Here is a 55,060-nt window from a genome sequence, read left to right as displayed (position 1 = left end):
AAAAAGATCGGAGCCTTCGTTCGCTGACGCACTGCACCGCACAGCTCAAATCCATTCTTATCTGGCAGCATGACATCCAGGATCAACAAGTCATACGTCTTTTCCTCTACCAGACGAATCGCCTCTGTTGCTGTCGTACATGTATCGATATGGATAAAGCCTTCCTTTTGCAGCACGGTTTGGAGCATCTGCAAAATCGCTTCTTCATCATCTACCAGCAAGATTCTTGCTTCTTTCTCCATGTCCGTTCCCTCCCTTGTTGTCATTCATTCTACCATGAGAAACACCGCCAACGAAAAAGATAAGGAAATGGTAAGGTAGCGTTTCAGTCAGGGAAAGGTCTGCCCATTATGATGAGGGAGAAAGGAGCGGATTCACCTATGTGGGCCATTTGCCAACACGAATTTTTTCGGTTGTTTAAAAGCATCAAATCGTTGATTACGGTTGCCTTTATCGTCGGCATCTCGTACCTGGTTTCTGATCTCGTCAATCAGGCAGCAAGCTTTCTTCCGCAAAAGGAGCTGGCGCAGGGACATGCGCTAGGCATCTTTGCTCTCATCATGCTGTTTGGACCCTTGTTTGTATTCAGCCTGTCCCATGATGTCATCAATCGTGAGCTAGCGGGCAGGACGATGCGCTTTCTCGTGACCCGGACTTCACGCAATCAGATCATTGTAGGGAAATTTCTCGGTGTCGCGTTCTTCTGGCTAACCTGCATGATCATTACGTTTGGCGTAGTATTTGCTACCGCGCAAACGTTTGACGCCAAAACCTTTTACCTCTGCGTATCCCTGCTCGTGTATTGCATCTCGCTGGCACTGCTGCTGTCACTCGTGATACCTCGCCCGAGCTACACGATGTTTTTGGGAATTGTGATCGCATTGATTATGCCAGGACTCGGGCTGTGGAGTACCTTTTCCAGTCACCCGGCAGCACCATGGATTAAATATTTGACGCCCTTTTCATTTATGGAAAAAAGCGGCGCCTGGACCGGCTTCATCTGGCTCTACGCAGCTGCATTCCTGATCGCTTCTATGTTCTTATTCCGACGGAGGGATTGTTAATGGCAATGATCGAAACCTTACAGTTGAACAAGCGCTTTGGCAATCGCACGGTCGTGAATGACGTCAGTCTTACCGTGCACAGCGGGGAGATTTTTGGATTCCTCGGTCGCAACGGCGCAGGAAAATCGACCTTTATCAATATGCTGACAGGCATTTTAGTTCCTACAGCGGGCACCATTCGCATGTTTGGAGAGGATGCACGTACGGAAGGCTGGAAAAAACGAATTGGCGTACTGCCGGATTATTCCACCTTCTACGACCATTTATCTCCTGCTGAGCACCTGCACTTTTTCGCTCGTGTAAAAGGCGTCGAACTAACAAAGGAAGAATGCATGCGCATACTGACAGCTGTAGAACTGGAGGAGCATGCATCCCGCAAAGCCAAAACCTTTTCCTTCGGGATGAAAAAGAAGCTGGGCATTGCCCAAGCCTTGGTCGGAAACCCGGAGCTCATCTTCCTCGATGAGCCTACATCTGGCGTGGATGTTGAATCGGCTCTGCATATTCAAAACTTGCTGCGCAAGCTCCATCAGCAAGGAAAAACGATCTTCATGACCTCGCACAATTTGAATGAAGTCGAAAAAATTTGTACCCGCATCGCCATCATGAAAAGCGGAAAAATCAGTTCACTCGGTACTCTCGATGAGCTGCAAGCTGCCCATCAGGCATGGCGATCTGTGCACGTACGTCACTCGGCTTTTGCTCCCGAGGATTCCTTGAACCTGCGCGCTTTCGTTGAGTCTCTCGGACGCAATACGATTTGGGAAGACGGGCGTCTCTCGATTCAGGTCGGGGACGATCAAAAAGTAGCCACCCTTGTTCGCGCTCTCGTTCAGGCACGCGTGGATATTTATGGCGTAAATGTTGAAGTGCCGTCGCTCGAACGAATTTTTATGGGGGAAGAAGCTCATGAGGCTTAATCTTGCTTTTGCCTTGATTCTATCCGGGATGCTGGTGTTCAACTTCTTGATCGGAAAAAGCGTGACCACCGGAAGTCTATCAATCACGATTGGCCTGATTGTCCTCAATCTCATCTTTTTCATCACAAAGTACAGAAAGAGTCAGCAGGAAAAAATGAAAGATCAGGTTAGTAGATACAATCGATGATCGGGCTCATGAAAATGGGGGAAGAGTCTCATGACGAGTCGTTATCTGGAGTTTGCTGTTATTATAACGGGGATATTGCTCTATAAAACCTTTTGGGGAGATAGTCTTACACCAGGAGCTATCGGGCTTTTGATTGGCCTGATTGTCGTCAGCCTCATTCTTCATATGAGAAAGCAGTATGCGAGACGCGAGGAACAAAAGAAGCAAGAAAATGTGTAAAAAAAGCAGCTTGATTGCCCGTGAAAAGAGCCTGCAAGTTATGCGGCTGGGGCAATAGGCTGCTTTTTTCTATAAGATTGCGATAAGCTGATCCAGTCTCTCAATGACAGCGAGTGGTTGATGCCAGGATGTAGGCTTCTTTCCTCGCGGATTGATCCAGACAGCTGAAAAGCCAGCGTCGATCGCCCCCGCTACATCTGCATCCCACGTATCGCCCACGAACAGCACTTGGTTGCTCTCGACCCCGAGCTTTTCTCGAACGTGCTCGTAAATTCTTGGATCAGGCTTATGATGGCCGATGATTTCGGAGAGAAACACCCGCTCCCGAGGGAAGTACGCAGACAATCCCAAGCGCTCCAGCTTGATAAAAGCCATATCGACTGGACCGTTGGTGACAATCCCCAAGGTATGCTCTTCGGTCAGCTTCGCAATGGTGGACTGGACAGAAGGATCAGGCTGAACAGCATCCATGCATGCGGCCTGGTAAGCACGTTGGAAATCGTCGACCTGCTCCGCTTCAATCTGTCGGTTAAAATCTGCCATCGCCCTTTGAAAACGCAGCTGTCTGTATTGTGTAAAGTCGTAGCGTTTGGCAATTACATCGACCCACAAATCGTCTCCGTGGCGCCGCAGAGCCTCAAGAAATTTCTGTTTCTCCACATCGGCTGTCAGCGGATGGGTCTCAATCGTCTGCTGCATGCCCTTCTCCCAGCAGGCTGAAAAGTCAAAGAGTGTGTCGTCTAAATCGAATAGGATGGTTGTGAATGCTGACATGGTTTAGTGGCTCCCCCTTCCTTTTTCTTGCGGATTTCATTGTGCATATGACTCAGTCTTTTGATATGATCATTGTAACGGAAAAAGGAGGTTGGAGCATGTCTGAAGAGGAGAAACTGGATCTTTTGTTAGAAGGGATAAATGAACTTTTTTTGTTGACTCGTGAAATTTTGGATCGTCAAGATAAGATGATTGCCAAACTCGATGTGCTAATATCGGCATCCTAGCTATCCACTGTTATTTTCATTCAGTTCCTTGATTGACCCTCTCCAGCTCTACTAACAATGCCTCTCTCAACTCAGCTGGCAATGAAATAGATTGTCTTGTATTCGCATCGATCATCACCATCGTCACATCGGCGTCCGCCACTAAAACATCCGCGGCGTTGTACAGCTCTTGGCGGATGACGAAGCTCTTTTCTCCCACCTTGACCACTGTCGTTATCGCCGTTACATCTTCTCGCATCGTCAGCTCTTTTCGGTAGTTGATATTAATGTTGACCACTACTGGCATGATGGCCCGCCGCTTCAATTCATCCAGCGTAAATCCTTTCTGCCATATCCATTCAAAACGCGCCCACTCCATGTACTCTAAATACTTGGCATTATTCACATGTCCAATCACGTCAATATCGGTAGAACGAACAGTCAATGCATAGCGATGGGCCACTCCCGCTCACTCCTTCATTTTTTCTACAGTATAACGAATAAATACAATTGAGTGAACATTCATTCAAAATTTTCCGAATGATCACACTGTTCTTTCCTGATGTTTTACCTATAATAAAAGATAGTAGCCTCCTACGAAAGGATGATTGGATGTTCGAACAAGAATTGCTGCCGTCGCTGCAAACAGCACGTTCACGCTATCAGGATGCTCTCGTCCGTTTGGATGCAACCGAGCTAGGCTGGAAGCTGGCTCCAGGCTCCAATTCCATCGGGTTTTTGATTCATCACATTGCCGAAGTGGAATATCGATTCTGTATGATGTTTTTCGGGACAGCAATCCCTCCAGAAATCACACTCACCACGATTGGCCCTGTGAGAGATGAAGGAAACTTTACCGACTTGTCTGCCTTGCTCACCTTCCATGAGGCTTCCTATCATCACTTGCTGGATTCACTCGCTTCCTTGCCAGAAGACGCATGGGACACCCCCTGTGAAGCACCAATCGGCACATTGACTCCTCGTCAGGCACTGGGGCGCTTGATCTATCATATGGGATATCATGGTGGACAGATCGGACTCATCCGAAAGTACGGAGGTCCTAGATGAGCCTTTCCCTGACAGGTCCGCGACTTGTCATTCGCGAGCTGCAACGCGAAGACCTACCTGACCTCTTGACCGTTTACAACAGCAATCCTGAATACAATCTCCTGCGAAACGGCACGAGTACAACAAGTCTGGCTGAGCTGGAAGCAGAGTATAGCGCCACCGTTGGTATTCCTTCGGGGCATTGGCTCGTCATTTTCTTGGAAGGTACGTTAATCGGTGTCACCCATATCGTACTTTCGAATGAACATGATCCTAAGAGCTGGATTAGTCTCTTGCTCCTGCACGCCGCCTATCAACAACAAGGCTTTGGAAAAGAAGCAGTGAGACTCATCGAGGCATACTGCATCCAACACGGCAGTCAGCATATTCACCACGGTGTCATCGCGCATAACGAACCAGCGCTTCTCTTCTGGGGACGGCTTGGCTATGAGCAGTATCGTCAGGTGGAGGCACCAGTCGGGCGTCTGACACAACCGGTGCTGCTGGTAGCCAAGTGGCTGACCCCAACAACCTAAGGAGGTGAATCACATGAACCGTCGCCTGTTTGAAAATGATGTGCCCACCCTCCTCTCCTAGTCGGTGAGGAAGCGGTTCTCTTACTGCCTCCCGGCTACGGAATAACGCTCGAATGATTGATTCATTATTCCGGGAGGGACTTGTTATGTCACAAGCACAATGGAAGCAAATGTTTTTGGGAGCTATCTGCCTGACTCTCGCCGCAGCGATCTGGGGCGGTGTTTATGTCGTAAGCAAAGTCGTCTTGGAGGTTATTCCTCCGTTCACGCTATTGATTTTGCGCTTTTGCATTGCCTTGGTCGTCTTGGGGGCATTTACCATTGGTCGCAAGGAGTATGTCGCGAAAAAGGATTATCCTTTGCTGATGGTCATCGCCTTCGTCGGGGTTACGATCTCGATCGCCGCGCAATTTCTCGGTACGAAGCTGTCTACTGCCCACATGGGTGCATTGATTACTTCTGCCTCGCCTGCCTTTATTGCGATTTTTGCGGTCTGGCTATTAAAGGAGCGCATCCATCTAAAGCAGGCGGCTGGAATTTTGTTAGCGACGCTTGGTGTCATTATTGTCATCGGAGTCCCTGATCAGGCTGACGCCCAGTCCTCGCTGACAGGCAACCTGATCTTGTTCGTAGCAGCGATCAGCTGGGGATTGTATACCGTTCTCAGCAAAAAGGCGACGCAGCGCTATTCGTCCCTGCTCGTCACGACCTATGTGGCTTTGTTTGGCATCATCTTTACGAGCCCGCTCATGTTCTGGGAGCTGTCAGTCACACCCGTATCCTGGCAATTTGGTTGGGACATCTGGGCAGGGGTCCTCTATATCGGGATGATTTCGACGGCAGGTGCCTTTTATTTATGGAACAAAGGCTTTGAGCTGATGCCTGCTGGCAGCGGGGCCGGATTCTTTTTTGTCCAGCCGATTGTCGGTGCGTTTTTAGGTTGGCTGTTGCTCCATGAGCATTTGGGTCTCAGCTTTTTTGCCGGAGGCGCATTTATTTTCCTCGGTGTCGCCTTGTCCACTCTGGGAAAACGTAAATCCCCCGAAGGTCAGCGTGATGAAACAACGCAGGAACACCTCACGAATCAATACAACGAGAAGCAAGGCTAGATCATACGTTTGCTTACATGCTACGAGGACTTCCCTATTTGTTGGGAAGCCCTCGTTTTGTTATGGACGAAAATATTGCCGTACGCACCCTTTATCGCCTGTCAGCGCTACTTCCGCATAGGCTCCGTTGATAAACGTCAATTGCGGTGGCATATGCCCACAATCAATATCGTATAGGACAGGTACTTGCAGTTCGCAAGCCAATTCCCGATAGACATCTTCTACGGTATACCCGTCAACTGCCTGATTCGCTGGACTGCGACCAAACATGATCCCTGCACAATGATCAAACCATCCAGCCAGCTTCATTTGTACCAGCGATCTGCGCAGATCAGTCGTAGAAAGCTCACAATTTTCCCAATACCATATGATCGGTTCATTTCCGATTTGTTCTTTTTGAAACGTTTGCACATCCCCATACGGTGTGCCGATAACGTGTCTGATTACATCTAAGCAGCCGCCAAGTAGACGCCCCTGCATGTTGACGTGAGTCGTAGTCTCCGTCGTTTTCCATACCGTCGGTTCCGTCAGATGAAAAACGTGCGGCGAAGGATTCGTATGCTGCCATTCCTTTTGATACATCGGGGAAGAGTACTGCACGACTGACTCGCCCTTCTGCGTTGACAGAACCGTCTCCCACATGGCCGTCGTCTCATCCATTTTCTCTCCGCGCAAATCAACCAGATTCGTCCCATGTGCCGTAGCCATCCCGGTTTTTAACGTAATCGCGAGCAGCAGCACACTCACATCTGAATAGCCTAACACCCATTTTGGTTCCATGGCATGAAAATCAAGCTTGTCTAAAATCTCAATCAGCAGCTCGCCACCCCAGGGAGGGATAATTGCATCGATGCTTTCCTCTTGCATTAGTGAGTTGAATTCGGTTGCTCGGTTTGTAGCAGGAGCTGACTTGGCTTTTTCCTGCGTCCAGACTGTATCCTTGCAAACGATGGAATAACCTCTGCTCTCCATACGACTGCATGCGAGCCTGACTAATTCATGCAAATACTCCGGTACCCCTGACGATGGCGCAGTTACACCTATAGTAGCGCCCTTTTTCAAGGATGGATACGTGATCATGATTTCCCCTCCCCTATTGTAAGTTTTGGATAATCATACCACGAATTTGAACAAAAAAAAGACGGCCTATAGCCGTCATCAAGGTATATAAAACGGGAGGGAAGTAGAGGAGTTCAAACAAACGTGTTTCCAGTTCGTGAATGATTACTTCTTGCTGGCGTCAGTCGTTGTAGACTGTTCAGCGGAACCACTGCTATCGGTTCCCGTAGCACCAGGTGATCCGGTGCTGGTACTTGCATCAGAATTGGCATCCGTTGCAGGTGCTTCCGTAGACGAGCCTGTGTCCGCAGAAGCATCCGGTGTGGACTGATCTTGCGAAACCGAGCTATCGGTCGATTGTCCATTATCGGTAGTGGAGGACCCCGGAGCGGTTTCGCTTGTCGTGCCCTCTGGTTGTGTCGCCGGTTCAGGTGTTCCTGTTGTGTCAGAGCAGGCAACCAAGCTGCCAGACAGGAGTAATGCGACAGTGGCAATGGAGAACCATTTTTTGTTCATGTTCATTCCCCTTTCATTCCTTGGCTTCGTGACCTTCTCGCTGTCACACCTATATCGTAACGGGTAAAGATAACCATTCTGTAAGGAAAGTGGGAAAAAACGATGATCAATGTATGAAAAAAGTATGACCATGATCATTTTTTCCAGCGATCATGATTCAGTTCTCCGGTATAATCCTTGGAAGCCATATCGTAAAGGTACTGCCCTTCCCTGGTGCACTTTCCACTTTGTACTTACCGTCATGCAGCTCTACCAGTTCTTTTACGATGGCGAGCCCCAGCCCTGTCCCTTTATTGTTCTTGGACCGTCCGCGATCTACTTTAAAAAAACGTTCCCAAATACGGTCCAGGTCATCTGTGGCAATCCCCATCCCTGTATCGATCACTTGAATCTGTACATATTCTTCTTCCAACGCTGCACGTAAGCGAATCTCACCATCACCCGTAAACTTGATCGCATTTTTCACCAGATTTTTCAGAATTTGTGCGATCCGGTCCTTGTCAGCATAAATTCTCGGCAGCTCGTCCTCTACCTCTATCCCCAAACGAATCCCTTTTTCCTCTGCTTCTTGGCGGAAGGAAAAAGCAACCCGATTCATGACATCAGCTACGTCGACAGGGAACTTGGCCAGATTAACCTCGTTGTTCTCCAGCTTCATCAAATCCATCAGGTCATCCACCAGGCGGTTCACTTGCATGGTCTCGGTGTACATTACGGCGTAATACTTCTGCCGCGCCTCTTCCTCCTCTACCAAGCCGTCCTGCAACGCTTCCAGAAAGCCTTGAATCGCAGTGAGTGGTGTGCGCAATTCATGAGACACATTCGCCAAAAAATCATTGCGCACTTGCTCCAGATGATGACGCTCCTGCTCTACCTTTTCCAGCTTCTGTGCCAGCGTATTGATGGTTTGTGCCAAATCGCTGATCTCATCAGACGTATCGACCTGTACGCGCTCAGCATAATTCCCTCTTCCAATCTCATGCGCTGTTCTCTCAATGGTCCGCAACGGCCGAGAAATAGACCAGGACAAATAAGAAACCATGATGGTAGAGAGAATCACCCCGAACAAGGTCGCCCACAGAATCGATTCGCGCATTTGACCAAAGGTTTTCTCAACTCCTTCAATCGGCGCATGCAAAATAATTCCGCCATAGACGTTTTCTCCTTCGCCCCATGGCACGGAGACCGACAGCATCGGGTCGTCCAGACCCTCGATTTGCAGCTCAGTTACTGCGCTTTTTCCATTCAACACGTTATCTGCGATGGAAACCGCCACGGACTTGCCGGTAAGCACCTCATCCTTCATCGAGGTCGCGACAATCTTTCCTTCCGTATCAAACAGCCAGATACGCGTATCAAATGACTCATCCAGCATCGCCAGCTTGTCCAAGAGCTGCTTGTTTACTTCATCGCTTTTATGAATAGCCGCGTTCACTTTTTTCGCCATGCGCAAAAGCTCTTCTTCTTTGGCGTTGTAGATATATTCCTTCGTAAAAAACGAGAGGACAATACCTGTAATCCCCAACCCCACCAATACTGTAGCTAAAAAGCTGAACAACAGTTTGCGGAAGATACTTTTTGACATGCCTAGCATCATTGATCCACTCCAAACTTGTAGCCGATCCCCCAAACCGTTTGTATGCACTCGTAGGGGAGTTTATCTAAACGCTGTCTGATCTTCTTTATATGAACATCAATGGTTCGCACATCGCCAAAATAATCAAAACCCCACACTTGTTCCAACAGCTGCTCCCGCGACCACACACTTCCCGGTGACTTTACCATCTGAACAAGCAGATCAAACTCCTTCGGGCGAAAGCTCACTTTTTCTCCGGCAACAATGACTTCCCGTTTATCCAGATCGATCGTCAATTGATCAAAAACAAAGGTACGGAGCACCTCTTCTTCTACTTTTGGCTTTGGCTGCAATCTGCGCATAATCGCACGAATACGGGCAACGATCTCTCGTGGACTAAACGGCTTCGTTACGTAATCATCCGCTCCGAGCTCCAAGCCGAGTACACGGTCAAACTCCTCATCCTTTGCCGTCAGCATAATAATCGGCGTATCCCACTTCTTGCGGATTTCCCGACATGCCTCAAAGCCGTCTACCTGCGGCATCATCACATCGAGAATGACCACATCCGGCTGTTCCTTTTCCATCAGCTCAAGAGCTTCTTGGCCATCGGCTGCTGCGATGAGCTCGATTTGTTGTTTTTCAAAATAAAGGCGAATAATTTCGCGTACGTTTGGATCGTCATCGGCAACCAAGACTTTCATCGTGGACATAGCCAATAACCTCCCTTCTTAGGAACGGCATCAATAAAAACTGGCCGTTCTGACAATTTACGTTTTTCCATGGTAACATAGATCACCCGTATTGTGGACGGATAGAAGTCCTATCTAGCTGGTAATAGCAGGACAAAATACGTTGCCACAAAAAAAAGCGAGTGGACTCATTGGGGACTGACCCCCACCCACTCGCTCATTATTTTTACTTCGTTTCTCTTACAACAGGGACACTGCGCGTAAGAGTAGCCCACAACAAACCAAGAAGTGCACCAGCAATAGCTGGAACCAGCCAGCCAATTCCTACTTTGTACAGAGGCAATTGTTCCAGGAATGGCGTAAGTGAGTCGATAGATACGCCAAGCTGAGAAGCTCCATCCAACAGACTCACCACAGCCGTTGCCGTGATCGCGCCTACGTATACAGCACGATGTCCATTGAACATTCGATCACAAAACGTCAGCAGCATCAGTACGATCGCCAACGGATAAATCGCCATCAAGACAGGCACAGAGAAGGTAATCAATTGGGTCAAGCCTACGTTTGCTACCGCAGCGCTAAACACACACAAGATCACAGCCATTTTCTTGTAGGAGATGCTAGGGATACGGCTAGAGAAAAATTGACTGCACGCTGTGACGAGCCCAACAGAAGTGGTGAGGCAAGCAAGCGTAACGGCTCCTCCCAGCAAGAGCGAGCCTAACGGACCAAACAGCTGCGATACGACGGCGGTCAAAATTTGCCCGCCATTCTCCGACTTTGCAAACGAAACACTGGTGGCTCCCATATAGCTGAGGGCAAGGTATACGAGTCCGAGTCCAATTGCAGCAAGGAAAGCGGCTTTGATCGTAGACCACATCACTTTTTTGCGATCGATGATGCCTCTATCCTGAACAGCAGTTGTTACTACCAAACCAAATACCATCGCAGCCAATGCATCCAGCGTCAGATAGCCTTCGATAAAGCCTTTGAAGAACGCCGTATCCTGATAAGCGCCTGTCGGTTGTCCCACATCTCCCAAAGGAGAAATGAGCGACTTCACAAACATGACACCAATGATAATCAAGAGCGCAGGTGTTAAGATTTTACCGATCCGATCCACCAGCTTGCTCGGATTCAGACTCAACCAAAACGTGAGGGCAAAATAGACGATCGTTGTAACTAAAAGCGGAATCCAACTGCCTTTCATCGATTCAGGCAAATATGGCAGCACGCCCATTTCAAAAGTGACTGTACCTGTTCTTGGGATCGCCATGAATGGCCCTATCGACAGATAAACAATAAAGGTGAACACGACTGCAAACATCGGATGGACTCTGGAAGCCATTGTTTGCAGATTCCCGCCAGCCAGTCCCACCGCAATAATTCCCAGTAAAGGCAGACCCACTCCGGTAATCAAGAAGCCGATCATTGCGACCCATACTTGATCACCTGCAGCTTGTCCAAGCGCTGGCGGAAAAATCATGTTTCCTGCTCCAAAGAAAAGGGCGAATAGCATCAAACCAATTGTAATTGTTTCTCTCGTTGAAAGTTCTTTCATATAAATCCTCTCAATATTATTTAATAAAATAAAATTTTCATTAGTATAACTTAAAATTAACTCACTATTCAACCTTTAATTTTTTAAAATTATTGAACTTTTGTCAAAAATGAAAGTTTTTACAGTTCAAATACTTCTTTTCTTTTGACCGCCCCCACTGCTTCCCATATATACAAAGAGTAAATACTGCGCCACGGAGCCCACTTCTCGCCTATCCTACGAATATCGTTTTCAGTTGGCTTCGAATCCATTCCATAAAGGAGAACAATCCCATTTCGTAAACCGATGTCAGCAGCCGGCAATAAGTCTGGACGTCCCATCCCAAACATGAGCAAGCACTCGACTGTCCAGCGTCCAATTCCCCGCAGCGAAGTTAGGTACGTAATGATTTCCTCGTCCTCCATTGCCCATAGTCTTTCCAAATCTATCTTCTCGTTAACAATGGAACGGGCGTAATCGATAATATACTCTGCTTTTCGCTGACTAAACTGCAATGGACGCAAATCCTCCACTGTCAATCTGGCTACTGCTTCAGGCGTCGGAAAAGCGATAAGGCTCTTGCCGGTTGTGCTTTCTACTACATCACCTGCCAGTGTAACCAGCCTCTCGGTCAAATTGGCTGCAAACGTCAAATTGATCTGCTGCCCGATAATCGTTTTGACCATGCATTGAAACAGATCCGCATCCAGCATCAGACGAAGACCGCGAAACCGCTCGGTGAGGATGGCTAGCTCCTTTTCCGCCCTCATCTGTTCATAGATCGGGGATAGCTCCAAATCGGCACTAAAAACACGACGCAGCATTTTTTCCAGCACTTGCTGTTCTGTCGTGGACAAAATTGCTTGTGTCTCATAGTGCAGAGCAGGTTCTTCCAAGCTGCCCATAAATTGCATACTGACCAGAACTGGCCGTAAACCGATTCGAAAGACGCGCTGTAAACTATTTTTTTCTTTATTCACACGTATCTGCGTATCTGGATGTGTCTCAAGACGTCGAAGCAAACGTTCAAAAGAATACGGAGGAGTAAGCGAAATAATCAAAGAATTCACGAAACTCTCACCTTTCCAGATCAAATAAAAACACCTCCGGAGATTCCTCCGAAGGTGTCAAGTATACTGCGCAAAACTTATTTCGTAAACATCCCTTTGAGAACAAATTTTACGTTCGCTGGACTTTCTGCCAAACGGCGCATGAAATATCCGTACCAGTCGTTTCCATACGGTACATAAACCCGCATTTTATAGCCTTCGCGAGCCAAGTCAATTTGGGACTGTGTGCGAATGCCATACAACATTTGGAATTCAAACTGTGTACGCGGAATGCTGTGTTCCTTTTCCAGCTTCTTCACGAAATCGATAATATTGTCATCATGGGTAGCAACTGCGGCATAACCACCGTTCAACAAGTGCTGCTTGATGATTTTTTTGTAGTTCTCATCTACGTCTGGCTTGTTCGGGTAAGCAACTTCAGGAGACTCCTTGTAAGCTCCTTTTACGAGACGGAAGTTCACTTTTTTGTCCTTCAAGCTGTCGATATCATCGGACGCTTTGTAGAGATACGCCTGAATAACGGTCCCTACATTGTCGTACTCTTGCAGTAATTCGTTCAAAATCTCCATGGTCACTTGATTGTGCGCATAATCCTCCATGTCGATCCGAACAAAAATGTTTCCATTTTTCTTAGCCGAATCCAAAATGCGTCTCATGTTGTCCATGCAGAGCTCGCGGCTGATATCGAGACCGAGTGAAGTCATTTTCAACGAAAGATTGCAATCGACACCGGATTGGTGGATTGCCTCAAGCGTTTTAATGCAATAGTCCGCAGACTCGTTTGCTTCCTCTACGCTGAACACGAATTCACCCAAGTGGTCCAGCGTGCACACGAGACCCTGTTGGTTCAGCTTGCGTACCGCGCTGATTGCCTCAGCAATAGTTTGACCAGATACAAAGCGGCTCGCCCCGAAGCGCAGACCCCACTTTTTCGCGGCAGAATTTAAGGTTTTGTTTTTGGATAAAAATAGAAAGAAATCCTTCATAGCTTGTTCCATCGTTGACTGTCTCCTCCTCAACGTACTCTGTCCACTTTTACTAGCATGAATCGTGCCAATTGCTTGTGGTAAGCGCTATCCTTTTGTCGGAATCACATCTTTAACACATATGTACATTACGTGTCCATTCTTGTACACTTTTGATTAGATATTGTCGATGTACAACAGGGACGATCCTTTTTCCTGTTAGTTTGGATAAGAGGTGACGATTTGAAACCGTTATTTTCGCTGGACAGTACACTCTCTTCCTTTGCGAGTCCGATTCCGCCTGATATTGTCAAAATACGCGCAGGTGAAACCGTAGGTGAATGGGTTGATAAAGAACGAATCGGCAGAGTTGTCATCATCTCTTCTACAACCACGCTAGAACAATCCATCCATCACATTCTCGCTGGAGCAGGCGTTTCCGATGTGCCAACACTCATCATCGTCGATGAACAAGGCACTCCGACGGGAATGGTCGAGCCACACCAGCTCATGACTGCCTTTGTCGTGTTGACCCAAAACCAGTCTGCCCTGCTCAGCACCTTGATGGATACGATGAGTGAGGCTGTCACGATCGTGGATTCCCGTAATATCGTCCAACACTGGAATCAGGCAGCAGAAACCATTTATGAAATTGATCGCGCCCAGGTTGTCGGAACCTCTCTCGATGAACACTTCGCCAGTGAGTCGATCCGTCTGCTCGATGCGCTGCGTCAAGGAACATCTGTTCAACGTGTCTATCACATTCCTCGTCCAGACAGTCATGTACTCATTAATGCCGCTCCGATCCGTCGCGAGGGTGAGATCATCGGCGCGATTTCCATTGAACAGGACATTACCGAGCTGGTTCGCCTCAACGAAGAATTAGCGCATACGACCGCCCACCTCCACAACTTGCAGCAAGAGATGAGTCGGTTCCAGGCGGCGGATGATCCTTTTTATGCGATCAAGGGCCATTCCGCTTCGATACAATCCGCAATTGGTTCGGCAAAAAAAGTAGCGCAAACGGATGCCACTGTGCTGATTTATGGAGAAAGCGGCGTCGGGAAAGAGCTGTTTGCCAAAGCCATTCATCAGGCAAGTCGCCGACATGAGAAGCCGTTTATTGCGATCAACTGCGGTGCCATTCCCGCTGCTCTGTTCGAGAGCGAGCTGTTTGGCTACCAGGGTGGTGCTTTTACGGGAGCCGAGAAAAAAGGCAAGCCTGGCAAACTGGAGCTGGCCCATGGCGGTACGCTTTTCCTCGATGAAATTGGCGAGCTGCCACTAGAATTGCAGGTAAAGCTGCTTCGCGCCTTGCAGGAAAAGCAGTTTTACCGTGTAGGTGGAACAGAGCCCATCACCGTCAATACGCGAATCGTTGCCGCTACAAACAGACAGCTGGAGCAGATGGTCGCAGACGGTCGTTTTCGTGAGGATTTGTACTATCGGCTGAACGTCTTTTCTTTGGAAATCCCGCCGCTGCGCGAACGACGCGAGGATTTGCCTGAGCTCGTGCAAATTTTTATTCATGAGTATTCTGTCGCCCATGACCACTCCGTACCGCGCATCGCTCCTGAAGTTATGCAAGCGTTGTTCGAGTACAATTGGCCCGGCAACATCCGACAGCTGCGCAACGTCATCGAACGCCTGTCGATCCTGCAGGAAAATGGCGTTATTTTGCCCGAGCACCTGCCATCTGTCATTCGCAGCCACGCGGAACCGACACATGTTTCTGTGATCAAACCGATTGTGGGAACTTATGCGCAGCCGACTCCGACACCGCCGTCAATCATGCGCCCATCATTAGCGCACAACCCTCAACCCGCGACCGAAAAAGAGCGTATCCTGGCAGCGTTGGAGCGTACGTATGGCAACAAAAAAGCAGCAGCCGAGCTGCTCGGCGTATCACGTGGCACCCTTTACAATAAAATGAAAAAGTTCAATATAAATGAGGAGTCCTTCAAATGGGATTGATTACTTGGTCGGATGATACGTATGAGATCCAATATGCCGGGGAAACGATTGTCCTTTTACCAAAGGAATACGCCTTGTTTCAATTTCTGTACACATGGAAAAACCGGGCCTTTTCAAGGGGTGATTTGCTGGATCGCGTCTGGCCTCTGGAAGCACCCACTGACCGTACAATCGATGATCACATTTACCGCTTGCGAAAAAAGCTGCAAAAGTGGTCGCATCTGCTCACGATTGATACGGTCCGAGGGGTTGGCTATCGGCTTACGTTAAAGGAGCAGCAGTCACTTAGTCCAACCGTATTGAACAGCGATTTCTCTGAGAACATCCAGAAGATGATAACCACTTACCACGGCATGGGTATGGGTGCCGCTTTGCAGACGCTTTATGCGAATCAGCAAGTGCTCGGCTTCCAGATGGACCCATTCTACGCTACCTTTTTGCGGTTTGTTAAAGGTGACTTCAGCTGGTTTGTGGAGGATAAATCTGAGCCTATGTCTGACAAGCGCTTTTATTTGTTCCATTTGTACCATATGACCGAAATGGACTCGCAAAAAAGGATAGAAGTTCTTGAATGGGCCTTTAAAAATTCGAAAAACATGCCTGATAATTATCAGGATGAGCTAAAGATCACTGCAATCAGTGTCTACGCGCAAGCAAAAGAATGGGAACGAGCCAAAGAACAGCTGATACCAGCCAGAGAGGTTGTTAACCGAGTAAATTCACCCGGCTTTTACCTCTTTCTTCAAGCGGAAGAATCACTCCTGTATCTTCTCATGGGTCAGGTTAATGAAGCAGAGAAAGTCATTCAACGCTCTGAGGAAATCTTGCGAACACTCCCCATGCAGCGCGAGCTCGGCAGCTTTACCATTGCACGCGGGCTTTGTCTGTACCATCGACAAGAGATTGCCAAAGCGCGCCTCTTGGTCGACGAAGGTATCGAGGTCATCCGTGCAACCAAGTTCGTCCCACATCTGATCTATGCTGTACAAATGATTTTGTTATTCTTGAAAGACTTTAGCTATGATGCAGAATGGGAACGCAAATACAAGAAAATGTGGGCCGAATTGTCCGAAGAGTACAAGTTCGACTACTTGCAGAAAAAGATTCGTGCCATCATCTCTTCCCCTATCTGATATTCCTCTGACAAATCCCTTTTATCATCGAGATAACAGATCGATGGAGGGATTTTTTTGTTAAAAGAAAATAAAACGTTTCGCACGCTGTTCGTCTCCTACGGACTGTCTACACTGGGCGATTGGTTTGACTTCATTGCGGTATCTATCCTGTTGGGGTTTGTGTGGAAGGTTGATCCGATGACGATGGCCCTGCTGCCCGTTGCCTATGCCGCTCCTAGCATTTTGCTCGGGCAGTTTGCCGGGGTGCTTGCAGACCGAGTGAACAAAGTACGGATGATCATGAGCATGAATGTCATTCAGGCGGCCCTCACGCTGCTCCTGCTTGCCATGCCGAATCCGTTTTGGTTCCTGGTGGTCATTGCCCTGCGTTCTGGTGCTTCTGTCTTCAATGATCCAGCACAACAAACGTTGACACGTCAAATCGTACCTGAGAATCAACTGTTACAAGCCTCAGCCTTGAATGGAGCCGTATACCAAATGGGGAAATTGATCGGTCCACTTGCCGGCGGTTTGGTAGCGGCCGTTTTTGCACCTGCCATTTGTCTGATGATTAATGCTTCTAGCTTCCTTCTCTCTACTGCCTTCCTGTTTACGATTCGTAAAGTGGAGAATACGCTGGCTCGTCCATCTGCAGAACAGCAGCCCCTCCCTTATCGCCAAGCATGGCAAGAGGGCTGGCATATCTTTTTGCAAAACCGTGTCCTGTTGTTCAGCACGATCTTCGCAATTATTACTTCATTGGCAATTCAGTTGGCGGATACACAGCTTCCTGTAATCTTTCGCGAGAAGCTGCCCAACAATCCGGAAATGCTCGGGTTTACGGTCAGTGTTATTGGATTAGGTGCACTTCTTACCGTTGCCTGGCTGCATCGCTTAAAAGAGATTCGTTCCTATGGATGGGTGCTGGGTGGCGGCGTTTTGCTCATCGGGATTTGTTTCTCGTGGATTGGATTTTTCCAGCCGGGTGATGGCATGTATTGGCTGCTGATTCCCGCTATATTGGCTGGAGTAGGAACAGGTCTAACTTCAGTTGGAGCCAATTATCTCGTACAAAAAGAAAGCCCCCCGCAAGCGCTTGGCCGAGTGAGGGGAATTATCGATTCTTTGACGAGCGCCACTTTTATTATTGCTCCATTGCTCGGTGGCGTCATTATGACCATCTGGGGCCCAAACACCGCCTTTTTATGGGTCGGATTTTTAATCGCTGCGATTGGCGGAGGTGCTGTCCTATTACAACGATGGATTTGGGGGAAACGAACAAAAAACGTGGCTGTTGCTACCGCTACGGCTGGATCGGAACGAGTCGGATAATTTTATCGTCGCCTTCTCGCGGATTTCCACGACCATCGCGGTTGTTGGTCAACAAATAGAGTATGCCGTCTTTTCCTTCGACAACATCACGCAGTCGTCCGAACTCGTCTTGAAATAAAGTAGTGGCCTCCACTACCGTATCGGGTCGAGTAGCGTCTAAGCTGATCTTTTGAAGCTGCTCCCCCCTGAGATTGGCTACCAGCAGCTGTCCTTTCCACGGTCCTTTGGATACAAACGTCATGCCAGAAGGAGCCCATGTCGTATCACCACTTTGCAGGAGGGGGGTTTTCATCCCCTCTTTTTGTTCTTTACCCGATATGACCGGCCAGCCGTAATTCGCTCCTGGCTCGATCCGATTGATCTCATCATGTGCCGTTTGGCCATGCTCCGAGCTGTAGAGAATCCCCGTTGCGGGATTCCATGCGATTCCTTGAGGATTGCGATGTCCATAGCTGTATACCGGTGAGCCGGAAAAAGGATTGTCGGCAGGGATGCTTCCATCCAGATTGATCCGCAAAATTTTCCCCGCGAGGCTCTCGCGATTTTGCGCATTCATCGGCTCATGAGCATCTCCCGTCGTGATGTAGAGTCGCTGGTCCGGGCCAATTTTGATTCGTCCACCGTTGTGGATCGAGCTTCCCGGAATTTTGTCGAGGAGTACTTTGTCAATCTGCGCCACATTGTGCGCTTCTCGCAGTCGCAGGACCCGATTGAAAGTCGCATCTCCCTCTTTGTATGTATGGTAAACGTACAAGAAGTGGTTGTTCGCAAAGTCGGGATCGAGCACAAGCCCCAACAGCCCGCCTTCTCCCTCACTGACGAACGGGGCTGGCATTGAGATGAGCGGCTCCGGCAGCAGCTTACCTGACTGGATCACACGTATTCTACCAGGTCGTTCTGTGAAAAAGAACCGCCCATCCGGGGCTATATCCATCGCCCACGGCACATCCAATTGATCAGCCAATACCTCGACCCGATACGGAAGAGACTGTTGGGTGGGCTGCGATTCTGCTGCCGGATTCGCCTCACAAGCCACGACCGGCATACTCAAGATCAAGGTAAGTACACACACCATCCATTTTTTCCACATCTCACGTATTCCTCCCTGCGCGATTTGTCCAATAGGATTCAGGAAGCATTTTAGACAAAGTTTCGCTAATGTACACGTATGTTCCTTTTTTCGCTGATTACAAAATCTGTCTGGATGCTCTCCAGCAGTTGAGATGGGCGTCCAGCTTTTAGACCGTTATGTTTACTCCACAGAGCTGTCTAATTTTTTCTTTGTCCTTGATGTCCTTTCATATGTTGACTGAAGCCGCGTAGAAGAAGCGGATTTCCAGTCCAAGCGCCTCTGGAGCCCAACCTAGCGGAGGAATGAATGTCGGGGGTTTTCAGCCTCAACCTCTGAAAACACATCCTCGAACCTCTACTTTTGAGGCGCTCCCGACATTCATTCCGTAGCGGACAGCTCCCGCCTCCCGGCAGGGCGTAGGCCGAAGCGTAGACTGGAAATCCGCTTCTTCCCTCCCCAGCAGCCACACCCAACTCAACCAAAAAAGTGCAAAAAAAAAATTGGTCCCCATTGAACCAATTCACGAAAAACCTACTCGATTTTCACTTGTCTTCGTTCCTCAATTTGCCGATGCAAAATGTACTTTCGCAAATTGTGAAAATGACGTGCATTGATTCCTTTGATCGTGCAGCCATAAAAATAGTACGGATCCTCTATGCGTTCATGAATGACAACCAGGTCTGTTTTTACTACCCCATCCGGGCGATTTCGACCGTACAATTCAAAAGAAAACACGATCTGCTGATCCGCAGGAATCGGTTTGTCTGAGCGGAACGCCAATCCTCCCAAACTCAAATTGACCAAGTACACCATGAGACTATAGACGGAAAAAAATGAGTCTGGCTCCTGGGTCGGATACTGAATCCACCCCTTTACCTCCATGTCAAAACGGGGATAGCGTCTGCGCTGCTCCCGAAATTCAGTAGCTGTTGGAGAGTGGAACAAAAACAAGCGATTTTTGTCTTTAGCCACAACTACGGCTTCAAACGTACTGATCGTTTCATAATCAGCGGTCAATAAACACGGGATCTGGTCCCCTACAGTGACATCCAATGGGTTGGGAAATACGGCTTCGATCAAGTCCCCTTCTTCATAGGTAACATGACCTTCTATCACTCGATTCCCTTTTCTAATTTGTATTATGCTTTCCATCTGCGTTCTCCACCACTTCGCACAAATATATTACCGGGATTTCCGGAATCTTTACCTGGATGCTTTTCGCGGAAAATAAGGTATAATGGGAACATTGACAGATAGGAGGTTACAGACCGATGAATCGTTATCAATTGGTAACACTGGCTTTGGCATTTTTGGTAACCGCCTGTCTCATCGGAGTTGGCATTGCCATTGGGGAAAAAAGTCCCCTCGGTATCCTTGGCTGTATCGTTGTTGCCTTCTCGTTGATGGGATTTGGCTTTTCGTACAAGCGCAAGCATATGCGCTAACCTCTTCTCCGTTATCGCCGTACAAGCAAGCTGTTCACATAAAACAGGACGGAGGGCAGTCCCTTGGCCTGCTTCAGCAGTTGTTTCGCGATAGTATAAATGTGTGGCTGGCTCCGATTTACCTTGCGATCCGCGAGATAAAACGCGACTAGCCCGTCCACGATCATACGGTGAAATGCAGGATTTGGCAAGCGTTTAACGCTTGCCTTTGCTTGTTCTATGAAAAGTTTCAAGCGTTCAGTCGCGATATGCTCGGATTCGTAGTAACTGACGAAGTTTAAATCGCCGCCCATTCTGTCTTCTTCCAGGTCAATTAAATAGTCTAATAAAATATGTAAGCCGCACAACCACGGAAAGTAAGCTTCACTAACCGTTTGAATTTGTTCATCACTTACATCTGGTTCAGTCGCCAGGCAAAAGAGAGCGAATATGCCGATCGTCGAGCCTGTGACAGCCGCAAATTCCTGCCAGTGCAAATGATGATAACGTTCCTTATGCAAATCCCACCACGACAACAATTGATCCTCACGCAAATTTGGGACAATGTGCTTGTACACCTGTAAATCGCTGTATAAACAGGAAAATTCGAGGATCTTTGCCTTGATTTTTTCATAGGCTGGCAGCTGTGCTACATGCTGCTGACAGGTTTGCACAAGTCCTGCCAAAAATCCGCCGTCATCCTTATCTTCGCGGTACAAATAATAATCTCGCAATGGTGCACCTGGTGTTAGTGCATCCTGCATCGACACGTGAAGCTGACGGAAGTCTTGCGGGTCTAGGGACGTGCTGCGATCACACAGATTGTCCAAGTAGTCACTGATCGTTTGGTAGGCCACAATTAGCGGGACAATCGTTTCGACATGAGGGACGACCTGAGCAGCATACACACATCCCCCTTGGCAATGAAACTTTTTCGAATCCATGCTGTCTTGTGCTTGCTTTCTCAGCTCGAGGTTGGGAATCGCCTGCGCTCTTTTGTACCAGGCCGCAAACTCTCGCTCCAGAACAGGTTGAACATGACGATAGACTCGGTAAAGTAGCTGCCATGGATTACGTAGTTCGCTCACTTATTTCCCTCCCCAACTTGCTCATGACCAATAGAAATATCTTATCACATTTATATGCCCACTCCAAAAGTCAGCCCTGAAATACACCAATTCTCCTTTTTGATTCCATATAGAGCACAAAAATAAACTTTTTTGTATTGATTCTTGTAGAGGAGATAGTCATTTCCATCTGACTTTCCAGCTCTAGCATCCGCTTTCGAACCTCGGTAAAATCAAAAAAAGTGGTTGCGTAGCTCTCGAACTTTGGATTGCTGTAGTCGGTCAGCCCAAGAGACGCCAGATGAGTTAATGCCTGATAAATGGCCCTGCGCACCCGTTGCTCCGCGGCCTTCGTTTCCTTTTGGATCAGGACGTTTCCCCCCTTCCCCAGCTTCCCGGCAGCCACTGCCCAAAAAATATCGCGCAATGGCGGGAGATTCACTTCCCCATTTCTCTCCTTCTCCCAGCGATACAGCCACTCCATCATGTCTAGTAAATCCTTACTGCCTTTTTCACTGATCATCCCCAGCTCGGTTAAGAGAAACCGCGCCGAAGACAAGATTCCCTTCTCGGGATAGGAAACTTCTTTTGACACAACTGTCTTCACATGGACGTTACCAGACAAGACGGCAAGCGATCGCTGAATTCCCTCGATGGATTGCTGCAGCAGTATACGTTCCCTGACCTTTTGCAAAACACTAATGACCTCCAGCCGATTCACCGGCTTCGTCACGTAGTATTCGATTCCTGTCGTATACGCCTCTGCAATCATTTCCTTCGTCTCAATTTGTGAGATCATGACAATTTTGCCTGTAAAACGTCCCAGCTGCCGCACCGTTTCAATACCATCTCGATTCGGCATCAGAAGATCAATCAACAAGATGTCTACTTGCTTCCAGTTCAAAAAATCGTGGTCAATCTGTGAGCCATCCTCTGCTTCCCCACATACCTCTCCCAAATCAGCATCCTCAATAATCTGACCGAGCATGAATCGAATCGCCGGATCGTCATCCACGATGAAATAGCGCATCAGGTCACCCTTTCTGAATCAGAGTTGCGATTGGCAGGCGTATGCGAAATTCAGTCGAGTGTCCAACTGAGTGCTCGGATATTTCAATCTTTCCTTGGAGACTGTCTGTGACTTCCTTTACGTAAGAAAGCCCTATCCCCGTGGAAGGCCTGCCTGATACGTCGTATTTGGTTGTAAAACCAGGCATGAACAAGAGCTCCTTGTCCTTCACCACGATGCCTGTCCCGTCATCCATTACGCAAAAATGAATCCACTCCCGACTCTCATCAAGCGAAGCAACGATCGAGATCATTCCCCGCTCGCGAATTGCTTCGACACTGTTGCCGACCAGATTGTTGATCAGAGAAAGGGTCGTGTATATGTGGCAGGCGAGATACGGCACCTCCACATTGGTCTCAAACTGAATGTTCTTATCTAACAATCGCGCGTACTTCTGTTGAGCATGAACGATGATCGCAATCAATTCGCCAAGCGGCATATAGTCTCGTTCGTTCTCGTCAGAGATGAGCTTGGAGAGACCTGCATAGATTCGTTGATTATCCTTTTTCACCTCATGCACTTGTCCGGCCAGGGACAGCAGTCGCTTCGCGTATTTCTGGCTCGTTTCATCCTTGCGCCCCAGCTCGTTCATTTCGCGGTACAGCTCATAGCAGTTGCGTGTAATTTCCTCGACCTGATGCAATGTTTTTTTCAAATGGACAGATTCCTCATACAAGTTGGAGATGAGCACAAGCATCTGCTCGTTTCGATTTCGCTGTTGCTTTTCCATCCATTTCGCCTGACGCAGCTGAATCATATTGAAAAAACTAAGGACAAAAAAACTCCGAATCAAGGCAATCACAGCGATCGGCCCCACGACCGACAACTGATAGACACCCTCCCAGGACACCGCTCGGAAGGATAGCTCCACTAAATTGGCGGCAATTTCTGCGACTGTTCCCAGCAGCCCCACCCAAAGCGGACGATGATGTAGCATATTAACGCGAAAGAGCGAGAATAGACAAGCAAATGCTGCATAATAGCAAAAGGCGGGAAAATGCATCTGAAGGGATTGCAGGAACGAAAAGACATCTCCATACAAAAAATCCAAGATTATTCGAAATAGAACAACAATTACACCGGTTAATATCCCTGCCAACAACGAAGGACGCAGCCACAATAAAAAGAAGAAAAAAGCGGTTGTACCAAAGCTAATACGAAAATCATCTTGAAACGGGTGAAATTTGAGCTCACCGGCAATCGGGACAGCAATGAGCATAAGCAGCAGGATCGAAATGGTCTCTCTCATAAAAAGTTGCCGCACTTCCTCAGCTTAATATTTCTTAGTTTACTATATTTTTCTATAGATTTTTGTAGTTTTTTATAGACCTCCCCTTACAATGCCGAAGAAAGCATGATAAACAGAACATTTAGACTAGGGGGAATTATCTTGAAGAAGCGTCATTTTCTTCTTTCGCTCACACTGCTTCTATCCATGTCGCTCGTAACAGCATGTGGTGGTGGCGGCAACTCTGCACAAGGAGGCGGGACCGGAGGCAGCTCAGGTGGAAGCGCCGATCCCTCCCAATTAGTAATCGCGACAGGTGGAACAGGCGGTACTTATTTTCCATTAGGTGGCGGCATGGCTGACCACATTACGAAAAACGCCGGCATCACCGCTACTGCACAAGCCACTGGTGCTTCTGCAGAAAACATTCGCCTCATTCGCGATAAAAAAGCGGACATCGCCTTCACCCAAAACGACATTGCTGAATATGCGGCAAAAGGAACAAACATGTTCCAGCAGGACGGTAAAATCGATTCGTTCCAAGCATTGGGAGCTCTCTACGATGAGACCATCCAAATCGTCGTCTCTGCTGACAGCAATATTAAAAGCGTGACCGATCTGAAAGACAAGCGTGTATCTGTAGGCGCTCCCGGGAGCGGTACAGAAGTGAACGCGCAGCAAATTTTGGAGGCTTACGGTATGACCTTTGAAGATACCAAGCTCCAACGCCTTTCCTTTGCTGACTCAGCCAAAGCAATCCAAGACGGTCAATTGGATGCCGCCTTCCAAACTGCTGGTACTCCAACAGCAGCTATCACGGAGCTGGCTGCAACGAAAGGTGTCAAAATCATCCCGCTTGACGCAGACAAAATCGATGCGATCATCGCCAAATACCCTTACTACGTGAAAACAACAGTCCCAGCCAATACGTACCAAACCGTTCCGGAAGAAGTGACAACTGTCTCCGTCAAATCAATGCTCTTGATTCGCTCTGATCTCAGTGAAGACCTCGTGTACAAGGTGACAAAGGCAATCTTTGAAAATAGCGACAAGCTCGGCCACGCCAAAGCTAAGGAAATCAAGCTGGAGAACGTGATGAACGGCGTAAGCATCCCCGTTCACCCAGGTGCCAAAAAGTACTTCGACGAAAAAGGCGTGAAGTAGGGCCAGATGGCTTTTATCAAGGATGCAACAAAGGGAAGAGGGCGGACGTTGTTCCGCCTTTTCTCCTTCTCGCTACTCTTCCTAGTCATTTACATAGGCATCTCCTTGCCCTTGATTCCGGCTCTGGTCATTCGGGACACCCAATCGAATCAGGTGGTTTGGAGTGCTGACATACAGGAAGACGCGACCTTCGGCATTCGCTGGACTCATTCTATTCATCGATCCAATATCGAGGAGCGATACCGCATTGTAGACGATCAGATCATTTTGTCGGAGATGAGCTTTCACGATTACGGTATCGGCATGGAAAATGAATTAGCCCCGGGCGAGGAGCTAATTATGGCTGATGGCCAATTCCACATTCGTAACATGCAGCGCTCTTTTCCTGCCCTTCGGCTATTCATCGGGCAGGTACGAGCTAATCATACGTTGCTTTTCGCTGGACAAGAAATTCCATTAGGCTTGCTTGACAAGCCGGGAGAGGCCATCACGATTCAAGCAGAAAAGCGATCCATTCTAAGCGAGTTAGGAGGTTACTAGATGAGTACAACAACGAATGTGAACCAGCAAGAGATGGATAAGCTGATCGCTCAATACGACAAAGAATCAGCCACACGCCAACTCGCGGGACCAATGAAGTGGATCACTTTTGGTCTACTTGTCCTCTTCTCCCTGTACCAGCTATCCAGCACGCTGTTCTTTACACTGCCTCCGCAGATCCATCGTCCGATCCACTTGGCCTTCGGACTGGCACTAGTCTACCTGCTGTATGCAGGGACATCCAAAGGCAGCAAAAACAAAATCGGAATCGTGAACATGATCCTCGCGCTGTTAGGCGTCTTCGTTTCACTCTATTGGGTATTCGACTACGAAGGACTCGTGACGCGAACAGGCAACTACACGACGATGGATATGGTGGTCGGCGGTATCGCCATCGTGCTCGTCCTGGAGGCAGCACGACGAGTCGTCGGAATCCCCATCGCTCTGATTGCCACTATTTTTCTGTTATACACCTACTTCGGCCCGTACATGCCAGGGTTTTTGGAGCATCGGGGCAGTGATGTCGATCGGATTATCGGCCACAGCTACTACACGCTAGAGGGCATTCTCGGTACACCTCTTGCTGTCTCCTCTACCTTTATCTTTTTGTTTGTCCTGTTTGGCGCATTTCTTGAGAAAACAGGGGTCGGCGAGTATTTCAACGATTTGTCCTTGGTCATTGCAGGCAGACGAATCGGCGGACCTGCGAAGGTAGCCGTTTTTTCCAGCGCCCTGCAAGGGACCATTAGCGGCAGCTCTGTTGCCAATGTGGTTACTTCCGGCGCCTTTACCATCCCGATGATGAAGCGGCTCGGCTATCGTTCTGAATTTGCTGCAGCAGTCGAAGCCTCGTCCTCTACCGGGGGACAAATCATGCCACCTGTCATGGGTGCAGCTGCCTTTTTGATGGCAGAGTTCATCGGGGTTCCTTACTTGGAAATTGCCAAATCTGCGATTCTACCTGCGATTTTATTTTTCGTAGGCATCTGGATTATGACTCACTTCGAAGCGAAGCGTCTCGGATTACGTGGACTCTCGAAGGAAGAATTGCCCGACAAAAAAGAAGTCTTGAAGAAAATGTACCTGCTCCTTCCGATCGCGATCATTATTACAGCCTTAATGATGAACATATCAGCTGAGCGTGCAGCGATCATCGGAATCGTCTCTACGATTGTCGTGGGAGCCTTCCGAAAAGAAACGCGCATGTCGATCGCTGATATTTTAGCAGCACTTGCTTCAGGTGCCAGGATGGCGCTCGGCGTCGTTGCCGCTACTGCGTGTGCCGGAATCATCGTCGGTACCATTACATTGACAGGAATCGGATTGAAGCTCGCAAACGGTCTGATTGATCTGGCGGGTGGACAGCTGTTGCTCACATTGTTTTTCACGATGATTGCATCGCTTATTTTGGGAATGGGGACACCAACGACAGCAAACTACATCATCACGTCCACGATCGCTGCTCCAGCACTCATTCAATTGGGTGTTCCTGACATCGCGGCGCACATGTTTACGTTCTACTTCGGAATCGTCGCAGACATCACGCCGCCAGTCGCGCTTGCTGCCTTCGCCGCGTCCGGCATAGCCAAGTCAAAGCCGATCCAAACAGGGGTAGAATCAACGAGATTATCAATCGCTGCCTTTATGGCCCCCTACATCTTCGTCATCTCGCCAGCCTTGCTGTTGATTAATACGACATTGGCAGAATCCATATGGGTGATGTTTACCTCCACTGTCGGGATGATTGGCGTAGGGGCAGGGCTAATTGGCTTTTGGATGTCCAAGCTGAACATACTGGAGCGCATCCTCGCTGTTGCGGGTGGCGTGCTCGCCGTGATCCCCGGTATCGAAACGGATATCGCCGGCTTTATTTTGCTCGCGCTCGTATTTTCCTTGTCGTATTATAAAGCCCGCAAGCAAAAGCAATCTGTACAAACGACACTGTAAGAAAAAACAAAAATCCCTCCCCAGCACTCGTTTCCTGTAGCCAGGAAGCTCTTGCCTTGGAGGGATTTTATTGTTTATTCTTCTGATCCGGTTCGAATGATTTTGGTCCAGCCGTCTACTTGCTCCACGCGACGTTCCTTCATCAGTTTGCCGAGTGCCCGCTTGAAGCTGGACTTGCTCATTTGGAATTTTTCACGGATGACATCCGCCTCTGTGGAATCTGTATAAGGCATCGCCCCGTCACGGTTGATCAAATAGCGCAGCAGCTTGTCCGCATCCTCACCATACTGCACTTCCTTGCGCTCTTTCATGGAACCGTTCAGACGACCATCCTCCCGCACAAAGCTGATACGGCAGCGCACAGTTTGTCCGAGGCGCAGACGCCCTACCATTTCATCTCGATGAATGAAAAGGATATGCTCGTCTTCTGTCAGCAGGAATGCACCCGCTTGAATCACTTTGTAGACCGTGCCTTCTACAGGCTTGTTTTTCATACTCTGATCTGCGATTGCTGCGATCTTGACGATTTCGTTTTCGGTTACCGGCTTGGCCAAGAGTCTGCCGAGCTTGTCCTGCTTCAGCGCTACCAGCATTTGATCCTTGGGACGTGGCCATTCATCGCTATGCTTTGGCAGATCATCAATGAACAAGAGCAAATCCTTGTTAATTCCGTTGTCCAGAAATACACCCATGCGCGGTGAAATGTCCACGACTTCCAGCCAGCCGTATTCACCCATGCCGACATGAGGCATATCCATGGTCGCAGCCAGTCGATTCTCGTGATCATGGTACAAAAACACTTCGACCTCATCATCGATATGTAAACGCTCATGCGCTTCATTGGCATGGAGAAAAACTTCATCGTTGCCATCGCGCAAAAAATAGCCAATTTCCGTTTTTCGCGCTACCGTCATGGTAAGCGTCATACCTGCCGCCAAATGACCGTTCTGAATGATTTGGGGCTCACGCTTTTCACGCATTTGTCTTTTGTACATATGTATTTTTTCCTCGCTCTCTACCATTGTGCACACTAACTATACCCATCACCAGCAGGAAAATACCACAACTTTTTTCTAACAAATCGGCGTCGTCGCAACGAAATAGGCAAGTCTTCCATTCACGGACATACATATGACAGTAAGACTGGCTTGGCCTTACTTTTTGATGACTGGAGTGACCTATGCCTATGCTGTTGCTGCTTGAACATATTTTTCTCGGCATTGTACAAGGCTTGACTGAGTTTTTACCGATTTCAAGTACGGGCCATCTCGTCCTGTTTCGCAAAATATTTGGCATGCAGGAGATCGGTCTTTTATTTGACACGATGCTTCATTTCGGTACGCTGATTGCTGTCGTAATCGTTTTTTGGCCACAGGTTCGCTATATCGTGATGAATCCATGGAGCAAGCTGACAAAGCTATTGGTCGTAGGAACGATTCCTACCGCTGTGATCGGACTGGCCTTTGAAGACTTTTTTGAAGAAATCTCGCAGTCAGGCATTACGATCGGGTGGGAATTCCTCGCGACAGGCGCCATCCTGTGGGCCGTGGAGTCCATGCGGCGTGGAAATCGAAAATTCGAAGAAATCAACTACACGGACGCCCTCATTATCGGGACACTGCAAGGTGCCGCGATCCTCCCTGCCATTTCCCGTTCTGGACTGACGATTGCCGGTGCTCTCCTGCGAGGAATCGATCGTGCTGACGCTGCGCGCTTTTCATTTCTCATTTCCTTGCCTGCTATCCTCGGTGCGTGTGTTTTGCAAACAGCCAAGCTCATAAAAGCACCACTTGAAACTTCACTACTCATTCCGATGCTAGTGGGCACGATGTTTGCGGGACTAGCAGGTTACGTAGCCATTCGCTGGATGCTAAAAATCATCAGCACAGGCTCGATGAAAGGCTTCGCCATCTACGTCTGGGTATTAGGTGGCTTGATTCTCCTCATGCAGCTTTTGGGTTGGTAAAGCGAAAAAAGCCGGCTGCTTGCTCGCCGGCTTTTCATCTGCTTTCTTCCTTGTCTGGATAACGGCTAGCAATCAGTTTGCCTACCAGCAAAACAATACCGTAGAACGCCGTTGCCAAAAGCGATGTAGCCAGCCATGTCGCTGTCCCTAACACTAGGTAGAGCGCTGCATGAGCAATAAAGATGCCCACAAGCCACAACATAATGTTCATCCGGTTGAAAAATGTCATCAAGCTCCGCAATTGCCTCGCACCTCCACCATTCCATTTACTACTGTTATAGCCGATGTAACGGTGTTTTATCCCTTTAGCGCTCTCCAAGATCAGGATGTGGTACAGTAACCGCAAAGCCAGCTTGCTCCAAAATCTCCGCGAGTACCGAAAGAGGCGTGTCGGCAACTTCTCTGTACATTTTTGGCGTATGCAGGTGTATTGCGTAAGGAAAATCATCACTTAAATGCGTCCGCAATTTTTTCCCGCTATCATCCTCATCGGTAAACAAGTATACCTCATCTGCATCTGCTGCTTCCGTCTGGGCAAGTAGTTTCTCCCCTTTTTCCATGCTGTAGGAGCCGAATGTACAAAGAATGGTGACAGGCTCTGCCAGCACACGCAGCAGACGTTCTTTGTCTGTCTTCCCCTCTACAATCATGACACACCCTGCCATCCGCTCCCATCCTTTCTGACACGCACAGTTTTTTATAGTATACCTCATCAGCCGCTAGGAAAATGAGGATGAGTACTCCCCTTCAAAACAAGGCATCTTAAGGTAGCGTCCATTAACAAGCAGGGGGGATTACCATGTCCAAATTCAAAAGCGCCAAAAACCTGAACCAAAAAGGCTTGGCAGTTGCGGGTCTAACCAGCAGTACAGTGGCGGATGATACGCATACGGAGGACAACCAAGGATCATCCAAGCAGCATCAACAAAACAACAACGAAGGCATTCAAAATCAACAATAAGCGTATTCCTTTACATTCCCTCTCCGCCTTGTTATTCTGTGGTCAAAATCCTTTGCACATAGCTAAAAGGACGGAGAGGGTTAGATGGATTCGCCTTTATCTGTATGGAAAAACAGCTCGTTTCTCAAGCTATGGCTAGCGCAATTGATGTCCAACATTGGAGATCAGTGCTATAGCTTTGCCTTGCTCTGGTATTTGCTTCAGGCAACGAAATCAGGGACGGCACTCAGTCTCCTCTCGGTTCCGGAGATGGTTGCCGGCCTGTTGTTTTTCCTCGTTAGTGGTGTTCTTGCCGACAGATATAGCCCGCGTCTGCTCATGGTTGTGGCAGTCCTCTTACGTATTGCCGTGGTGATCACAGTTGGTATTCTTACCGTGATGGGAATCGACCAGTTTTCGTATTTTCTCGTAGCGCAATTTTTGCTAGGGCTGTTCTCCAGTCTGTTTCAGCCCGCCAGGATTGTAGCGATCAAGGCAGCCGTTCCCAACGATCAGATCGGAAGGGCAAACGCCATTTTGGATACAACCATGCGAACAGTTCGAATTATTGCACCGATGACAATTGGACTTGCCGCCTCCCTCTTACCACTTTCCACCTTGTTTTTTATTAACGCAGGCAGCTACCTCATCTCGGTATTCTTTCTTCAAGCTCTTCGCCTTTCCATAACTGATCAGCATTTGTCTCCCAAAATGACACCGCGCCAATACATCCTCGATATCACCACTGGCGTACAGGAATTGAAGCGGAATCGATTATTGTTTTTAGTCCTGCTCTTTGGGAACATCGGCTTTCTTGTCTGGCAGATCACCTATACGGTCGGCTATCCCTTTTTGGCTGAACGCATGCAGCAGGGCAACGGGAGTACATTAGCCATCCTATTTGGCTGTTACGGAATCGGAAATTTATTGGGCAGTCTGTACATGACACGGTCGAATACCACCCGCTATCTTTTTATGATTTTACTCGGCTGGTCCTTTCAGGCATGCGGCTCCTTTTTGCTCATGATGGGTAGCAGTGCTTATTGGTCTGCTTTTCTCGGCGCAGCCATATCAGGCATAGGCGGGCCTCTGATCGGCATTCCTACCGTGACCGCTATTCAGATGAAGTCTCCTGGCAACTCCACTGGCAAAATATTCGCCATCAACTTGCTAGTCCTAACCTTCTTTTCTATGCTGTCCAGCATTCTCGGCGCCCTCTGGATGGGCAAATGGCCAGTCGAGCAGCTCTTCCTCGTCAGTGGAATATTCCTTGCCGTCATTAGCTTCGCAGGCTTCCTGATTGAAAAGCGACAACCGACAGACCAGCACCAGTCCCCATCTGCTTGAAGAGACTTTTTGATATCAAAAGCCGGTTTTTCCTCTTTCAAGGAATCACCGGCTTACAAGGTTTTTATGGCATTTCAACTGGCTGTTGCTGTGTCACACAATGAATCATCCCACCATGTTGATAAAGCCCTCGGACATCAATGCCAATGACTTTACGGTCAGGGTACAATTTTTGGAGAATGTCGTTTGCGATCTTGTCATTCGGATCATTATAATTCTGGACCAATACTACGGTATTCCCAATATAGAAATTCACATAGGAGCCTCTGTACCCCAAATCTTTTCCGTTCTCTAAAACGACATTGCGCTTGCTGATTGGCAAATTCACGTACTTATAGGACTTACCTGAAACATTCTTCGCATTCAATAACGTTTTGATATCCTTTTTAGGGACACCCCATTCTTCCAGGTCCTCTGTTTTCATCGTAATAATCGTGGATTGATCATAAAACTTGGCAAACCCGTCAATATGAAAATCGGTAATATCTTGATCCTTTACTCCATCTAGCCAAATAAAGTTCGTAGCACCAAGATTTTCGCGAACATACTTCTCAATGTCTGCTTGCGAATATTTGGGATTTCGATTTTTATTGATCACTGCACTGCGTGTCGATAAAAACGTACCGTTCCCATCCAGCTCAAAAGCTCCACCTTCCAGAACAATATGATTCAAATCGATTCTTTCCATTCCGAGCTGCTTGCTAAGCTGAGTTGGAAATTGCGCATCTTTTTTATATGGCGTTTTCTTCCCCCAGCCATTAAATCCCCAGTCCATCATTTTCAAATTTTTATCCTTGTCGTATACAAAGATCGGCGCGGTATCTCTTGCCCATACATCGTCAGTAGGAATAATATAGAAGTCGATTTTATCCATATTGACACCTTCATCATAAAGCAGATCAGAAATGTAGTCCTTCTCATACTTATCATAGGCGATGATATGGACATTTTCCCCTTCACTTAAGGCAGCCGTCATCTCTATCCACATGGACTCAAGCTCTTCTTGATACCCTTTCCCATACGTAAAGTTATGCGGCCATACTAACCATGTACCTTCATGCTTGCTTTTTTCATCAGGCATTGTGTATTTGCCTACATTCTCTTGTTTCACGCTTTTTATCCCCTCAGCTTCACTTGGCATACACCCCATTAAGACTCCAGCTGTTAATATAACCCCTGAGCACAGTACCATAAGCTTGTTCATTTCATCATCCCCTCATGTCCTGGTAGCTTTCTCGCAGAGGTAGAATAAGCTTTGACATAGTGTCAAGGTCAAGCTGTTATTGCTGAGCTTTTTTCATGACAGGAAAACAGATTTGTGTCACATACTCACGGGCAGGGCAGTCACATTCCGGGCCTTTCAAGTAGGTTTCGTAAGGTGGGCCATCCAAGCAGTAGCCATGGCTATCTGTCCACTCTTCCAGTACCATATGTGCATATCCGATATCGTCATAAGTACCGAAATGCAAAGTAGTTGCAACAAACTGTTCAGGGAGCTGCTTGATTTGCCATTCGCTTGAAGTATCGCCGCCATTCTCATGAATGATCGGGATCATCAACTCAATATTGCTTTGGTCAGGGTTGAACTCTTCATCTAAAAATATGACCGACGGAGCACCAAGTAACTGAATATGCCTCTCTTCTGCCTTCGTGTACAAGGAATCCATGTACTTGTCCATGTCAGCAATACGAATCAGCAAGCTTTGACTGATCACACTTACTTCGTTTCTCATGCCGAGCAATATATCGTACGATCTTCTCTTTCCTCGAATGATATCTTCCTTTTTTTCAATCATCTCCTGCATTTCTGCAATGATCTGTCTATACCGGTTCACCTCATTGGATAATTCATTTATTTTCGAGTGGATGAATTCGATAAAAAATTTCCTGTCGGATGTCTGAAGGATCGTTTTAATCTCCGGCAGCGAAAATCTATATTCTTTCAGCTTCTTGATGAGTAATGCGGTTTCTAATTGACTCTTGTCATAGTATCTGTATCCATTCGTGTCATCGACATGTACGGGCTTCAATAGCTCTTCCTTATCGTAGTGTCGTAACATGCGGGCACTCATTTTGCAAAGCTGAGAAAATCTGCTGATTGTGTACATATTTCTCCCTTACCCTTTGTGATGATAGTAGAAGCAATTATATCATTACGTATCGAAGCTCAGCCGATGCCTGCAATCGGTATTTTCTCATTATTTGCAAAAAAACAATTGCAACCCGAATATTCATGTCATATAATCTGACATAAATAAAAATAGTGTCAGGTTATCTGACACGGAAAAGAGGTGGATGGATGGAACCTACTGTCGCAAGTCTCTCGTCTGCCATTGACGCCACATGGGTCATGGTATCAGCCATTCTGGTCATTCTTATGCAAGTTGGATTCGCCCTACTGGAAGCTGGCTCTACTCGCATGAAGAACGCTGGTCATGTTGCAGGCAAAACAGTCCTTACCTTTGGCATCTGCTCAATCGCGTTTTGGGCGTTCGGCTTCGGCCTGACATTCGGAGACGGCAACTCCTTCATTGGGCTTTCCGGGTTCTTTTTTGACGGCATGCAAAAAGACGCTTTCTCCGCTTTTTCCGCAGCGACTGTTCCTATCTCGATTCTCTTCCTCTTTCAGCTCGCTTTCGCTGCCGTTTCACTCGCAATCGCCTGGGGCGGTTTTGCAGAACGTGCCAAGCTATCCATTTACTTTATTTTCAGCGTACTGTTTACGGTCCTCATCTATCCTGTCGTCGGTCACTGGGTATGGGGCGGCGGTTGGTTGGCACAGCTCGGGATGCAAGACTTCGCCGGTTCTACAGTCGTCCATCTCCAAGGTGCCATCGTCGCACTCGTCGCCACGATCCTCTTGAAGCCTCGCATCGGAAAATATAATCGCGACGGCAGCTCCAACCTGATTCCTGGTCACAACCAAGTCTACTCGGTCTTAGGTGTCCTGTTTCTCTGGATCGGCTGGTTCGGCTTTAACGCCGGCTCCACACTAGGCAGCACGTCCGGGTTTTTCGGCTATATTGCCGTCACTACCAATCTCGCTACCGCAGCAGGTGCTGTCGCCGCTCTTACTATCTCCTGGATCGTCACAGGAAAAGCAGATATCCCCAGCATGCTCAACGGTGTCCTCGCCGCTCTCGTCGCGATTACAGCAGCATGCGCCTTCGTCGATCCGTGGGCAGCTGTCGTGATCGGCGCTGTGTCAGGTATTCTTACATTCTATACATCCATCTGGTTTGATCGCATGGGGATTGATGATCCTGTCTTCGCTTTTTCCGTGCATGGGGTGGCTGGTATTTGGGGAACGTTGTCCACAGGCTTATTCGCAACCCCGGAGCTTGCCGAAAAGGTCGGCATTGGCGGTCCTGGGCTGTTCTATGGCGGTGGCCTGCATCAGTTAGGGATTCAGGCCTTGGGCTTGGCTGGCTCCGCGCTCTATGTTTTCGTCGTAGCCTTCATCATTTTGTATGCGTTAAAAGTAACAATTGGCCTGCGAGTCACTGAAGAGGAAGAGGTGGTTGGTCTTGACCTTAGCGAACACGGGGGATACGGCTATCCCGAATTACTGCAGCCTGAACGCGTACGACAGGCTACTTCTACCCAAAGCAGCACCTCTCACTCTCTCACCTGATCAAGTGGAAAAAATACGCAACGTTGAATCCTTTGGCGAGCTGGCTTTACTACGCCGAGAATTGTTGGACCCCTCCCCTTTGCGTCCATTGAATCGCGCAGGGGAGCTGGCTCCCTTTTCTATCGTCGTCAATCTGATTCACGACAATCTCATCCGACAAGGGGTGCTCCTCGCTGTCAACGACCTTGCCAAAAGAGGCTTAGGCACTCCTCCCGTCCCCTTTGCCTTTCTGCAATTCGGCAGTGGCGGCCGGTCAGAGCAAGCACTCATCAGCGATCAGGATAACGGTCTCGTCTATCAACTGCCGGAGCATCTCGGCTGTCAGGAAGCCGAAAAAATACATGGCTATTTTCAACTGCTCGGGGCGACGATCGTCTCTGGTCTGGAGGTAGCTGGCTATCCTCCCTGCCAAGGCAATGTCACTTGCCTATCACCCAAATGGCGTGGCAGCACCGAACAATGGTTAGACCAAATAGACAGATGGGTCTCTCACCCCACCTGGGAGAACGCCCGCTATTTACTGCTCGCAAGCGATGTGCGCGTCTTGTGGGGCGAATCGGCCATTTTTGCTCCCATCCTCGAACGCTTTCGTCAATTGCTTGCGGGGAACGTCTTCTTGCTGAATCGATTGGTCAGTAATACCTTGCATTATCGGGTGCCACTCGGTTTGTTCGGCAGAGTATTACCCGAAGTCCATGGACGCTACCGCGGGGCCATCAATGTGAAGTATGGCATTTATTTGCCTCTGGTGAATTGCGTACGGCATTTTGCCTTAGCACATGGCATTTTTGCCAGCTCGACCTTGGAACGACTGGACCTGCTCGGTGAAAAAGGAGTCTGGAGCAAAAGCTTCTGTGATGAGGTAGCCTCATACTTCCGCCAAATTCAAGGTCTGCGGCTGATCGCTCCTCTGCATTGGGAAGATGGACAATACACCAGCAATAGCTATATCAAACTAGGGGAGCTGTCTCCTGACACCCAAGCGATGGTACGACGGTCGATGAAGCTGGCGATCCGCCTGCAAAAAATGACAGAAAAGCTCCCGTCCGTTTTTGGGGGATAGGAGGAGATTGCGTGGCAAAATGGGATTTATTCGGTCGAATTTGGCATATGAGCCGGGCCATGCAGGGTATAGCGGACGACAAACAACACATCGCCTATTTGCGCTCCATCTCCAAAACGAATAAACAGATCGATTCCAGTGCCGAGATCCCTCTTCATGATCTGGAGGTTGTCGTCGTCGATCTGGAAACGACTGGTTTATTTCCCGATCACGGGGACGCCATTATATCCATGGGAGCAGTCGCCATGAGAGGAGATCGCCTCCTCCTCGGCGATTCTTTTTATACGCTGGTCAATCCTGGTCGGGCGATTCCTCCTCATATCAGCTCTCTCACCGGGATATCTGATGCCATGGTCGCGGACGCTCCCGAGCTCCTTGAAGCTTTGTCCCGCTTTTTTCAATTCGTTGGAGACCGTCCGCTCGTTGCCCACCACTCCCGCCATGAACGTGAATTTTTGCGATCTGGACTATGGAAAACGAGCCGACGCCCGTTTACCCACCGCATGCTGGATACGATGCTGCTCATCCGATTGTTGAGCAATCCGATTGGCAACGGCTCGCTGGACGCCCTCTGCGCGGCCCATGACATCCCGATATCACGCAGGCATCATGCTTACTGCGATGCTGTTGCCGCTGGTACGCTCTGGGCCAAATATTTGGTGAGAGCAGAGACCCAAGGATTTACAAATCTGCGGCAGGTTTATGAAGCCCTGCGCTAGAATAAGTTCGAATCGTTTGATAAGGTCCTACCAACATGAGGAGAGAATATTCATGCTACAGATCAGAGAAGCTGTTCTAAGTGACTTACCCGCGATGCTCGCTATTTATAACTACGCGGTGGAAAATCTGGTTGCGACGTTTGACCTGGAGCCACAGACGCTCGCCCAGCGCGAGGTATGGTTTCACAAGCACGGAGACAGACATCCCATCATCGTCGCCGAATCTGAAGGCAAGGTCATCGGATATTGCAGCCTGTCCGTTTTCCGTGAGAAGCCCGCCTATCAAAAATCGACGGAGCTGTCTATTTATATCGCCCCTGATCAAAACGGCAAAGGTGTCGGCACTACCTTGATGAGCGCAATCCTTGAGCGCGCCAGAGAGCTCGAATACCATACGATCGTGAGCGGAATCGTAGGTGGCAACGACGCCAGCGTGAGGCTCCACGAGAAGTTCGGGTTTTCATTGGCAGGGAAGTTTCAAGAGGTGGGATTCAAGTTCGGAGAGTGGCACGACGTTCATTTTTATCAGTGGATGGTCAAGTAAAAACAAACGAAAAGCCGACACCCTTTCCATAAGGAAGTGTCGGCTTATTTATTGTGTAGGAAGGAGATACCTGAAAATGGCACATCTTAAGTCAGGGTCTAATCCCTTAGCCCTTATGATATTAGTGTAAACAACGGATGATTATAAGTCTATATCTTTTTGAAAATTTGCACTAAAGTGGGTGTACCTGGCCAGGGAATATCAAACAGGAGGTAAACCTGCTGTGCAATGGCTGTCATGGGATCTGAACCTGAAGACCAGATTGATCGGCGAGACACTTTTCAACCTATTGTTTTGGATGTACTTTCCCTTTCTTACCCTCCACTTTAGTGCTACCTTTGGCAAAAATGTTGCCGGGTTACTCATGACAGTGCCACCGATAATGAGTATGGTCGGCAATCTTTTTGGCGGCTTTTTGGCTGATCGATTTGGTCGTCGATACGTTATGCTGTCAGGAGCATTTTTGCAGACGGGCATGTTTGTCCTGTTTGCCTTCTCCCTCTCGCCTTGGATTGATTACCTGGCGTTTATTGGAATCGGGCTCGGCAAGTCCATTTACAGCCCGGCAAGCTCTGCGATGGTTGCAGACCTGACCTCCGAAAAAGACAGACGCAAAATCTTCGCGACCTTTGTGACAGCCATGAACATCGGTGCAGTATTGGGACCCGCTCTGGGGGCCATCTTTTTCTTTCAATATCGAAGCGAGCTGCTGTGGACTTGTGCGCTTGTCACTTTTTTGTATTCCATCGCGATCTTGATCAACGTAAGAGAGACATTGCCACAGTCCATACAAAGCTCTGTCGCCTCCATCCACTTGCCTTCCGTTATGAAGGAGCAATGGCACAGCTACACCGTCATTTTGCGCGACAAAGCCTTCGCCATCTATATTCTCGCAGGCATGCTGATTACGATCGCAATCGTGCAGCTCGATTTATTTCTGGCGGTCTATGTAAAAGAATTCGTCCCGTCGCAAACGCTGCTCTCGTGGAATGACTGGTCGCTCTCGCTTAGCAGCACGGAGATTTTCGGATGGATGCTGGGAATAAGCGGACTTCTGTTTGTTCTGTGCGCCCTGCCCGTGACCAAATGGTTTGAGCACTGGAACGATCGGAATATCTTCCTCTTGTCTTCCTTGCTGTTTGGCGTGGGAATGTTTTTAGTAGGATTCACTACGAATGCATGGCTGTTGTTTGGATGCGTGGTCATTTTCACAGTGGGTGAAGTGATGCGAACTCCGGTAGAGCAGAGCTTCATCAGCAAGTACGCACCAGAAAATGCACGAGGACAGTACATGGGAGCCGCTAACCTGCAGTATTCGCTCGGCCGCTTCCTCGCTCCCGTGACGGTGATTCTTTCGGAATGGATGATGCCCATTGCCGTTTTTGGGTTCATCTTGTTATGCACGGTGTTAAGTGCCTTTCTTTACGTGAAGCTATTCCAGATGATTCAGATACGCGAGTCACACCAATCAGTCCATAGCGAGTAATTCACCGCGAAAAACGAAAAGTGGTTGAGCAGCCATAACCTCCTGCCAACCACTTTTTCCTATCAAGCCTTACAATTTTTTCGGAGCTTCTAATTTTACTGGATCAACCATTACTTTTATTTGTCCAGCCGTTCCTTCGATCGTAATTTTCACATCGGAAACGACCATTTCTTTTGGCGTTTTTGCAAAGTTTTTCTCGGCAATGAATTGATCTAGCTCCGAAGTCCAGGCGAGACCAGTAGCTTGGATCATCGCTTTCACTGTATGGAAATCAGGAGCTCCAGTATACATGATACCGTCCATTGTTTTTTGATCTCCACTTAACATGACGCTTACCCATATCGCTTTTTCGTTTGCTACGTTTTCTTGCTTTGGATAATAAAAGCGATAGAAGTTTGTTTTCTTTTCCAGCTCCAGCTCAAAGGGCAGCGTATGAATACCCTTCGTGGCTAACTCGTCTTTTATTTTGTTGTAATGACTCAGGTACGTATCGGTTGTCATCTCTTTAAACGCGGAAGCAGATTGAATCGCTTCTTGTTTTTTCTCTTGAGAAATGGTGCTTTCAATTGCAGTCGTTTGGTTAGACATTCCGAACATGGTAAAACCAGCGACTACACCCATGGCCACTACTGCGATGGAAACTACATATTTTTTCATCCTAAGTTCCCTTCTGCCGAAGCTGCATCGATTTCCTTCGCCCCTGTCATCTCCAGCAATGCTTCATAAGAGACTGGCAAAAGTGATTCGGCGATACCAGCCGCCGTATAAACCACCGAGAAGCGCTTCAAGGACCGATCCACATATACAGGCACTTCCTCCTGCAAAGCAAAAGGACAAACGGCTCCGACTCGGAAGCCTGTCATTTTCTCTACCTCTTCCGGTTTGGCCATCTTCGGCTTTCCTTGTCCAAACGCTGCCTTCACTTGCTTGGGATGAACACGAACATCTCCCGCTGCCACGAATAAGCCAAACTGCTCATCCACCCGAAACAAGATCGACTTTGCGATTTGGCCAATCTCGACTCCTAATGCCTGCGCGGCCTCTTCGGACGTATGCAGTGGCTGTTCAAACAAAATCGGCTCGATGCTCGAATCATAGCGTTGTACATAGCTGCGAACTTTTTCCAAAGGGCTAGCGGTCATGCCCCGTCACTCCCAATCTCTACTAAATAAACACCATCGCCTTGCGACACACTGCCTGTCGTGACTACCGAAGCATACACGCCAAAGTGATTATCATGACGCTTCACGCACGCCTTTAGTACGGCTGGAGTCATCTCCAGCGTATCCGGGTCGATATTGACATATACACAGCGTTCGCAGTGCTTGTTGACTTGCAAGGTCACATCATTGATTTTGATCTGTTTGCCCAGCCATTTGTCTTCCGCGAACGGCTCATCATCCTCCAGGACAATGACCAAATTCCCCCGAAAGCGTCGTGGATCTACCTGTTCTGCGTCAATCTGCCGCGCGATCTCGCGAAGAGATGCATCCGTAACCAGCAAAATGTGGTCTTCCCAGTTCACACCGCCTTCTTGCGGACTGCTAATCATCGGCGTAATGGAGCGCTTCGCCGTCTCCGCGACATGGGTAAATAAAGCTTCATCCCAAGTATGTACACTGCCATCTCGGGCTTCAATCCGAATCGGCGGGTACGCTTCTTTTCCTGTCCCTTCGCTCATGCTGGCATGATACCCGATAAGAGCGGGCACAACATCCGCACTGAGATACTTACCTTGACGGGCATTGTCCAAAAAATAATAGGCACGGTCTCCATACAAGCCATATTCATCGACCGTACTTGATGCAAGCTCTTCTCCACGCATTCCTTTGACAGGATGACGGAAAATGGTCTGAAGCGTTCCCACTTTTTTCATTTGGTTCCCCTCCCAAGCTCTTTCTCTATCCGGATATAAACGAATTGCGAACCCGCCCCCAAAACGTCAGTCGTTTGTAGCGAGCGAATTTCACTTTGTCTGGCCCCACTCGACAACGGATGGAACGCACATCTCTCCATACCGCCTGCTCGCGGTCCAGGCCGATCATGATTTCAGGATTCATCACGATGAGTTCTACTTCATGATGCTTCGGCAATACGAGTGAGCTATTGATAGTCCGGTACGCTTGATTGTTAATCGAAGCGATCTCGGACAATTGAATCGCCTCAATGGACGGATGAACAATCGCTCCATCCACCGCCTTGTTGTAGGCTGTACTTCCTGACGGGGAGGAGACGATCAAGCCGTCTCCTCGAAAAGTCTCCAGCTCGTCGCCGTTAATGTAGACGCATGAAACCAATGTAGACAGATTGGCGTTACGCAAAACCATTTCATTCAGCGCCCACTTCTCGTACTGCTTTCCTTCTCTCGTGCTAATCCTGCATTGAACAGTCGGATATTCTGCGATCACAGGCTCGTCGTGCATCAAACGCTCTACGAATTCATCCAGCTCCTCGGGACGCCAGTCCGCATAAAAGCCGAGATGTCCCGTATGAATCCCGACATAGGACGGCTCAATCCCGTATTGATGCACGGCCTCCAATAGTGTTCCGTCTCCCCCGATCGACAAGACCATATCCGGTTGTTCACCTGGTCCCTTTACGAAGGTAAACGGGCTATTGGCTGCTTTCAGCTTTTCTTTCAATGCTTGCTCAACTTCTCGTGTATAATCGTCATTTCGCAGTACAGTCGCAATCTTCATGCTGGTCTGCCCTCACTTTTATCCTTACAAGCGGTAAAGCACGCTCTGTTGTTTTTTTCACTATACCATAGGAAAAATCGACTTGCATAACATCACGCGTGTCACCAGCGGTCACTTTGAAAAGACTGATTGCGAAATTGCGACAGACGCCTTCCTGTGGCTGGCGATAGCTCCTCGGGAAGCTGATCCCATGCGAAAAAGCGCAATTCCGCTACCTCTTTGTCGTCCTTTCTTATTTCTTGGCCAGGCGTCATGTCGAAATGATACAAGGCAATGTGGTCTCGTTTCCCTTCTCGCTCACTGTAAAAAAGATGGCAAAGGGTAAGTCTGTCCGCTCGTATCCCGCATTCCTCCCACAACTCCCTAAAGGCAGCATCCCCAAAGGACTCCCCTCGCTCTACCCCTCCTCCCGGCAAATACCAGCCATGGACATACGTATGCCGGATCAACAGGACTCCCTTATCTTCATCCGTTACGATGATACGCACACCCAATGTGAGAGGCTTGCGGATTTTCCAATACCATTTGGGCACTGCATGGTACCAAGCCATGTTTCCACCTCGCCTTTTCCATGTCCTACCATTCTTTAGCAGCCTATATTTTCCCTGCCAGGCAAAAGAAAAAAACAGGCCTAACCCAGGCCCGTTTCATGCGAGGCGATTCTCCAGCTCTTTGACGACTGCCTCTGCTTTTCGAATCCATCTCGAATCAATCTGTGCATCCTTGTCCACTGGCTCCTGAAATTGATTCACCAAACCCGAAGCGAGCGGCTCCATATAGCCGATGTCTTCCTCTACCCCAGTCTGGTAAACATGCCGGATCACAAACGGCTGGCCCATTTCCAACCATGCATCCGGGCTGTCGAGCTCGCCTTGCAATACTTTTACAGGCAAGCGCAAAAAAACCATATTTTTGTCATCGAGTGCCCGATCGAAATACCCTTGCTCATAATCCCAGTTGGATAATGTAAAATGCGGCTGAAGAGCTTCACGAAAATAGCCAAATGTCGCCCTCGTGCCTGGCAAGCTGCTGTTTATTTGTTTCATCGCCAATCCCTGCCTTTGCTTGTTCTCTTGAGAAACGTCCACCGTTTTGTTCGTAGTTTGTGACAAAAGGCGAGGTTGTACTCTCCTATCTCCAAAAAGCAGAAAGCCCCTTAAGCCGATACGGCCTTGAGAGGCTTGTAGGTTTCACTTGATTAAATCAAGACGATCGTCAGGAGCGTAAAGAGTGCCAACGGAATGATTCTACGTCCGTTCCGGCATTTTTTACGTCTCCTTCTCCCTTTAACTTTTGGCAAAACATATGGCGGTGGGGGTGGTGGTGGCGGCGGGCAAAAAAATGGCGGATACGGCGGGAATGGTGGAAATGGCGCTATATTTTGCTCCCAAGGACTTACCTGCGGCTTCTGCTCGCTATACGGACTGACTTGGGGAGCGGGAAGGTTACTGCTGCTATACGGGCTGACATATGGGGCGGGACGGTTGCTGTTGCTATACGGGCTGACATGTGGGGCGGGACGGTTGCTGTTGCTATACGGGCTGACATGTGGGGCGGGACGGTTGCTGCTGCTATATGGGCTAACCCGTGCGTTGTTGGAGCTGCCGAAAGGACTGATCTGATTGTATGGATTGTACTCATCGCCATAGGGACTTACCTGCGGATAATATGGATTGTTGCCGCCATAAGGACTGAGATCGCCGTAGGGAGGATAGCCAGCATACGGATTATAGCTTACATACTGGTAGTAATCAGGGTATGGACCCCATCCACCATACGGTTGATGACTGGCCACCTCCATTGCTTGATAAGGATGGTAGTCTTCATAATCCTCATAATCATACTCTTGGAAAACTTCTTCTTCTTCCTCCGCATCCGCATCCGCGTCATCGACTTCTACGTATACGTTCTGATCATCATAATCGACAATGACACCTTCAAATACTTGCCCGTCAATTGCTTCGATGCGCACTTTTTTCTCCACGTGCTCCTTGCAGATGTTGTGCACATTTTCTCGCATATCCTTTAACAGGCTGACAAACTGAATGTCAGCCTGATACAGGTTTTTATCAGACTCAGACTGCATGGAAACTCCTCCCCTTCTGGTGTTTCTTTATTACCATATACAAGAGCCCATGGGGAGGTTACCGGAATCTAGGCGAGACTAGCCCAATTTACAGAAAGCGGTCTGGTAAAAATGGTAATAGCCGCTCTGTTTCTCCTTTTTCCACAAAGTCCGCCATCTGTTTGGCCGTAATCGGTGAAAGTAGGATGCCATTGCGAAAATGTCCGCCTGCGATCGACAGCCCTTCCCAGCCAGGAACGGGGCCCAGGAGTGGCTTGCCGTCTTCTGTCGCAGGCCGAAGTCCACCCCACGCCTCCAGAAAGGTAGCTGTGTGGAGCGCAGGAACATACGGCATCGTACCTTGCAGAATGCTGGCTAACCCAGCCATTGTGACGTCCCGCTGGAAGCCACTCTCATCCTCCGTCGCACCAAGGACGATTTTTCCATCCTTTTTTGGAGTGAGGTAGCCAGTCGTCCCGAAGATCACCGTGCGCAGTGGAATACCTACTGACGAAACGGCAGCAATCTGACCGCGTACGGGGCGAATCGGCACGGATACGCCAAGCAACTCAAGCATCATTCCTGCCCATGCTCCTGAAGAAATGACCGTTTGCTCGGCACGCAGCGACCCTGATGAGGTTTCGATCCCGATTACCTTGCCGCCTTTCACCGCGATGCCGCTCACTACACATCCAGATAACAGCGTTACTCCTTGCAGACGGCACGCAGTAGCCAACGCGCGAAGAAGCATGCGATTGTTGATGTGTCCCTCGTAAGGTGAGTAAATGGCTGCCTGCACTTGATCGGTCAGAAGCGGCTCTACCTCTTTTACTTGCGCGGTATTCGACAGCCAGTGCACTGCATGTCCCGCTTCTTTTTGCCACTGGTACTTGTCCGCGAGCTGTTGGACTTCCTCATCAGTTAGCGCGACCGTCAACAGTCCCTCCAGGCTTAGCTGCACATCTCCACCTGTCAATTCCTCCAGCTCCGCTACCCATTCCGGGTATAGCGCAAGTGACTCCATACCCAAGTCGAGCATCGGTCCCGGTGCCGTGAATTCCTTCAAGGGGGCAAGCATCCCTGCTGCGGCAGAAGACGCCTGCCCTCCCCATTCACCCTGCTCGACCAAGGTAACGCTCACCCCGCGCCGCGACAGCTCGTACGCCAAGCTCAATCCGATAATTCCTCCACCCACTACTAGGCAATCACTCATCTTTTTTCTCTCCTCACGATGTTGGGTAAAAACTTCTTGTACGTTGCTGTTGTGCCGTGGAGGAAACAGGAGAAAACGCTCAGCTTCTAGGTCCACCCCCTGTGGGATTGACTGCACGACTCCATGCAAAAAGCGAAACCGCGTCCAAAGTGGTATCTTCAGGATGTGTTTCAGAGGTGGACGCTTAAGAGCGTATTTCGCTTTTTGCATTGCGTCTCGGTCGGTGTCCCTAAGATCTTCGCTTATTTCTCCTGTTTCCTCTACGAAGCTTTGCGTGTTATCCGATTTATTAAAGCTTTTAATTTATGAAGAATGCCCTCAGTTACGCCAGAGAAGAATATTTCCAGACGTAGCGACTTGTGGAGTCCTACCGAGCGGAGAAGGGATGAGCGGGAAATAGAAACGCAACGTGCCCGTGCTACGAAGCGGCTACCACTTTTGCGTTTCCCCGCGAATCCCTTCGGAGCGGGCAGTCTTAACCCCCAGCAGGACGGAGCCTGGAGCCTAGACTGGAAATATTCTTCTCTCCCCTACAGCCACGCATAACCTCATAACAAAAAGCCCACCCGTTCCTAAGCAGGAAAAGGTGGGCTACATACGCATAGCTAACTATCAAGCAAAAAAGCGCTGTCTGCCGGCAACCGTATCCCTGCGCCGGCATGATCCGGATCAGGTGCAATGGGTCGATGGTCGGTTGCTTCCATCCTCTCAGCCCCGCGTGAAGGACTCCCCAAGTTGCTTCTTTGATTATGATATTCCCTTGTAAGTATAGTCCTGTTTACAACCATCTGACAAGCACGTCCGCTCGTTAATCCTCATCCTTCACATCGTAGCTCTCTGGAATCGGCTCATGACGAGCTGTATCCTCGAACTCCCGCAGCTTGCGAATTTCCTCCAGATGATGATTGAACTGCTCTTTGTTAATGATGTATTCGTTGCCATCATGGACAGCGCGAATACGTCCCTCTTTGATTTTTTCCATGATAAACGTCTCAGGAAGCTCCAAATAGGCGGCTGTCTCCTCAACGGTCAAATACGTCTTGTTCTCGCGCAATCTAGCCTCCAATTCCGCTTTCTGCCGCTCGTATCCCGGTTTGCCCAGCAAAGCAAACATATTGGCTTTGTACGCCTCCACCCCTGGCTGATCAAACGGATTGACACCCAACAAATAGCCGCTGATTCCGCATGCCTTTTCAAAAAAGTAAATCAATCCGCCAAGATAGTACGCTGTCGCCTCTGGTATTTCCACAAGCAGGTTCGGTACGCCACCATCCACATGGGCGAGTACCGTCCCCTCGAAAGCTTTTTTATTCACATACCCCATTCGTTTGCCGGTCAAAAAATTTAATCCGTCAACGTCAGCAGGGTCCTCCTGTACAGTCAAATCAACGGCGGGCTTCGTCACAGACACAACCGTCTCGAACAAATGCCGCATGCCGTCCTGTATGTATTGCCCCAATGAATGCAAATCGGTTGAAAACTCGGCAGAAGCAGGAAAAATTCCCTTTCCGTCTTTGCCCTCTGATTCCCCGAAAAGCTGCTTCCACCACTCCGCAAAAAAGCGAAACTGCGGTTCATAGCTGACCAACAGCTCCACAGTCTTGCCTTTTCGATAGAGTGCATTGCGAATCGCCGCATACTGATAGCAAGGATTATCTCGCATATCCATGACCATGTAGCGCTCTCGTGCATCCCTCGCGCCTTGCATGAGTGCATCCATGTTCGCCCCGCTTACAGCGATCGGCAATAATCCGACCGCAGTCAGGACCGAATACCGCCCGCCGATGTCATCCGGTATGACAAAGCACTCATAGCCTTCGTCATCCGCCAGCTTTTTTAAGGCACCCCGCTGTTTATCAGTCGTAATGTAAATTCGTTTTTTGGCTTCTTCACGTCCGTACTTCTTTTCCAGCCATTCACGAAAAAGTCGAAACGCAATCGCTGGCTCTGTCGTCGTGCCCGATTTTGAGATGACGTTGATCGACGCGTCTTTTCCTTCCAACACGTCCATCAGGTGAGAGATATAAACCGGACTAATATTGTTCCCGACAAAATAAATCTCCGGGAAACGACGCTTGGACTTCGGCAGCAAATTGTAGAAGCTATGACCCAAAATGTCAAGCACCGCTTTGGCCCCTAGATATGAGCCTCCAATGCCAATCACCAGAAGCACATCCGAATCAGATTGAATCCGGGCAGCAGCTTGACGAATTCGCTCATACTCGTCCTGATCGTATTTCTCCGGCCAATCTACCCAGCCAAGATAGTCTTTGCCGGGACCAGTCCGTGTGTGCAGCATCTCATGCGCCTGTCCAATAGCTGGAGCCAGCTGTTCCCACTCATGCTGTTTAACAAAAGCTCGAGCGTTGGAGTAATCGAAGCGAATCGTTTTATTCATAGCTCCCCTCCAAGGAACGTCATCTCATCTATATCTATGATATCACGGCAAATGGCAGCAAAGAACTTTCCGACAAAACGTATCAAAATACGATGTAATTGTGTCTGAAATGTGAACATTCGGTAATTCATGTTACCTTTTTCCAGTACTACCGTAAAAACCTTTCGAGCAATGAAATAATATGGTTCTTACCAAAGCAAGGAGAATGAACATGAAAAAACGATGGTGGATCATCGGTTCCGTCGTAGTCCTCCTGGGCATCGGGGGCGTTGCGTTTTCCATGATGGGATCACAACAAGCTATGGGGATGCCTGTCAACATCGGCGCACCAACGAAATCGGCTTTGGAAAGCAAGGTTTTGACATCAGGGGTCGTCACCGTAGAAGACAAGCTCAAACAGTACGCCAACGTCACCGGAACCTTACGCGAGTTTGTCGTCAAAGAAGGCGACAAGGTGAAAAAGGGTCAAGTGATCGCGAAAATCGACACGTCCGATGTCGATAGCAGAATCCTCGAGCTGGAAGCGCAAATGGAAGTGGCCAAAGCCAATCTTGCCAAGGCTCAAATCGGCAACGAGCCGGAGGAAGTCGCACAGGATCAAGAACGAGTCTCCCAAGCTCAGCGTGAATACGATTCGGCAAAGCGAGAATATGATCGTATGAATCAATTATTCACCTCAGGCGCTTCTACCCAGCAAGAGCTGGACAAGTTGAAATCACAAATGGATAGCGCTCTATCTACGCTGAACGTCGCCAAGCAACAGCTCGCTCTCAAGCAAAAGGGCCCGCGCAAAGAAGACATTGCCGCTCAGCAAGCCCAAATTAACAAGCTGAATGTAGAAAAAGCACAGCTGAATAAGGAACGTGTCCAAAGCGTCGTAGTAGCACCTATGGATGGAACAGTCATTGGTCTAGCAGCTGATAACGGTCAATACGTCAACAAGGGGACAGAAATCTTGACCCTTGCCAATCTCAATAATCTATTAATTGAAGCAGACATCAACGAATCCGATGTCAACAAGCTCAAAATCGGACAATCTGCAACGATTGAAGGCGTTACGCTCGGAAAACAAAAGCTGAATGCCGAAGTAGCTCGCATCTCTCCTACCGCTACTACTACTTCCAACAAATCGGGGCAGGGTGAAAAGACACGCGTCAAAGTCACTCTCAAGCCATCGGGGGATATTTCCTCCTTGAAGCCTGGCTTCCATGTAGATATCAACATCTCTGTAGAAAAAATCGATAATGCCTTGCAAGTGCCGATCGAAGCTGTACAGCAAGACGCTGACGGCAGTACCTTTGTCTGGCTATCCGATAATGGTGTCGCGAAAAAGCAAAAGATCGATACCGGTATGGAAAATGAGTTGTTCTCTCACGTCAAGTCTGGACTTAACGGTGACGAGCAAATTATTTTGGGCCCTGTCGAATCCCTGACAGAAGGAGCACCAGTCATGCCGATGAATGGCGGCGGCGCACCGATGGGTATGTAACACGTAAAGAAGGAGGTCAGCCGACGATGCTTCATGTAGAAGGCTTGACGAAAGCATACAAGACGGGTGATTCATTACTGCCCATCTTGAAAGGTGTCTCCCTGCTGGTGGAACAAGGCGAATTCGTTGCCATCATGGGGCCATCAGGATCAGGGAAATCGACGTTTATGAACATGCTGGGCTGTCTGGATCGTCCAGATTCCGGCTCGTATATGCTCGACGGCATTGAGGTCAGCAGCCTGAAGGATACGGATCTCGCCGTTGTTCGCAACCAAAAGATCGGCTTTGTTTTCCAATCGTTTAATCTGCTCGCCCGCTCTACCTCCTTGCATAATGTAGAGCTGCCGATGATGTACGCGAATGTCGGCCGCTCTGAAAGGCGCAAACGGGCTACAGAAGCACTCAAACGAGTGGGACTGGCAGAGCGCATGGACCATAAACCAACTCAGCTATCCGGTGGTCAAAAGCAGCGTGTAGCGATTGCCAGAGCACTGGTCAATAAGCCTGCCATCCTGCTGGCGGACGAACCGACGGGGAATCTGGACAGTCGTTCGGGAGTCGAAATCATGGCCATGTTTCAGGAGCTGCATACGCAGGGCGTCACGATCATTCTCGTTACCCACGAATTGGACATCGCCCAGCACGCTGAGCGGATTGTGACTTTCAAGGACGGCGTGATCATTCGCGATGAAAAGGTTACGGAGCGAATATTCTCCAAGCCGTCTGACGAGGTGATTGTCACATGAATTTTATGGAAAGCTTTAACACCGCGGTGGAGGGTATCTGGGCGAATAAAATGCGCTCGATCCTGACCATGCTCGGGATCATCATCGGGATTACATCGGTCATTGTCGTTACTGCACTCGGTGAAGGCGGACAAAGAGCGATCAACGATGAGATGGAAAAGTTCGGGCAAAACACGTTTAACGTCTTCATCAATTGGGAGACAAAAGAAGAGATTTCTTCAGACGACATGACGGTTGAGGATACGGAAGTACTTGGCCGAATCAGTCCTGCTATTGAATACATCGTTCCTTACAATTCCAGTACGATCGATTTGAAGGGGCCGAAAAAAGAAGAGCGCGTCAACCTCACCGCCTCGACTGCTGATTATTTTTCGATGCAATCGACGTTGAAGGTGGCAAAAGGACGCCTTTTCAACGAGACAGATGACAAAGAACAACGCGCGGTCATCGTCCTGGAGGAAGCTCTTGCTCAAAAGCTGTTCGGTCAAATGAGCCCGATTGGTCAGCGTGTTCGCTGGGGGAATCAATCTCTCGTCGTCATCGGGACGTATACGGAAGAGAAGTTCAAGTTTGATATGGCGACCAGCTACGGCGCGATTATTCCAATCCGTTACGAAATGAGCCTGCAGGAAGAACCATCCGTTCAGATGATCATGGGAAAAGCGATCGACAAAGCCTCTGTCGACCCAGCCATGCAGCAGGTCAAACAGTACTTGGGACGCAAGCATCAAAAGGAAGACCATTACAGAGTTCGCAGCATGCAAGAATCAATGGATCAGTTTAATCAAATGACAGGCACCTTGACGCTGATCTTTAGTATCATCGCGGGAATTTCACTCGTGGTCGGCGGAGTTGGCGTTATGAACATCATGCTCGTATCCGTGACTGAGCGTACCCGGGAAATCGGGATTCGCAAAGCGTTAGGGGCACGACGACGCGATATTTTGATTCAGTTTTTGATTGAATCGGTCATCGTCTGCTTGATCGGTGGCTTGATCGGGGTGTTGTTCGGTCTCGGTATCGCTTCTGTGATCGCGTACTTTGCCCAGCTTCCACCGCTCATGTCCTGGAACAGCGTGTTCATCGCTTTTGGCTTCTCCAGTGCCATCGGTATTTTCTTCGGCCTCTATCCGGCCAACAAGGCAGCGAAGCTCGATCCAATCGAAGCGCTGCGATACGAATAAGGAAAAATGGTGCAGCCAATTTTCCATCCTTAAGTGGGCGTAGCCTTTTGAAAAAACAAGCACCTGTAAGCTCATGGCTACAGGTGCTTGTTTATGTTGGCAACGTATCTGTTACCAGCTTCAAAAGAAAAAAAAGCGCAATCCCGACGCTCGCGACTGTCCACCAGAGCGGCTTGCTGTCAGCCTTTTCTGCCTTGTAGATCCCGATCAGCTTCCAGGTACCTACTGCGACACATGAGAGGCTAAACAGGAGCAGGATTGTCCCCATGACCTCCCTCCCCTCACTCCTAGCTATATGGGGAAGAGAGGAAAAAAATCACTTCTTGGGTTCCTTTTTGCCCAATCGGCCGAGCACCATGCGCCCCCGTTCCTTAATGGACTCATCCTTTAGCTCCTGTTGGCGCTTTTTCATCAAGCCGTTTTTGGAAGTATCCGGTCGGTCCGTTTGCCGTCCATCTCGCATTAGCTATACTTGCCTCCGCCCTTTTTATCGAAATCATCCAGCAACTCGGCAAAGCTCTTGTTGCGCTCGCGTTCTTCCTGCTCCCGGCGCTTTTGTTCAGCTGCTTCCTTTGCTTTGCGCTCACCGTCTGCCTTCATGTCTTTTTCAAGCTGCTTGAGTGCTCCGAGTGCATCTGCATTCAGCATATCCTTCAAACTGTTCAATCCGCTTTTCGCGTCTGTAGTCGTCATCGTTACTTCCTGACGCGCTGGTTTTCGTTGTTTTTTCGCCATTTGAATTGCCACCCTTTCCCTATCCTCATTCTGTCCTCATTCTCTGACTCAATCCGGGTCATACTATCTTCATCTTTCGCAAAGAGGAGGACATCACATGGTTCGCAACAAAGAAAAAGATTTTGGTAAAACCGCAGAAATTCGAGGCCCAAAAGCCCAATCCGAGGCTGTCCGCTCTGACGGCTCCATTAATAGTGAACCACAAGAAAGGCTAAAAGAAAACCGCTAACAAAAAAACCGCCGGGCAGCCATTATGCTCGGCGCTTTTTTCTGCGAGACTGGCTTTCACTCACTTTTCGAATGACACGCTCCTGCTTCAGCAAGGTGAGCTTCTCATCAAATTGAAACGAACAACCGTTTTTTAACAATCGTTTGGCGAAATCCCGCTCCATCTCCATTCGAGGCAACAACCGGAAAGCGCCTGCCTTCCTTGCATGCTCTCTTTGCAACGAAACATGCTGGGTCGAAAACATCGTCCAGGGGGATCGATATCGCTCCAGCTTTGCCCCGTATTTTTCCTTGATGCTCATTCGCTTCTGGGCGATGGGACAGGACAGACTGATGGGATCGAATTGTCCATTTGCAATTTGACTCTCTTCTAATAAGGGTATCGTTTTGACTAGCGTGTGCGGTCGCTTAATATGTGGATTTTGTTCCAGCCATTTTTGACATTCTTCATGTTGACTGGCGCTGAACTGCGGGTCGTACACAGAGTAGATTCTCCTCGTACACAGCCCCAGCAAAATCATATCCGGTACCCGCTCGTGTGCCTGCTGGTGTACGCCAATAAACTGGCGAGGAACAATCATATTACATGCTAAAAAAACAAGCAGATTACCTTTTGTCTGCTGGATTCCTGTATGGAACAGGTGGGAGAGCGGAACACGTTTGCGAAAACGCACCACTTGCAAAGAATAATGCGAGGTAAAGCCAGCCAGCTTCTCTGCCAGCCCATCAGTGGAGCCGTTATCCAGCACAATAACCTCATATTGATCAAAATCGGCAAACTGCAAGTTCAAGCTAAATAAGGTATACAAAAGCTGATGAGCTGCGTCTCTGACGGGAATGATGACACTCGTTAGCATCAGATCTTCCCCCTTTTTTTAGCATATGCCACTGGGTTTCATTTGGGCTCTCGCGCAGGCTCCCATACAAAACCGAATAAGGGGTCAGTGACTGATGCATGCTATGGGATAAAAGGAGGTCCAGATGATGGATAACGATAAGCAAAAGAACGACCAGACGAAGGATATTTCCCTCGATGGGACGCTGCCACATCAAATCAGTGCTCCTGACTTCAAAAACTCGTCCCGTACGATCCAAAAGCCATTCGTCAATGAGTTCGGAGTCATCATCGGTGATAGCTTGTACGAGTCCAAGGAATCTCCCTTACACAACTGGAGTACGGAAACCGATCCCTTCGTCATGGCAGGGGACCAGTGGGTTCACCCGACTAACGACATTGGCTGGAACTCGATAGAAAATCGTGAGCTCCTCGAGGATCAAGAAGAACCAAATAGAGCGCGTTTTATGCACCCTACCCTCGATGTGAGCAAAGGCAAGGACTAGGACTAACGCCAGCTTTTTCATGCAGCCCGTTCGGCAGAAGTGTTTCTGACCGGACGGGTGTTTTTGGATTGCGCGTACGGCCTGGAAGATCGGGACACTACTCAGACTTGTGTTACAATGGAATACAATAGCAGAAAGGAGCTAGTCCATGAGTATCACGCTTACGATAGAGCCAGCGTTTTCGCTTGCCTATCAACGTTATGCCGGCTTTGTACCAGGCGATACGCTTCGATTGTATGTACGAACAAGCGGCCCCGGGACCGGTGGCATGTTTTATGCGATTGAAAAAGATGAGGCCCTCACCGACGATGCTGTGTTTGAAGTAGAGGGGTTGCGATTTGTCATTCGTCCAACTGATTTCTGGTATTTCGACGGGGGGCATCTGAGCTACAATCCGCTCTATGGCGAGTACGGCTTTCACTTCACCAACCCTCGTCTGGATGGGAACTAGAATAGAAACTTCTCTTGGATTGATTCGTAAGAAGGAATATCTGCCTATATCTTCAGGGAGGAAAAACGATGAAAAGAAGCCGTTCAGTCCTTTTGGCGATCGGTGCTTTCTTACTTGCCAATTTAAAATGGATCGTTAGCATTTTGAAGTTCTCAAAATTCGGCACCACCATCATATCCATGGGGATTACCTTGTGGGCGTACGCTGTTTTTTACGGCTGGAAGTTCGCAGTAGCTCTCGTCTACCTGATCTTCGTCCACGAGATGGGGCATGTGATTGCAGCCAAGCGAAAAGGAATCGCGACCTCGCCTGCTGTCTTTATCCCTTTTGCGGGAGCCTTCATCGCCATGAAAGACATGCCGCGTGACGCAAAAACCGAAGCGTACTTAGCTTACGGCGGACCCTTGGCCGGGATGATTGCTTTCTTGCCTGCCCTTCCATTGTATTGGTATACGCAGGACCCTTTCTGGGCGTTGGTTATTTACTTGGGTGCCATGCTCAACTTGTTTAACCTGCTGCCCATTTCCCCACTGGATGGCGGCCGCATTGTATCTGTATTGTCGACGAAAATCTGGTTTATCGGGCTGGTAGGGCTGGGTATTATGCTGTTCGCCAATCCCGGACCGATTACCGTGTTCATTTTCATTATCGGTTTGATTACCTGGTACAACCGTATGCGTTCAGGCTATCAACAAAAGATTCTGCACTATGAGCGTGACAGAATTAAGGACTTCCAAGAGAGCATAGCAAAATGGCCCGAGCTGGAATCGACATGGGATACCCGTGTGCAAATGAATGCGGCGGTAAATGCGATCAATCAGGAAGATTTGGGGAAATTTTATTTTCCTTTTGTGCAGGACAAAAAACGACTTCAACGCGACTTCAAGCGACTGGATAAAGTGTATGTGAACAGAAAATGGGAACTGTTCAGACTGTGGGAGCGAGAGCCCGTCTTGTATTACGATTCGGACCCGAATCGACCGATCCCTTCTGAAGCGCTTCGCGAGGGAGAACGTGCCGCACAAGAAAGATTGGCCGAACTGGATGAGCAAATGCATCAGCTCACTACTTATTACGATGCACCTACCTCTACGAAATGGAAAGTGTTAGCTGCCTATCTCGGTCTAGCTGCCGTTCTGTCTGCGTTTTTTGTCTACGGACAACAAATCCTGATAAAGTAACCGTTTGCAGTTTACTTTGCTCGAACAAGACGTATGCCTATCTGCGACCTTCTCCGGGCGCAAAAACGTGCGCTACGGTTATCTGAGGGTCGCTCTTCCCGAGCAAAAGGGCAGAAACGCCCCCTACGGTGGTATATCGCTTTTGTGCGTTTCACCCCGATCAGAGTAAAATAGAAAATAGTACTTTCATAAAATTCCAGAGAGGATGACTTTTTACTT

General features: G+C 48.7%; 64 protein-coding genes, 1 pseudogene and 1 riboswitch (2 of these 66 only partly in view). Of the genes and pseudogenes, 31 read left to right on the top strand and 34 right to left on the bottom strand.

The annotated features are described in order from the left end of the window. On the bottom strand, window positions 1–242 hold the start of the coding sequence (locus AB1L17_RS16030) for a response regulator transcription factor (protein WP_412844419.1). Its footprint begins 475 nt before the window's first position; 242 of the gene's 717 nt are visible here — the first part of the coding sequence; it begins with the start codon at window positions 240–242; the stop codon falls past the left edge of the window. Window positions 243–380: 138 nt separating this feature from the next. Here AB1L17_RS16030 and AB1L17_RS16025 point away from each other — a divergent pair, with 138 nt between their 5' ends. The 4 genes from AB1L17_RS16025 to AB1L17_RS16010 are packed head-to-tail and all read left to right on the top strand — an operon-like array spanning window position 381 to window position 2,390. Then, the gene (locus tag AB1L17_RS16025; RefSeq protein ID WP_412844418.1) at window positions 381–1,064 is read left to right on the top strand and encodes an ABC transporter permease; all 684 of its coding nucleotides are present in this window, start codon (window positions 381–383) and stop codon (window positions 1,062–1,064) included. Further along, complete coding sequence (locus tag AB1L17_RS16020) at window positions 1,064–1,984, top strand: ABC transporter ATP-binding protein (RefSeq protein ID WP_412844417.1); 921 nt, start codon at window positions 1,064–1,066, stop codon at window positions 1,982–1,984. Before AB1L17_RS16025 ends, AB1L17_RS16020 begins: the two co-directional genes overlap by 1 nt. Then, complete coding sequence (locus AB1L17_RS16015; protein ID WP_412844416.1) at window positions 1,974–2,171, top strand: hypothetical protein; 198 nt, start codon at window positions 1,974–1,976, stop codon at window positions 2,169–2,171. Before AB1L17_RS16020 ends, AB1L17_RS16015 begins: the two co-directional genes overlap by 11 nt. Before the next feature lie 30 nt (window positions 2,172–2,201). Then, entirely contained in the window at window positions 2,202–2,390 is a 189-nt protein-coding gene (locus AB1L17_RS16010; protein WP_412844415.1) for a hypothetical protein, read from the top strand. 69 nt (window positions 2,391–2,459) lie between these two features. Here AB1L17_RS16010 and AB1L17_RS16005 read toward each other — a convergent pair whose 3' ends face one another. Beyond that, window positions 2,460–3,164 (bottom strand): HAD family hydrolase, encoded by a 705-nt coding sequence (locus AB1L17_RS16005; RefSeq protein ID WP_412844414.1) that lies wholly within the window; start codon window positions 3,162–3,164, stop codon window positions 2,460–2,462. Between AB1L17_RS16005 and AB1L17_RS16000 the strand changes: the two genes are divergently transcribed. Then, the gene (locus AB1L17_RS16000) at window positions 3,155–3,391 is read left to right on the top strand and encodes a hypothetical protein (protein ID WP_412844413.1); all 237 of its coding nucleotides are present in this window, start codon (window positions 3,155–3,157) and stop codon (window positions 3,389–3,391) included. The genes AB1L17_RS16005 and AB1L17_RS16000 overlap by 10 nt on opposite strands. A gap of 16 nt (window positions 3,392–3,407) precedes the next feature. Here the strand turns inward: AB1L17_RS16000 and AB1L17_RS15995 are convergent, their stop codons facing one another. Continuing rightward, window positions 3,408–3,833, bottom strand: coding sequence for an acyl-CoA thioesterase (locus tag AB1L17_RS15995; RefSeq protein WP_412844412.1), 426 nt, complete (start codon window positions 3,831–3,833; stop codon window positions 3,408–3,410). Window positions 3,834–3,982: 149 nt separating this feature from the next. Here AB1L17_RS15995 and AB1L17_RS15990 point away from each other — a divergent pair, with 149 nt between their 5' ends. The 3 genes from AB1L17_RS15990 (at window position 3,983) to AB1L17_RS15980 (ending at window position 6,062) form a co-directional block, all read left to right on the top strand. Then, window positions 3,983–4,438, top strand: a complete 456-nt coding sequence (locus AB1L17_RS15990) for a DinB family protein (RefSeq protein WP_412844411.1) — start codon at window positions 3,983–3,985, stop codon at window positions 4,436–4,438. After that, entirely contained in the window at window positions 4,435–4,953 is a 519-nt protein-coding gene (locus AB1L17_RS15985) for a GNAT family N-acetyltransferase (protein WP_412844410.1), read from the top strand. The genes AB1L17_RS15990 and AB1L17_RS15985 overlap by 4 nt, the downstream gene beginning before the upstream one ends. 146 nt (window positions 4,954–5,099) lie before the next feature. Beyond that, window positions 5,100–6,062, top strand: coding sequence for a DMT family transporter (locus AB1L17_RS15980; RefSeq protein ID WP_412844409.1), 963 nt, complete (start codon window positions 5,100–5,102; stop codon window positions 6,060–6,062). Window positions 6,063–6,122: 60 nt separating this feature from the next. Here AB1L17_RS15980 and AB1L17_RS15975 read toward each other — a convergent pair whose 3' ends face one another. The 7 genes from AB1L17_RS15975 to AB1L17_RS15945 all read right to left on the bottom strand — a co-directional run bounded on the left by AB1L17_RS15975 (window position 6,123) and on the right by AB1L17_RS15945 (window position 13,513). After that, the gene (locus AB1L17_RS15975) at window positions 6,123–7,142 is read right to left on the bottom strand and encodes a S66 family peptidase (protein ID WP_412844408.1); all 1,020 of its coding nucleotides are present in this window, start codon (window positions 7,140–7,142) and stop codon (window positions 6,123–6,125) included. A 144-nt stretch (window positions 7,143–7,286) separates the two neighbouring features. Next, the gene (locus AB1L17_RS15970) at window positions 7,287–7,637 is read right to left on the bottom strand and encodes a hypothetical protein (RefSeq protein ID WP_412844407.1); all 351 of its coding nucleotides are present in this window, start codon (window positions 7,635–7,637) and stop codon (window positions 7,287–7,289) included. A gap of 157 nt (window positions 7,638–7,794) precedes the next feature. Beyond that, window positions 7,795–9,231: a sensor histidine kinase gene (locus AB1L17_RS15965; protein WP_412844546.1), complete on the bottom strand. Its 1,437-nt coding sequence runs from the start codon at window positions 9,229–9,231 to the stop codon at window positions 7,795–7,797. Then, the gene (locus AB1L17_RS15960; RefSeq protein ID WP_412844406.1) at window positions 9,231–9,926 is read right to left on the bottom strand and encodes a response regulator transcription factor; all 696 of its coding nucleotides are present in this window, start codon (window positions 9,924–9,926) and stop codon (window positions 9,231–9,233) included. The genes AB1L17_RS15965 and AB1L17_RS15960 overlap by 1 nt, the downstream gene beginning before the upstream one ends. 205 nt (window positions 9,927–10,131) lie before the next feature. Continuing rightward, window positions 10,132–11,466 (bottom strand): branched-chain amino acid transport system II carrier protein, encoded by a 1,335-nt coding sequence (gene brnQ, locus AB1L17_RS15955; RefSeq protein ID WP_412844405.1) that lies wholly within the window; start codon window positions 11,464–11,466, stop codon window positions 10,132–10,134. 119 nt (window positions 11,467–11,585) lie between these two features. Next, the gene (locus AB1L17_RS15950; protein WP_412844404.1) at window positions 11,586–12,515 is read right to left on the bottom strand and encodes a DNA-3-methyladenine glycosylase family protein; all 930 of its coding nucleotides are present in this window, start codon (window positions 12,513–12,515) and stop codon (window positions 11,586–11,588) included. Between the two features lie 77 nt (window positions 12,516–12,592). After that, on the bottom strand, window positions 12,593–13,513 hold the full coding sequence (locus AB1L17_RS15945; protein ID WP_412844403.1) for a proline dehydrogenase family protein: 921 nt from the start codon (window positions 13,511–13,513) through the stop codon (window positions 12,593–12,595). Between the two features lie 210 nt (window positions 13,514–13,723). Here AB1L17_RS15945 and AB1L17_RS15940 point away from each other — a divergent pair, with 210 nt between their 5' ends. The 3 genes from AB1L17_RS15940 to AB1L17_RS15930 are packed head-to-tail and all read left to right on the top strand — an operon-like array spanning window position 13,724 to window position 17,901. Then, on the top strand, window positions 13,724–15,454 hold the full coding sequence (locus AB1L17_RS15940; RefSeq protein ID WP_412844402.1) for a sigma-54 interaction domain-containing protein: 1,731 nt from the start codon (window positions 13,724–13,726) through the stop codon (window positions 15,452–15,454). Next, window positions 15,445–16,587: a winged helix-turn-helix domain-containing protein gene (locus AB1L17_RS15935; RefSeq protein WP_412844401.1), complete on the top strand. Its 1,143-nt coding sequence runs from the start codon at window positions 15,445–15,447 to the stop codon at window positions 16,585–16,587. Before AB1L17_RS15940 ends, AB1L17_RS15935 begins: the two co-directional genes overlap by 10 nt. Before the next feature lie 57 nt (window positions 16,588–16,644). Beyond that, complete coding sequence (locus tag AB1L17_RS15930) at window positions 16,645–17,901, top strand: MFS transporter (protein ID WP_412844400.1); 1,257 nt, start codon at window positions 16,645–16,647, stop codon at window positions 17,899–17,901. Here AB1L17_RS15930 and AB1L17_RS15925 read toward each other — a convergent pair. Together AB1L17_RS15925 and AB1L17_RS15920 are read right to left on the bottom strand one after the other, a co-directional pair. After that, window positions 17,873–18,991, bottom strand: a complete 1,119-nt coding sequence (locus AB1L17_RS15925) for a PQQ-dependent sugar dehydrogenase (RefSeq protein ID WP_412844399.1) — start codon at window positions 18,989–18,991, stop codon at window positions 17,873–17,875. The two genes, AB1L17_RS15930 and AB1L17_RS15925, sit on opposite strands and share 29 nt — an antisense overlap. Before the next feature lie 513 nt (window positions 18,992–19,504). Beyond that, a complete protein-coding gene (locus AB1L17_RS15920) occupies window positions 19,505–20,125 on the bottom strand; it encodes a PilZ domain-containing protein (protein ID WP_412844398.1) in 621 nt (206 codons plus the stop codon). Window positions 20,126–20,244: 119 nt separating this feature from the next. On the opposite strand from AB1L17_RS15920, the gene AB1L17_RS15915 reads away from it, so the two are divergent. Next, entirely contained in the window at window positions 20,245–20,418 is a 174-nt protein-coding gene (locus AB1L17_RS15915) for a YlaF family protein (RefSeq protein ID WP_007722723.1), read from the top strand. 11 nt (window positions 20,419–20,429) lie between these two features. On the opposite strand, the gene AB1L17_RS15910 is transcribed toward AB1L17_RS15915, so the two are convergent. The 3 genes from AB1L17_RS15910 to AB1L17_RS15900 form a co-directional block, all read right to left on the bottom strand. Further along, a complete protein-coding gene (locus AB1L17_RS15910) occupies window positions 20,430–21,485 on the bottom strand; it encodes a tetraprenyl-beta-curcumene synthase family protein (RefSeq protein ID WP_412844397.1) in 1,056 nt (351 codons plus the stop codon). A gap of 70 nt (window positions 21,486–21,555) precedes the next feature. Beyond that, window positions 21,556–22,494: a response regulator gene (locus AB1L17_RS15905; protein WP_412844396.1), complete on the bottom strand. Its 939-nt coding sequence runs from the start codon at window positions 22,492–22,494 to the stop codon at window positions 21,556–21,558. 4 nt (window positions 22,495–22,498) lie between these two features. Continuing rightward, on the bottom strand, window positions 22,499–23,782 hold the full coding sequence (locus tag AB1L17_RS15900; protein WP_412844395.1) for an ATP-binding protein: 1,284 nt from the start codon (window positions 23,780–23,782) through the stop codon (window positions 22,499–22,501). Between the two features lie 141 nt (window positions 23,783–23,923). On the opposite strand from AB1L17_RS15900, the gene AB1L17_RS15895 reads away from it, so the two are divergent. The 3 genes from AB1L17_RS15895 to AB1L17_RS15885 are packed head-to-tail and all read left to right on the top strand — an operon-like array spanning window position 23,924 to window position 27,412. Beyond that, window positions 23,924–24,925, top strand: a complete 1,002-nt coding sequence (locus AB1L17_RS15895) for a TAXI family TRAP transporter solute-binding subunit (protein WP_412844394.1) — start codon at window positions 23,924–23,926, stop codon at window positions 24,923–24,925. 6 nt (window positions 24,926–24,931) lie between these two features. After that, entirely contained in the window at window positions 24,932–25,465 is a 534-nt protein-coding gene (locus AB1L17_RS15890) for a DUF1850 domain-containing protein (protein ID WP_412844393.1), read from the top strand. After that, window positions 25,466–27,412 carry a TRAP transporter permease gene (locus AB1L17_RS15885; protein WP_412844392.1) on the top strand — a complete coding sequence of 649 codons (1,947 nt, stop codon included), beginning with the start codon at window positions 25,466–25,468 and terminating at the stop codon, window positions 27,410–27,412. It abuts the gene before it with no gap. 74 nt (window positions 27,413–27,486) lie between these two features. Here the strand turns inward: AB1L17_RS15885 and AB1L17_RS15880 are convergent, their stop codons facing one another. Beyond that, complete coding sequence (locus AB1L17_RS15880) at window positions 27,487–28,407, bottom strand: CvfB family protein (protein ID WP_412844391.1); 921 nt, start codon at window positions 28,405–28,407, stop codon at window positions 27,487–27,489. 185 nt (window positions 28,408–28,592) lie between these two features. Here AB1L17_RS15880 and AB1L17_RS15875 point away from each other — a divergent pair, with 185 nt between their 5' ends. Then, entirely contained in the window at window positions 28,593–29,378 is a 786-nt protein-coding gene (locus AB1L17_RS15875; protein WP_412844390.1) for an undecaprenyl-diphosphate phosphatase, read from the top strand. 34 nt (window positions 29,379–29,412) lie between these two features. On the opposite strand, the gene AB1L17_RS15870 is transcribed toward AB1L17_RS15875, so the two are convergent. After that, window positions 29,413–29,619, bottom strand: a complete 207-nt coding sequence (locus AB1L17_RS15870) for a hypothetical protein (protein WP_412844389.1) — start codon at window positions 29,617–29,619, stop codon at window positions 29,413–29,415. Between the two features lie 64 nt (window positions 29,620–29,683). After that, window positions 29,684–30,043, bottom strand: a complete 360-nt coding sequence (locus tag AB1L17_RS15865; RefSeq protein ID WP_412844388.1) for a toprim domain-containing protein — start codon at window positions 30,041–30,043, stop codon at window positions 29,684–29,686. Between the two features lie 134 nt (window positions 30,044–30,177). On the opposite strand from AB1L17_RS15865, the gene AB1L17_RS15860 reads away from it, so the two are divergent. Then, a complete protein-coding gene (locus AB1L17_RS15860; protein WP_412844387.1) occupies window positions 30,178–30,339 on the top strand; it encodes a hypothetical protein in 162 nt (53 codons plus the stop codon). A gap of 84 nt (window positions 30,340–30,423) precedes the next feature. Next, window positions 30,424–31,665, top strand: a complete 1,242-nt coding sequence (locus AB1L17_RS15855; RefSeq protein ID WP_412844386.1) for an MFS transporter — start codon at window positions 30,424–30,426, stop codon at window positions 31,663–31,665. 64 nt (window positions 31,666–31,729) lie between these two features. Here AB1L17_RS15855 and AB1L17_RS15850 read toward each other — a convergent pair whose 3' ends face one another. Further along, the gene (locus AB1L17_RS15850; RefSeq protein ID WP_412844545.1) at window positions 31,730–32,815 is read right to left on the bottom strand and encodes an agmatine deiminase family protein; all 1,086 of its coding nucleotides are present in this window, start codon (window positions 32,813–32,815) and stop codon (window positions 31,730–31,732) included. Window positions 32,816–32,945: 130 nt separating this feature from the next. Next, window positions 32,946–33,773: a MerR family transcriptional regulator gene (locus tag AB1L17_RS15845; RefSeq protein ID WP_412844385.1), complete on the bottom strand. Its 828-nt coding sequence runs from the start codon at window positions 33,771–33,773 to the stop codon at window positions 32,946–32,948. Window positions 33,774–33,964: 191 nt separating this feature from the next. On the opposite strand from AB1L17_RS15845, the gene AB1L17_RS15840 reads away from it, so the two are divergent. The 5 genes from AB1L17_RS15840 to AB1L17_RS15820 all read left to right on the top strand — a co-directional run bounded on the left by AB1L17_RS15840 (window position 33,965) and on the right by AB1L17_RS15820 (window position 39,111). Beyond that, on the top strand, window positions 33,965–35,299 hold the full coding sequence (locus tag AB1L17_RS15840; RefSeq protein ID WP_412844384.1) for an ammonium transporter: 1,335 nt from the start codon (window positions 33,965–33,967) through the stop codon (window positions 35,297–35,299). A 64-nt stretch (window positions 35,300–35,363) separates the two neighbouring features. Continuing rightward, window positions 35,364–36,362 (top strand): DUF294 nucleotidyltransferase-like domain-containing protein, encoded by a 999-nt coding sequence (locus AB1L17_RS15835; RefSeq protein WP_412844544.1) that lies wholly within the window; start codon window positions 35,364–35,366, stop codon window positions 36,360–36,362. 11 nt (window positions 36,363–36,373) lie between these two features. Then, window positions 36,374–37,081, top strand: a complete 708-nt coding sequence (locus AB1L17_RS15830; RefSeq protein WP_412844383.1) for an exonuclease domain-containing protein — start codon at window positions 36,374–36,376, stop codon at window positions 37,079–37,081. Window positions 37,082–37,133: 52 nt separating this feature from the next. After that, entirely contained in the window at window positions 37,134–37,625 is a 492-nt protein-coding gene (locus AB1L17_RS15825; RefSeq protein ID WP_412844382.1) for a GNAT family N-acetyltransferase, read from the top strand. 223 nt (window positions 37,626–37,848) lie between these two features. After that, window positions 37,849–39,111 carry an MDR family MFS transporter gene (locus tag AB1L17_RS15820; RefSeq protein ID WP_412844381.1) on the top strand — a complete coding sequence of 421 codons (1,263 nt, stop codon included), beginning with the start codon at window positions 37,849–37,851 and terminating at the stop codon, window positions 39,109–39,111. 69 nt (window positions 39,112–39,180) lie between these two features. On the opposite strand, the gene AB1L17_RS15815 is transcribed toward AB1L17_RS15820, so the two are convergent. From AB1L17_RS15815 to AB1L17_RS15770, 10 genes and pseudogenes are all read right to left on the bottom strand, one after another. Beyond that, on the bottom strand, window positions 39,181–39,768 hold the full coding sequence (locus tag AB1L17_RS15815; protein WP_412844380.1) for a hypothetical protein: 588 nt from the start codon (window positions 39,766–39,768) through the stop codon (window positions 39,181–39,183). Further along, complete coding sequence (locus AB1L17_RS15810) at window positions 39,765–40,253, bottom strand: YbaK/EbsC family protein (protein ID WP_412844379.1); 489 nt, start codon at window positions 40,251–40,253, stop codon at window positions 39,765–39,767. Before AB1L17_RS15810 ends, AB1L17_RS15815 begins: the two co-directional genes overlap by 4 nt. Then, a complete protein-coding gene (locus AB1L17_RS15805; protein ID WP_412844378.1) occupies window positions 40,250–40,987 on the bottom strand; it encodes an MOSC domain-containing protein in 738 nt (245 codons plus the stop codon). The genes AB1L17_RS15810 and AB1L17_RS15805 overlap by 4 nt, the downstream gene beginning before the upstream one ends. Before the next feature lie 25 nt (window positions 40,988–41,012). After that, on the bottom strand, window positions 41,013–41,810 hold the full coding sequence (locus tag AB1L17_RS15800) for an NAD kinase (RefSeq protein WP_412844377.1): 798 nt from the start codon (window positions 41,808–41,810) through the stop codon (window positions 41,013–41,015). Between the two features lie 101 nt (window positions 41,811–41,911). Next, the gene (locus tag AB1L17_RS15795) at window positions 41,912–42,361 is read right to left on the bottom strand and encodes an NUDIX domain-containing protein (RefSeq protein WP_412844376.1); all 450 of its coding nucleotides are present in this window, start codon (window positions 42,359–42,361) and stop codon (window positions 41,912–41,914) included. Between the two features lie 96 nt (window positions 42,362–42,457). Next, window positions 42,458–42,856 carry a YugN-like family protein gene (locus tag AB1L17_RS15790; RefSeq protein ID WP_412844375.1) on the bottom strand — a complete coding sequence of 133 codons (399 nt, stop codon included), beginning with the start codon at window positions 42,854–42,856 and terminating at the stop codon, window positions 42,458–42,460. A 152-nt stretch (window positions 42,857–43,008) separates the two neighbouring features. Continuing rightward, window positions 43,009–43,896, bottom strand: a complete 888-nt coding sequence (locus tag AB1L17_RS15785; RefSeq protein WP_412844374.1) for a hypothetical protein — start codon at window positions 43,894–43,896, stop codon at window positions 43,009–43,011. A gap of 88 nt (window positions 43,897–43,984) precedes the next feature. Next, the gene (thiO, locus tag AB1L17_RS15780) at window positions 43,985–45,088 is read right to left on the bottom strand and encodes a glycine oxidase ThiO (protein WP_412844373.1); all 1,104 of its coding nucleotides are present in this window, start codon (window positions 45,086–45,088) and stop codon (window positions 43,985–43,987) included. 626 nt (window positions 45,089–45,714) lie between these two features. Beyond that, window positions 45,715–45,831, bottom strand: a riboswitch (TPP riboswitch). A 65-nt stretch (window positions 45,832–45,896) separates the two neighbouring features. Continuing rightward, on the bottom strand, window positions 45,897–46,121 hold the full coding sequence (locus AB1L17_RS15775) for an excisionase family DNA-binding protein (protein ID WP_412844543.1): 225 nt from the start codon (window positions 46,119–46,121) through the stop codon (window positions 45,897–45,899). Between the two features lie 15 nt (window positions 46,122–46,136). After that, window positions 46,137–47,486, bottom strand: a pseudogene (locus AB1L17_RS15770) (glucose-6-phosphate isomerase); the annotation flags it as partial. Window positions 47,487–47,697: 211 nt separating this feature from the next. Between AB1L17_RS15770 and AB1L17_RS15765 the strand changes: the two are divergent. Genes AB1L17_RS15765 through AB1L17_RS15755 form a run of 3 tightly spaced genes read left to right on the top strand, consistent with a single transcriptional unit; the run spans window position 47,698 to window position 50,905 of the window. Continuing rightward, the gene (locus AB1L17_RS15765) at window positions 47,698–48,975 is read left to right on the top strand and encodes an efflux RND transporter periplasmic adaptor subunit (RefSeq protein WP_412844372.1); all 1,278 of its coding nucleotides are present in this window, start codon (window positions 47,698–47,700) and stop codon (window positions 48,973–48,975) included. 26 nt (window positions 48,976–49,001) lie between these two features. Continuing rightward, window positions 49,002–49,721 carry an ABC transporter ATP-binding protein gene (locus tag AB1L17_RS15760; RefSeq protein ID WP_412844371.1) on the top strand — a complete coding sequence of 240 codons (720 nt, stop codon included), beginning with the start codon at window positions 49,002–49,004 and terminating at the stop codon, window positions 49,719–49,721. Further along, window positions 49,718–50,905 carry an ABC transporter permease gene (locus tag AB1L17_RS15755; protein ID WP_412844370.1) on the top strand — a complete coding sequence of 396 codons (1,188 nt, stop codon included), beginning with the start codon at window positions 49,718–49,720 and terminating at the stop codon, window positions 50,903–50,905. The genes AB1L17_RS15760 and AB1L17_RS15755 overlap by 4 nt, the downstream gene beginning before the upstream one ends. 91 nt (window positions 50,906–50,996) lie before the next feature. On the opposite strand, the gene AB1L17_RS15750 is transcribed toward AB1L17_RS15755, so the two are convergent. Genes AB1L17_RS15750 through AB1L17_RS15740 form a run of 3 tightly spaced genes read right to left on the bottom strand, consistent with a single transcriptional unit; the run spans window position 50,997 to window position 51,640 of the window. Further along, the gene (locus tag AB1L17_RS15750) at window positions 50,997–51,173 is read right to left on the bottom strand and encodes a hypothetical protein (protein ID WP_412844369.1); all 177 of its coding nucleotides are present in this window, start codon (window positions 51,171–51,173) and stop codon (window positions 50,997–50,999) included. 48 nt (window positions 51,174–51,221) lie between these two features. After that, the gene (locus AB1L17_RS15745; RefSeq protein ID WP_412844368.1) at window positions 51,222–51,368 is read right to left on the bottom strand and encodes a hypothetical protein; all 147 of its coding nucleotides are present in this window, start codon (window positions 51,366–51,368) and stop codon (window positions 51,222–51,224) included. Then, entirely contained in the window at window positions 51,368–51,640 is a 273-nt protein-coding gene (locus AB1L17_RS15740; RefSeq protein ID WP_412844367.1) for a DUF3886 domain-containing protein, read from the bottom strand. Before AB1L17_RS15740 ends, AB1L17_RS15745 begins: the two co-directional genes overlap by 1 nt. Window positions 51,641–51,737: 97 nt before the next feature. Between AB1L17_RS15740 and sspK the strand changes: the two genes are divergently transcribed. Continuing rightward, on the top strand, window positions 51,738–51,869 hold the full coding sequence (sspK, locus tag AB1L17_RS15735) for a small acid-soluble spore protein K (protein ID WP_007724732.1): 132 nt from the start codon (window positions 51,738–51,740) through the stop codon (window positions 51,867–51,869). A gap of 22 nt (window positions 51,870–51,891) precedes the next feature. Here the strand turns inward: sspK and AB1L17_RS15730 are convergent, their stop codons facing one another. Next, window positions 51,892–52,725: a glycosyltransferase family A protein gene (locus tag AB1L17_RS15730; RefSeq protein WP_412844366.1), complete on the bottom strand. Its 834-nt coding sequence runs from the start codon at window positions 52,723–52,725 to the stop codon at window positions 51,892–51,894. A 127-nt stretch (window positions 52,726–52,852) separates the two neighbouring features. Between AB1L17_RS15730 and AB1L17_RS15725 the strand changes: the two genes are divergently transcribed. The 4 genes from AB1L17_RS15725 to AB1L17_RS15710 form a co-directional block, all read left to right on the top strand. Next, window positions 52,853–53,209 carry a DUF3905 domain-containing protein gene (locus tag AB1L17_RS15725; protein WP_412844542.1) on the top strand — a complete coding sequence of 119 codons (357 nt, stop codon included), beginning with the start codon at window positions 52,853–52,855 and terminating at the stop codon, window positions 53,207–53,209. Window positions 53,210–53,357: 148 nt separating this feature from the next. Then, window positions 53,358–53,660, top strand: coding sequence for an iron-sulfur cluster biosynthesis family protein (locus AB1L17_RS15720; RefSeq protein WP_412844365.1), 303 nt, complete (start codon window positions 53,358–53,360; stop codon window positions 53,658–53,660). Window positions 53,661–53,728: 68 nt separating this feature from the next. Beyond that, entirely contained in the window at window positions 53,729–54,841 is a 1,113-nt protein-coding gene (locus tag AB1L17_RS15715; RefSeq protein WP_412844364.1) for a site-2 protease family protein, read from the top strand. Between the two features lie 217 nt (window positions 54,842–55,058). After that, a protein-coding gene (locus AB1L17_RS15710) for a hemolysin family protein (protein ID WP_412844363.1) crosses the window boundary here: on the top strand, window positions 55,059–55,060 show a 2-nt sliver of it. Its footprint extends 1,336 nt past the window's final position; only 2 of the gene's 1,338 nt are visible here; the start codon is cut by the window's right edge — 2 of its three bases fall inside, at window positions 55,059–55,060; its stop codon lies off the right edge, out of view.

The sequence above is a fragment of the Brevibacillus jepli genome, assembly GCF_047229145.1.
Taxonomy (GTDB): Bacteria; Bacillota; Bacilli; order Brevibacillales; family Brevibacillaceae; genus Brevibacillus.
This window is presented reverse-complemented; position numbering and strand designations above follow the sequence as displayed.

Coding starts and splice junctions, on each gene's coding strand:
- AB1L17_RS16025 (WP_412844418.1), top strand. CDS start 381: ATGTGGGCCATTTGCCAACACGAATTTTTTCGGTTGTTTAAAAGCATC.
- AB1L17_RS15810 (WP_412844379.1), bottom strand. CDS start 40,253: ATGACCGCTAGCCCTTTGGAAAAAGTTCGCAGCTATGTACAACGCTAT.
- AB1L17_RS16005 (WP_412844414.1), bottom strand. CDS start 3,164: ATGTCAGCATTCACAACCATCCTATTCGATTTAGACGACACACTCTTT.
- AB1L17_RS15725 (WP_412844542.1), top strand. CDS start 52,853: ATGGATAACGATAAGCAAAAGAACGACCAGACGAAGGATATTTCCCTC.
- AB1L17_RS15960 (WP_412844406.1), bottom strand. CDS start 9,926: ATGTCCACGATGAAAGTCTTGGTTGCCGATGACGATCCAAACGTACGC.
- AB1L17_RS15825 (WP_412844382.1), top strand. CDS start 37,134: ATGCTACAGATCAGAGAAGCTGTTCTAAGTGACTTACCCGCGATGCTC.
- AB1L17_RS15760 (WP_412844371.1), top strand. CDS start 49,002: ATGCTTCATGTAGAAGGCTTGACGAAAGCATACAAGACGGGTGATTCA.
- AB1L17_RS15805 (WP_412844378.1), bottom strand. CDS start 40,987: ATGAAAAAAGTGGGAACGCTTCAGACCATTTTCCGTCATCCTGTCAAA.
- AB1L17_RS15795 (WP_412844376.1), bottom strand. CDS start 42,361: ATGGCTTGGTACCATGCAGTGCCCAAATGGTATTGGAAAATCCGCAAG.
- AB1L17_RS15840 (WP_412844384.1), top strand. CDS start 33,965: ATGGAACCTACTGTCGCAAGTCTCTCGTCTGCCATTGACGCCACATGG.
- AB1L17_RS15730 (WP_412844366.1), bottom strand. CDS start 52,725: ATGCTAACGAGTGTCATCATTCCCGTCAGAGACGCAGCTCATCAGCTT.
- AB1L17_RS15800 (WP_412844377.1), bottom strand. CDS start 41,810: ATGAAGATTGCGACTGTACTGCGAAATGACGATTATACACGAGAAGTT.
- brnQ (WP_412844405.1), bottom strand. CDS start 11,466: ATGAAAGAACTTTCAACGAGAGAAACAATTACAATTGGTTTGATGCTA.
- AB1L17_RS15790 (WP_412844375.1), bottom strand. CDS start 42,856: ATGAAACAAATAAACAGCAGCTTGCCAGGCACGAGGGCGACATTTGGC.
- AB1L17_RS15765 (WP_412844372.1), top strand. CDS start 47,698: ATGAAAAAACGATGGTGGATCATCGGTTCCGTCGTAGTCCTCCTGGGC.
- AB1L17_RS15905 (WP_412844396.1), bottom strand. CDS start 22,494: ATGCGCTATTTCATCGTGGATGACGATCCGGCGATTCGATTCATGCTC.
- AB1L17_RS15990 (WP_412844411.1), top strand. CDS start 3,983: ATGTTCGAACAAGAATTGCTGCCGTCGCTGCAAACAGCACGTTCACGC.
- AB1L17_RS15975 (WP_412844408.1), bottom strand. CDS start 7,142: ATGATCACGTATCCATCCTTGAAAAAGGGCGCTACTATAGGTGTAACT.
- AB1L17_RS15875 (WP_412844390.1), top strand. CDS start 28,593: ATGCCTATGCTGTTGCTGCTTGAACATATTTTTCTCGGCATTGTACAA.
- sspK (WP_007724732.1), top strand. CDS start 51,738: ATGGTTCGCAACAAAGAAAAAGATTTTGGTAAAACCGCAGAAATTCGA.
- AB1L17_RS15750 (WP_412844369.1), bottom strand. CDS start 51,173: ATGGGGACAATCCTGCTCCTGTTTAGCCTCTCATGTGTCGCAGTAGGT.
- AB1L17_RS15860 (WP_412844387.1), top strand. CDS start 30,178: ATGTCCAAATTCAAAAGCGCCAAAAACCTGAACCAAAAAGGCTTGGCA.
- AB1L17_RS15755 (WP_412844370.1), top strand. CDS start 49,718: ATGAATTTTATGGAAAGCTTTAACACCGCGGTGGAGGGTATCTGGGCG.
- AB1L17_RS15920 (WP_412844398.1), bottom strand. CDS start 20,125: ATGGAAAGCATAATACAAATTAGAAAAGGGAATCGAGTGATAGAAGGT.
- AB1L17_RS15980 (WP_412844409.1), top strand. CDS start 5,100: ATGTCACAAGCACAATGGAAGCAAATGTTTTTGGGAGCTATCTGCCTG.
- AB1L17_RS15880 (WP_412844391.1), bottom strand. CDS start 28,407: ATGTACAAAAGACAAATGCGTGAAAAGCGTGAGCCCCAAATCATTCAG.
- AB1L17_RS15900 (WP_412844395.1), bottom strand. CDS start 23,782: ATGAGAGAGACCATTTCGATCCTGCTGCTTATGCTCATTGCTGTCCCG.
- AB1L17_RS16010 (WP_412844415.1), top strand. CDS start 2,202: ATGACGAGTCGTTATCTGGAGTTTGCTGTTATTATAACGGGGATATTG.
- AB1L17_RS15815 (WP_412844380.1), bottom strand. CDS start 39,768: ATGAAAAAATATGTAGTTTCCATCGCAGTAGTGGCCATGGGTGTAGTC.
- AB1L17_RS16015 (WP_412844416.1), top strand. CDS start 1,974: ATGAGGCTTAATCTTGCTTTTGCCTTGATTCTATCCGGGATGCTGGTG.
- AB1L17_RS15785 (WP_412844374.1), bottom strand. CDS start 43,896: ATGCAGTCTGAGTCTGATAAAAACCTGTATCAGGCTGACATTCAGTTT.
- thiO (WP_412844373.1), bottom strand. CDS start 45,088: ATGAGTGATTGCCTAGTAGTGGGTGGAGGAATTATCGGATTGAGCTTG.
- AB1L17_RS15890 (WP_412844393.1), top strand. CDS start 24,932: ATGGCTTTTATCAAGGATGCAACAAAGGGAAGAGGGCGGACGTTGTTC.
- AB1L17_RS15720 (WP_412844365.1), top strand. CDS start 53,358: ATGAGTATCACGCTTACGATAGAGCCAGCGTTTTCGCTTGCCTATCAA.
- AB1L17_RS15935 (WP_412844401.1), top strand. CDS start 15,445: ATGGGATTGATTACTTGGTCGGATGATACGTATGAGATCCAATATGCC.
- AB1L17_RS15850 (WP_412844545.1), bottom strand. CDS start 32,815: ATGGGGTGTATGCCAAGTGAAGCTGAGGGGATAAAAAGCGTGAAACAA.
- AB1L17_RS15915 (WP_007722723.1), top strand. CDS start 20,245: ATGAATCGTTATCAATTGGTAACACTGGCTTTGGCATTTTTGGTAACC.
- AB1L17_RS15985 (WP_412844410.1), top strand. CDS start 4,435: ATGAGCCTTTCCCTGACAGGTCCGCGACTTGTCATTCGCGAGCTGCAA.
- AB1L17_RS15885 (WP_412844392.1), top strand. CDS start 25,466: ATGAGTACAACAACGAATGTGAACCAGCAAGAGATGGATAAGCTGATC.
- AB1L17_RS15845 (WP_412844385.1), bottom strand. CDS start 33,773: ATGTACACAATCAGCAGATTTTCTCAGCTTTGCAAAATGAGTGCCCGC.
- AB1L17_RS15965 (WP_412844546.1), bottom strand. CDS start 9,231: ATGCTAGGCATGTCAAAAAGTATCTTCCGCAAACTGTTGTTCAGCTTT.
- AB1L17_RS15945 (WP_412844403.1), bottom strand. CDS start 13,513: ATGGAACAAGCTATGAAGGATTTCTTTCTATTTTTATCCAAAAACAAA.
- AB1L17_RS15970 (WP_412844407.1), bottom strand. CDS start 7,637: ATGAACAAAAAATGGTTCTCCATTGCCACTGTCGCATTACTCCTGTCT.
- AB1L17_RS15855 (WP_412844386.1), top strand. CDS start 30,424: ATGGATTCGCCTTTATCTGTATGGAAAAACAGCTCGTTTCTCAAGCTA.
- AB1L17_RS15740 (WP_412844367.1), bottom strand. CDS start 51,640: ATGGCGAAAAAACAACGAAAACCAGCGCGTCAGGAAGTAACGATGACG.
- AB1L17_RS15925 (WP_412844399.1), bottom strand. CDS start 18,991: ATGTGGAAAAAATGGATGGTGTGTGTACTTACCTTGATCTTGAGTATG.
- AB1L17_RS15745 (WP_412844368.1), bottom strand. CDS start 51,368: ATGCGAGATGGACGGCAAACGGACCGACCGGATACTTCCAAAAACGGC.
- AB1L17_RS16000 (WP_412844413.1), top strand. CDS start 3,155: ATGCTGACATGGTTTAGTGGCTCCCCCTTCCTTTTTCTTGCGGATTTC.
- AB1L17_RS15715 (WP_412844364.1), top strand. CDS start 53,729: ATGAAAAGAAGCCGTTCAGTCCTTTTGGCGATCGGTGCTTTCTTACTT.
- AB1L17_RS16020 (WP_412844417.1), top strand. CDS start 1,064: ATGGCAATGATCGAAACCTTACAGTTGAACAAGCGCTTTGGCAATCGC.
- AB1L17_RS15865 (WP_412844388.1), bottom strand. CDS start 30,043: ATGGCAGGGTGTGTCATGATTGTAGAGGGGAAGACAGACAAAGAACGT.